Origin of the sequence: Bartonella queenslandensis (assembly GCF_018155095.1) — a bacterium.
In the GTDB taxonomy this organism is placed as follows: Bacteria; Pseudomonadota; Alphaproteobacteria; order Rhizobiales; family Rhizobiaceae; genus Bartonella; species Bartonella queenslandensis_B.
Genome location: NZ_NAAI01000002.1, coordinates 173,015 through 230,685, shown reverse-complemented (window position 1 = coordinate 230,685; position 57,671 = coordinate 173,015). Strand labels below are relative to the sequence as shown.

45 protein-coding genes and 2 pseudogenes (1 of these 47 cut by a window edge) are annotated in these 57,671 nt (G+C 36.0%); 25 read left to right on the top strand and 22 right to left on the bottom strand.

The window, feature by feature from the left end; all coding sequences use genetic code 11:
• From mtaB to B5V81_RS02150, 6 genes are all read left to right on the top strand, one after another.
• Positions 1–721, top strand: partial view of a tRNA (N(6)-L-threonylcarbamoyladenosine(37)-C(2))-methylthiotransferase MtaB gene (mtaB, locus tag B5V81_RS02175; RefSeq protein ID WP_212111749.1) — the 3' portion only. The gene continues 563 nt to the left of window position 1, outside the view; the window shows 721 of its 1,284 coding nt (coding positions 564–1,284); its start codon lies beyond the left edge, outside the window; the stop codon is at positions 719–721.
• Positions 722–735: 14 nt separating this feature from the next.
• Positions 736–1,992: a signal recognition particle-docking protein FtsY gene (ftsY, locus tag B5V81_RS02170; protein WP_212111747.1), complete on the top strand. Its 1,257-nt coding sequence runs from the start codon at positions 736–738 to the stop codon at positions 1,990–1,992.
• Positions 1,989–2,675 carry a septation protein A gene (locus tag B5V81_RS02165; protein WP_212111745.1) on the top strand — a complete coding sequence of 229 codons (687 nt, stop codon included), beginning with the start codon at positions 1,989–1,991 and terminating at the stop codon, positions 2,673–2,675. The genes ftsY and B5V81_RS02165 overlap by 4 nt, the downstream gene beginning before the upstream one ends.
• A gap of 68 nt (positions 2,676–2,743) precedes the next feature.
• A complete protein-coding gene (gene gloB / locus B5V81_RS02160; protein WP_212111743.1) occupies positions 2,744–3,505 on the top strand; it encodes a hydroxyacylglutathione hydrolase in 762 nt (253 codons plus the stop codon).
• Positions 3,506–3,507: 2 nt separating this feature from the next.
• Positions 3,508–3,996, top strand: a complete 489-nt coding sequence (locus B5V81_RS02155; protein ID WP_212111741.1) for a BAR domain-containing protein — start codon at positions 3,508–3,510, stop codon at positions 3,994–3,996.
• A gap of 551 nt (positions 3,997–4,547) precedes the next feature.
• Positions 4,548–5,018 (top strand): hypothetical protein, encoded by a 471-nt coding sequence (locus B5V81_RS02150; RefSeq protein ID WP_212111739.1) that lies wholly within the window; start codon positions 4,548–4,550, stop codon positions 5,016–5,018.
• 22 nt (positions 5,019–5,040) lie between these two features.
• Here the strand turns inward: B5V81_RS02150 and B5V81_RS02145 are convergent, their stop codons facing one another.
• The 6 genes from B5V81_RS02145 to rho all read right to left on the bottom strand — a co-directional run bounded on the left by B5V81_RS02145 (position 5,041) and on the right by rho (position 12,007).
• Positions 5,041–5,937 carry a ParB/RepB/Spo0J family partition protein gene (locus B5V81_RS02145; RefSeq protein ID WP_212111737.1) on the bottom strand — a complete coding sequence of 299 codons (897 nt, stop codon included), beginning with the start codon at positions 5,935–5,937 and terminating at the stop codon, positions 5,041–5,043.
• A gap of 39 nt (positions 5,938–5,976) precedes the next feature.
• Positions 5,977–6,774 carry a ParA family protein gene (locus B5V81_RS02140; protein ID WP_039759463.1) on the bottom strand — a complete coding sequence of 266 codons (798 nt, stop codon included), beginning with the start codon at positions 6,772–6,774 and terminating at the stop codon, positions 5,977–5,979.
• A gap of 6 nt (positions 6,775–6,780) precedes the next feature.
• The gene (gene rsmG, locus B5V81_RS02135) at positions 6,781–7,428 is read right to left on the bottom strand and encodes a 16S rRNA (guanine(527)-N(7))-methyltransferase RsmG (protein WP_212111735.1); all 648 of its coding nucleotides are present in this window, start codon (positions 7,426–7,428) and stop codon (positions 6,781–6,783) included.
• Positions 7,428–9,296, bottom strand: coding sequence for a tRNA uridine-5-carboxymethylaminomethyl(34) synthesis enzyme MnmG (gene mnmG / locus B5V81_RS02130; RefSeq protein WP_212111733.1), 1,869 nt, complete (start codon positions 9,294–9,296; stop codon positions 7,428–7,430). The genes rsmG and mnmG overlap by 1 nt, the downstream gene beginning before the upstream one ends.
• 106 nt (positions 9,297–9,402) lie before the next feature.
• The gene (gene mnmE, locus B5V81_RS02125; RefSeq protein ID WP_212111731.1) at positions 9,403–10,710 is read right to left on the bottom strand and encodes a tRNA uridine-5-carboxymethylaminomethyl(34) synthesis GTPase MnmE; all 1,308 of its coding nucleotides are present in this window, start codon (positions 10,708–10,710) and stop codon (positions 9,403–9,405) included.
• Between the two features lie 31 nt (positions 10,711–10,741).
• A complete protein-coding gene (gene rho / locus B5V81_RS02120) occupies positions 10,742–12,007 on the bottom strand; it encodes a transcription termination factor Rho (RefSeq protein WP_012232634.1) in 1,266 nt (421 codons plus the stop codon).
• Positions 12,008–12,565: 558 nt separating this feature from the next.
• Between rho and B5V81_RS02115 the strand changes: the two genes are divergently transcribed.
• The 6 genes from B5V81_RS02115 (at position 12,566) to polA (ending at position 19,399) form a co-directional block, all read left to right on the top strand.
• Complete coding sequence (locus tag B5V81_RS02115; RefSeq protein WP_212111729.1) at positions 12,566–13,390, top strand: pyruvate, water dikinase regulatory protein; 825 nt, start codon at positions 12,566–12,568, stop codon at positions 13,388–13,390.
• 12 nt (positions 13,391–13,402) lie between these two features.
• On the top strand, positions 13,403–13,999 hold the full coding sequence (locus B5V81_RS02110) for a Maf family nucleotide pyrophosphatase (protein ID WP_212111727.1): 597 nt from the start codon (positions 13,403–13,405) through the stop codon (positions 13,997–13,999).
• On the top strand, positions 13,992–14,864 hold the full coding sequence (locus B5V81_RS02105) for a shikimate dehydrogenase (RefSeq protein WP_212111719.1): 873 nt from the start codon (positions 13,992–13,994) through the stop codon (positions 14,862–14,864). The genes B5V81_RS02110 and B5V81_RS02105 overlap by 8 nt, the downstream gene beginning before the upstream one ends.
• Entirely contained in the window at positions 14,861–15,448 is a 588-nt protein-coding gene (coaE, locus tag B5V81_RS02100) for a dephospho-CoA kinase (RefSeq protein WP_212111717.1), read from the top strand. Before B5V81_RS02105 ends, coaE begins: the two co-directional genes overlap by 4 nt.
• Positions 15,449–15,452: 4 nt before the next feature.
• Positions 15,453–16,160 (top strand): DNA polymerase III subunit epsilon, encoded by a 708-nt coding sequence (gene dnaQ / locus B5V81_RS02095; RefSeq protein WP_212111715.1) that lies wholly within the window; start codon positions 15,453–15,455, stop codon positions 16,158–16,160.
• A gap of 329 nt (positions 16,161–16,489) precedes the next feature.
• The gene (gene polA / locus B5V81_RS02090; RefSeq protein WP_212111713.1) at positions 16,490–19,399 is read left to right on the top strand and encodes a DNA polymerase I; all 2,910 of its coding nucleotides are present in this window, start codon (positions 16,490–16,492) and stop codon (positions 19,397–19,399) included.
• 6 nt (positions 19,400–19,405) lie between these two features.
• Here polA and B5V81_RS02085 read toward each other — a convergent pair whose 3' ends face one another.
• The 8 genes and pseudogenes from B5V81_RS02085 to ihfB form a co-directional block, all read right to left on the bottom strand.
• Entirely contained in the window at positions 19,406–20,269 is an 864-nt protein-coding gene (locus B5V81_RS02085; RefSeq protein ID WP_212111711.1) for an endonuclease/exonuclease/phosphatase family protein, read from the bottom strand.
• 114 nt (positions 20,270–20,383) lie between these two features.
• A complete protein-coding gene (locus tag B5V81_RS02080; RefSeq protein ID WP_212111709.1) occupies positions 20,384–21,157 on the bottom strand; it encodes a Bax inhibitor-1/YccA family protein in 774 nt (257 codons plus the stop codon).
• A gap of 1,269 nt (positions 21,158–22,426) precedes the next feature.
• Positions 22,427–22,585 (bottom strand): annotated as a pseudogene (locus B5V81_RS08740) (integrase); the annotation flags it as partial.
• Between the two features lie 626 nt (positions 22,586–23,211).
• Positions 23,212–23,715: a signal peptidase II gene (lspA, locus tag B5V81_RS02075; protein ID WP_212111708.1), complete on the bottom strand. Its 504-nt coding sequence runs from the start codon at positions 23,713–23,715 to the stop codon at positions 23,212–23,214.
• Positions 23,712–24,560 carry a TrmH family RNA methyltransferase gene (locus B5V81_RS02070; RefSeq protein WP_212111706.1) on the bottom strand — a complete coding sequence of 283 codons (849 nt, stop codon included), beginning with the start codon at positions 24,558–24,560 and terminating at the stop codon, positions 23,712–23,714. Before B5V81_RS02070 ends, lspA begins: the two co-directional genes overlap by 4 nt.
• A 2-nt stretch (positions 24,561–24,562) precedes the next feature.
• The gene (locus B5V81_RS02065) at positions 24,563–25,495 is read right to left on the bottom strand and encodes a class I SAM-dependent methyltransferase (protein WP_212111704.1); all 933 of its coding nucleotides are present in this window, start codon (positions 25,493–25,495) and stop codon (positions 24,563–24,565) included.
• Positions 25,496–25,672: 177 nt separating this feature from the next.
• Positions 25,673–25,969, bottom strand: coding sequence for a LapA family protein (locus B5V81_RS02060; protein ID WP_212111702.1), 297 nt, complete (start codon positions 25,967–25,969; stop codon positions 25,673–25,675).
• 7 nt (positions 25,970–25,976) lie between these two features.
• Positions 25,977–26,255: an integration host factor subunit beta gene (ihfB, locus tag B5V81_RS02055; RefSeq protein ID WP_012230270.1), complete on the bottom strand. Its 279-nt coding sequence runs from the start codon at positions 26,253–26,255 to the stop codon at positions 25,977–25,979.
• Between the two features lie 185 nt (positions 26,256–26,440).
• Between ihfB and lptC the strand changes: the two genes are divergently transcribed.
• From lptC to rlmN, 6 genes are all read left to right on the top strand, one after another.
• A complete protein-coding gene (gene lptC / locus B5V81_RS02050) occupies positions 26,441–27,085 on the top strand; it encodes an LPS export ABC transporter periplasmic protein LptC (RefSeq protein ID WP_212111694.1) in 645 nt (214 codons plus the stop codon).
• 102 nt (positions 27,086–27,187) lie between these two features.
• Positions 27,188–27,760: an LptA/OstA family protein gene (locus B5V81_RS02045; RefSeq protein WP_244979338.1), complete on the top strand. Its 573-nt coding sequence runs from the start codon at positions 27,188–27,190 to the stop codon at positions 27,758–27,760.
• Between the two features lie 6 nt (positions 27,761–27,766).
• On the top strand, positions 27,767–28,561 hold the full coding sequence (lptB, locus tag B5V81_RS02040; protein WP_212111692.1) for an LPS export ABC transporter ATP-binding protein: 795 nt from the start codon (positions 27,767–27,769) through the stop codon (positions 28,559–28,561).
• 1,147 nt (positions 28,562–29,708) lie between these two features.
• Positions 29,709–30,173, top strand: a complete 465-nt coding sequence (ptsN, locus tag B5V81_RS02035; RefSeq protein WP_212111691.1) for a PTS IIA-like nitrogen regulatory protein PtsN — start codon at positions 29,709–29,711, stop codon at positions 30,171–30,173.
• Positions 30,174–30,827: 654 nt separating this feature from the next.
• On the top strand, positions 30,828–31,331 hold the full coding sequence (locus B5V81_RS02030) for an invasion associated locus B family protein (protein ID WP_212111912.1): 504 nt from the start codon (positions 30,828–30,830) through the stop codon (positions 31,329–31,331).
• 42 nt (positions 31,332–31,373) lie between these two features.
• Positions 31,374–32,600, top strand: a complete 1,227-nt coding sequence (gene rlmN / locus B5V81_RS02025) for a dual-specificity RNA methyltransferase RlmN (RefSeq protein WP_212111689.1) — start codon at positions 31,374–31,376, stop codon at positions 32,598–32,600.
• A gap of 651 nt (positions 32,601–33,251) precedes the next feature.
• Here rlmN and B5V81_RS02020 read toward each other — a convergent pair.
• Entirely contained in the window at positions 33,252–33,893 is a 642-nt protein-coding gene (locus tag B5V81_RS02020; protein ID WP_212111685.1) for a LysE family translocator, read from the bottom strand.
• Between the two features lie 166 nt (positions 33,894–34,059).
• On the opposite strand from B5V81_RS02020, the pseudogene B5V81_RS02015 reads away from it, so the two are divergent.
• The 6 genes and pseudogenes from B5V81_RS02015 to trxA form a co-directional block, all read left to right on the top strand.
• A pseudogene (locus B5V81_RS02015) lies at positions 34,060–35,162 on the top strand (argininosuccinate synthase); the annotation flags it as partial.
• A gap of 257 nt (positions 35,163–35,419) precedes the next feature.
• Positions 35,420–37,081, top strand: coding sequence for a lysine--tRNA ligase (locus tag B5V81_RS02010; protein WP_212111683.1), 1,662 nt, complete (start codon positions 35,420–35,422; stop codon positions 37,079–37,081).
• Complete coding sequence (locus B5V81_RS02005; RefSeq protein ID WP_212111680.1) at positions 37,081–38,655, top strand: peptide chain release factor 3; 1,575 nt, start codon at positions 37,081–37,083, stop codon at positions 38,653–38,655. Before B5V81_RS02010 ends, B5V81_RS02005 begins: the two co-directional genes overlap by 1 nt.
• Before the next feature lie 387 nt (positions 38,656–39,042).
• Positions 39,043–42,159 carry a double-strand break repair protein AddB gene (gene addB / locus B5V81_RS02000; protein ID WP_212111678.1) on the top strand — a complete coding sequence of 1,039 codons (3,117 nt, stop codon included), beginning with the start codon at positions 39,043–39,045 and terminating at the stop codon, positions 42,157–42,159.
• 2 nt (positions 42,160–42,161) lie between these two features.
• Positions 42,162–45,635, top strand: coding sequence for a double-strand break repair helicase AddA (gene addA / locus B5V81_RS01995; protein ID WP_212111676.1), 3,474 nt, complete (start codon positions 42,162–42,164; stop codon positions 45,633–45,635).
• A 175-nt stretch (positions 45,636–45,810) separates the two neighbouring features.
• Positions 45,811–46,131 carry a thioredoxin gene (gene trxA, locus B5V81_RS01990; protein WP_212111674.1) on the top strand — a complete coding sequence of 107 codons (321 nt, stop codon included), beginning with the start codon at positions 45,811–45,813 and terminating at the stop codon, positions 46,129–46,131.
• Positions 46,132–46,832: 701 nt separating this feature from the next.
• On the opposite strand, the gene tsaE is transcribed toward trxA, so the two are convergent.
• The 6 genes from tsaE to accD form a co-directional block, all read right to left on the bottom strand.
• Positions 46,833–47,300, bottom strand: coding sequence for a tRNA (adenosine(37)-N6)-threonylcarbamoyltransferase complex ATPase subunit type 1 TsaE (gene tsaE, locus B5V81_RS01985; protein WP_212111672.1), 468 nt, complete (start codon positions 47,298–47,300; stop codon positions 46,833–46,835).
• A 40-nt stretch (positions 47,301–47,340) separates the two neighbouring features.
• The gene (locus tag B5V81_RS01980; protein WP_212111670.1) at positions 47,341–49,806 is read right to left on the bottom strand and encodes a sensor histidine kinase; all 2,466 of its coding nucleotides are present in this window, start codon (positions 49,804–49,806) and stop codon (positions 47,341–47,343) included.
• Positions 49,807–49,841: 35 nt separating this feature from the next.
• Entirely contained in the window at positions 49,842–51,239 is a 1,398-nt protein-coding gene (ahcY, locus tag B5V81_RS01975; protein WP_212111668.1) for an adenosylhomocysteinase, read from the bottom strand.
• A gap of 719 nt (positions 51,240–51,958) precedes the next feature.
• Positions 51,959–52,957, bottom strand: coding sequence for a complex I NDUFA9 subunit family protein (locus tag B5V81_RS01970; RefSeq protein WP_212111666.1), 999 nt, complete (start codon positions 52,955–52,957; stop codon positions 51,959–51,961).
• 43 nt (positions 52,958–53,000) lie between these two features.
• Positions 53,001–54,320 carry a bifunctional folylpolyglutamate synthase/dihydrofolate synthase gene (locus tag B5V81_RS01965; protein ID WP_212111664.1) on the bottom strand — a complete coding sequence of 440 codons (1,320 nt, stop codon included), beginning with the start codon at positions 54,318–54,320 and terminating at the stop codon, positions 53,001–53,003.
• Positions 54,321–54,324: 4 nt separating this feature from the next.
• Positions 54,325–55,245: an acetyl-CoA carboxylase, carboxyltransferase subunit beta gene (accD, locus tag B5V81_RS01960; RefSeq protein WP_212111662.1), complete on the bottom strand. Its 921-nt coding sequence runs from the start codon at positions 55,243–55,245 to the stop codon at positions 54,325–54,327.
• Positions 55,246–56,050: 805 nt separating this feature from the next.
• Here accD and B5V81_RS09140 point away from each other — a divergent pair.
• Complete coding sequence (locus B5V81_RS09140; RefSeq protein ID WP_212111911.1) at positions 56,051–56,116, top strand: adenosylhomocysteinase; 66 nt, start codon at positions 56,051–56,053, stop codon at positions 56,114–56,116.
• A gap of 168 nt (positions 56,117–56,284) precedes the next feature.
• Here the strand turns inward: B5V81_RS09140 and B5V81_RS01950 are convergent, their stop codons facing one another.
• Complete coding sequence (locus tag B5V81_RS01950; RefSeq protein ID WP_212111660.1) at positions 56,285–57,004, bottom strand: sulfate transporter family protein; 720 nt, start codon at positions 57,002–57,004, stop codon at positions 56,285–56,287.
• Positions 57,005–57,671: the final 667 nt, after the last annotated feature.

The following is a 57,671-nucleotide window of genomic DNA, read 5'->3' as shown; positions in this document are numbered from 1 at the left end:
AGTGGTTCTTACAGGTGTTGACCTTACAAGTTATGGTCACGATCTTCCTGGAAAAGCTAATCTAGGAAAATTAACTTCAGCCATTTTGCATCATGTCCCTGATTTGCCTCGGTTACGTCTTTCATCTATTGACTCTATTGAAGCAGACGAAGAACTCATAAATCTTTTAGCTTATGAAAAAAGGATTATGCCCCATTTACATTTATCCTTGCAGGCAGGTGATAATATGATTTTAAAACGGATGAAACGGCGACATTTGCGTGAACATGCTATTCAATTTTGCCAAGAATTGCGTGCCAAACGTCCTACAATGGTTTATGGTGCTGACTTAATTGCTGGTTTTCCTACAGAAACAGAAGAGATGTTTCAAAACAGTCTCGCTTTAATAAAAGATTGTCATTTAACTCACCTTCATGTTTTCCCTTTTAGTCCAAGAGAAGGAACACCTGCCGCACGTATGCCACAAATCAATCGTAAAATAATCAAGCTGCGTGCTGAGAAACTGCGTAAAGCAGGCGAGGAAGCCTACCAAAAACATCTTGCTCATTTACAAAACAGTCAGCAAACAATTCTCGTTGAAAAAGATGAAATCGGACGAACGGAAGATTATACTCTTGTACAAATTAAAGGTGTAAAAGCAGGAACAATTGTTCAAGCCCTTATTGTTGACCATGATGGCGATAAATTAATTGCTGTCCTTCCAAAATTAAATGCTGCTTGAGCAGGAAAATTTTTATGACAAAATCTTTTATAAAAAAAATATTCTCTTTTAACAAATCTAAAGAACAGGAAATGGAGCAAATTTCTATTTCTGATAAAAATGATATAATAGAAGAAAATGAAAAGACAAAAAACAACCAAATCTTTGCAGATGCAAGACAAGAAGAAAAAGCAGAAAATCAAAGCTTAAGATCTGTAGAATGTGATGAAAAATCCCAGTCTTTAGAGTCGCATTCTGATAAAGGCTCTCTTTCTGGTAAAATTCCCCCTGATAGTAAAATTGTTGTCACAAACACCATCCGTGAAAAAAAGGATGAAGAAATTTTATCTGAACCGTCTGTTGAACAAAAAAAGACAGCATGGTTTGGACGTCTGAAAAAAGGTCTATCTCTTTCTTCACAACGCCTAAGTGGATCGATTGGCGACCTCTTTGTTAAAAGAAAACTCGATAAAGATACGTTACAAGAACTTGAAGATATCCTTATCCAAGCTGATCTCGGTGTAGAAACAGCAACACGCATCACACATACTTTAGCTTCAAATCGTTATGGAAGAGATCTTTCCCCAAATGACATTCATACTATTGTCACTGAAGAAATCAGAAAAGTTCTGGAACCTGTTGCAATACCATTAGAACTTGATCTCAGTCATAAGCCTCATGTTATTTTGCTGGTAGGTGTAAATGGTACAGGAAAAACGACAACGATTGGAAAACTTGCAGCCAAATTAACAGAAGGGGGTTTAAAAGTTATGCTTGCAGCTGGTGATACTTTCCGAGCCGCAGCGATTGAACAATTACATATTTGGGGTGAGCGTACAAATTCTCCTGTTATTTCGACAAAATTGGGAGCAGATGCCGCGAGTTTAGCCTTTGATGCTTTTGAGAAAGCGAAAAAAGAAAAGAGTGATGTATTAATTATTGATACAGCAGGGCGTTTACAAAATAAATCTGAATTAATGGATGAGCTAGCAAAAATTATTCGTGTTTTAAGAAAACACACCCCCCAAGCACCCCATACAATTCTTCAAACGCTTGATGCAACGACTGGGCAAAATGCACTAAGCCAAGTGGATATTTTCCGTGATATTGCTGGTGTTAATGGTTTAGTCATGACAAAGCTGGATGGAACTGCGCGAGGAGGAATTCTTGTCGCTATCGCAGCAAAATATAAATTACCCGTTTATTTTATCGGTGTAGGAGAGAGTATTGAAGACCTTCAACCTTTTTCTGCTTCTGATTTCGCCGAAACTATTGCAGGAAAACATGCATGAAACAGCCTTTATCTAACCCTAATTCACACAATAATTCTGAGAAAAATATGAACAACAATAAAAAACCCCCCCTCTCACCAACACTTAAGTTTCTCCTAGAAATGGGACCATTGGTCGCCTTCTTTTTCGCCAATTATAAGGGAGAATGGTTGATAAAAAATATTGAATTTTTTCAAAATTTTAATAAGCCTATTTTCCCTGCAACAGCTATTTTTATGGTAGCGATTATTATTTCCCTAAGCTTCTCATGGATCCTTGCAAGACAAGTTCCTATTATGCCTCTTATTTCAGGAATATTTGTTCTTGTTTTTGGCTTTCTAACACTCTGGCTTCATAATGAAACTTTCATAAAGATGAAACCAACAATCATTAACAGCTTATTTGCTTTTATACTGTTTGGTGGAATGTTTTTTAAAAAACCACTTTTACGTTATGCTCTTGATTCTACCTTAAAACTTGATGATTTAGGCTGGCAAAAACTCACCTATCGTTGGGCATTTTTTTTCGTTTTTCTTGCCCTTTTAAATGAAATCATTTGGCGCAATTTTAGCGATAATTTTTGGACGAGTTTCAAAGTATTTGGCGTCATGCCTATAACAGTTCTTTTCATGCTGACTCAAATGCCTATAATTATAAAACATTCAAAAGGACTTTTTACGGAAGAGGACAAATCTGATTCTTAAACAAAATGTACCCATAAACATAGATTATTTTTCGGTTTTATTATTGCATACTGTTCAGGAGAAAAAACATGTTGATTGAACAGTTTATCTGCCGAAAAGATAATTTTGGTGTGCTCATTCACGACGAAAAAAGCGGAATGACAGCCGCAATAGATGCTCCTGAAGGCAAAGCTATTCACAATGCTTTAAAACGCCATAATTGGACACTTAACACTATTTTTGTGACTCACCATCATTACGATCATGTAGAAGCCCTCGCAGAATTAAAACAAGTTTACAACGCTATAGTTATTGGACCAGAAGCAGAAAAAGACAAGATTCACCATCTTGATCAAACACTTCAAGCTGATGAGAAATTTCTCTTTGGTTCTCACACGCTCTTAGCTCTCTCAACACCAGGCCATACGCTAGGAGCTCTGTCCTACTATTTTTCTGAAAAAAAATTACTCTTTGCTGGAGATACGCTTTTTTCACTTGGTTGTGGACGTCTTTTTGAAGGAACTGCCGCACAAATGCTAAATTCTTTAAAAAAACTTCGTAAACTTCCTGATGAAACGCTCCTTTATTGTGGACATGAGTACACAAAAAACAATGCTCTTTTCGCGCTAACAATTGATCCACATAATAAAAAACTCCACCAAAGAGTAGAAGACGTTTTTTTGTTGCGCGCAAAAAATGCCATGACTCTCCCTGTCACTTTAGGACAAGAAAAAGAAACAAACCCCTTTCTTCGATGGGATAATGATGCAATCAGAAAAAAACTTTCAATGAACGATGCCACAGATGAAGAAGTTTTTGCTGAAATTCGAAAAAGAAAGGATAATTTTTAGTCATGTTTAAACTTGCATTGTGCCTCCTCTTCTTTTTCCCTTTTGTATCATATGCCCAAGAAAAAAAACAAGAAACGGATAAGCCTCCTCTTATATCACCAATTACTAAAGATTATCTCTTAACAGAAGATTTTCTTCTAAAGTTAGAAAAAATTGAAAAAGAATGTAAAAGTTTACTTTCAGAAACAGAAAACTATTCTTATACTTACGACCCTAATATCTTCTCTAGTATTGAAAACTACACTAGCTATATTTCTAGTAAATCAAAATTCGTGAATATTTTAAAAGAAAATAACCTCACACCAAAAGAGTTTGCTTCTGGATCCTTAACGCTTGAAGGAATATTAATGCTTCTTGTATTTGCATACGAAAAAGAATATTCATCTGAGAAAAATATTATATTTTTAAAAAATCTTGAATTTGTTAAAAAACATTTTTACAAAACAATGAATATTTCAGGAAACTGTAAGCAATTCATTTTGAAAAACTAGTCAATTACGAAACGTTGAAAAATATCATCCCATTGCTATTATAAACTTAATATATTGATTTAGAATGATAATTTTATATGTTGAATCAATAAAAAGCATTTGCTTACACGTTACAAACGGAGAGAGTTGTGTGGCGTGGAACTCTACAATAAAAGTACCTTTTATGAATAATCTTAAGCACCAAGAACTTTGTCGCACATTGAGAGTTGAAAGTGTGTGGGGTGATGTGGCTTACGCCTTCATAAGCGTAAGGATAGAGGAGCTTTGTAATTTTATATTATTCATGGAGCTTTATCGTTATATCATTTCACGGGCTCCGTCAAAAAACGGAGTCAGACGCATTGAACGATGTCTTTTAAAAACAGGTGCGTGAATGAGCAATCCAACGGCGTTCTATTCTTCGTTATAGGTATGACTCTATCAAAAAATCATCATATTTTTACCATTCCGAATAATTGCCTTATATTCCTATTATATTAAAAAATAATTTTTATAGAGAGCACCAGACAGAAAATCTTTTATTGAAATTCGAAAAAGAAAGGATAATTTTTATGTTTAAATTTGCATTGTTCTTTCTCTTTCTTTTCTTTTTTATATCATACGCTCAAGAAAAAAAACAAGAGACAGATAAGCCTTCTTTTACATCACCTCTTATTGCAAATTATCTCTTAACAGAAGATCTTCTTTTAAAATTAGAAAAAATTGAAAAAGAATGTAAAAAATTATCTCAAAATTCAGAAAAAATACGTACAAAAAGGTATAGCACCACTGATAATGATAGTATTGAAAATGACATTGCCGATATTTCTAGCAAATTAGGACTCGTAAATATTTTAAGAGAGAATAATCTTACACCAAAAGATTTTATTATTGCTCACCGTGGACTTCAAGAAACCTTGATTGTACTTACAAATGAAGAAAATTCTACTTATGAAAAAAACGCTATATCCTCAAGTAATATAGAATTTGCTAAAAATCATATGTATAGAATGATCAAAATTTTAAAAGGTCATTGTGAATAAAAATTCCTTTTAGAACAATTGGTTAAGTTTGTAAACGTCGGCAAATTTCATCTAATTGTTCTAATGAAGAATAATGTATTTTTAAATCTCCACCTTTTTTACCATGGCGAATAATAACTTTCATCCCGATTACATCTGCAAGTAATTTTTCTAAAGATTTAGTTTCTGCATTTTTCTCTATAGGGGTACGTTTTTTAGTTTTAGGATTAGCTTGTTCATATGCAAGTATTTCTGTTTGACGTACAGAAAGCCCTTCACGGATAATTTTTTCAGCTAAATCTTGTGGATTGTCAACGGTTATAAGACAACGGGCATGACCGGCTGAAAGTTGTCCATCCGTTAAGAATTGTTGTACTTTTTCTGGAAGTTTTAATAAACGAAGCGTATTTGCAACATGACTACGACTTTTTCCAATAACTTGTGCTAAATCTACTTGCGTATAATCATGTTCATTCAAAAGCATCTCATATCCTTTTGCTTCTTCGATAGGATTAAGATCTGCCCGTTGAACATTTTCAATAATAGCTAATTCTAAAGCGGTTTTATCATCCACATCACGAATAATAACGGGTAATTGACTTAAATTTGCACGTTGTGCTGCACGCCAGCGCCGTTCACCCGCGATCAATTCAAACCGATGAGGATGATCTCTTAAAGTCCTTACAATAACGGGTTGAACCACACCGTGCTGACGAATTGATTGAGCCAAATTATCAAGCTCTGTTTCAGTAAAATGACGCCGAGGATTGTGAGGATTACATGAAATAGATTCAATAGGGATAAATCGTTCAGAAAAGCTACCAGATTCATTTAATTTATCAAAGCTTGATGAACGTGCAAGATTATTGTTTAAATTGATATCTCCAATCAATGCTGCCAATCCACGTCCTAGTCTTTTTTTTGAGAGATCATCATTCATAATTTTTCTCTTTGAATTTTCATATTATTTTTTATATTTCTAAGCAGCAGCACGTGCTTGTTTTTCACGTTGAATCACTTCCGATGCTAGACGCAAATAAGCTTGGCTCCCAGCACATTTGAGATCATAAAGCAATACAGGTTTACCAAAAGAGGGCGCTTCTGATACTCTTACATTTCGTGGAATAACAGTACGATAAACTTTATCTCCCATAAAAGAGCGTACATCTTCAACAACCTGATTGGAAAGATTATTACGTCCATCATACATTGTTAGAACAATACCTTGAATTTCTAGGGATGGATTAAGAACGGATCTCACTTGTTTTACTGTTTCAAGCAATTGACTTAAACCTTCAAGCGCTAAAAATTCACATTGCATGGGTACCAAAACAGAATCTGCAGCTCCCATAGCATTAAGTGTAAGAAGGTTAAGTGATGGTGGACAATCAATTAAAACATAATTGAATTTTTTTTCCATTTCCGGATCATCATAGAGAGCTTTACGTAAACGTTGTATACGATCTTGTGATGAAGAAATTTCCATTTCCACACCTAAAAGATCGAGTGTAGAAGGAACAATATGAAGATTAGGTACTGCTGTTTTTAAAGCCGCTTGTGTAATTGAAACGCCTGAAACCAGAACATCATAAGACGATAAAGGACGACTATTACGATCAATTCCCAAGCCTGTACTTGCATTACCTTGTGGATCAACATCCATAATAAGGACATTTTCACCAATGGCTGCTAAAGCTGTTGCAAGATTAATTGCTGTGGTTGTTTTTCCTACTCCACCCTTTTGGTTTGCAATAGCGATAATTCGTGTTTCGCTCATTTTGCTTTACCCTCTATATGATCGAATATGAGAAATTTCCAAAATAACAGAATTTTCATCAATTTTACTTTTATGTTTTAACAGATCAAAGTGCCAATTGGCAGAGGCATTTTTTATTTCTGTAGCGTAATCCCGACCTTTTTGCAAAAGAGCGATTGTTTTTTCTGTTAATAAAGGAAAAATAAGCTGTAAAAGAGCATTAAGCGGCGCTAATCCCCGTGCTGTTATAATATCGGATATAGGAATTTTTTGATAGATGTCTTCAATTCTGACGTGATAGACTGTTGCTGGAAGGTTAAGTTGAGCAATAACTGTTCGCAAAAAAGCGACTTTCTTTCCATTACTTTCAACAAGATTAATATGTCCTGCTCTTTTTTCTTTCAGAAAAATAGCAATCACAATTGCAGGAAAACCTCCTCCTGATCCTAAATCACACCACTGTAAAGAATGACTATACAAAGGAAAAATTTGTGCTGAATCTAAAATATGCCGTGTCCATAGATCTGGTATTGTTGCAGCAGATATCAAATTAATATGTGCATTCCATTGAAGTATTAAAGACTCAAACTGAATTAAATTTTCCATCGTTTCACGTGAAACAGAGGGAACAATATTTAATAATTGTTGATATTTTTGTTCTGTAGAAAAATTCATTAAGCTGTTTTTGCCTTTTCACGTCGTTGACGTTGAATATATGTAATAATAAGCGATAAGGCAGCGGGAGTCATGCCGTCAATTTTTTGTGCATCAGCAATTGAACGAGGTGACGCTTCTTGAATTTTTGATTTAAGTTCATTTGAAAGACCTGAAATTGCCTGAATATTAAGAGAAGAAGGAATTTCTAAACGTTCATCTCTCTGAAGAGAGGCAATATCTTGTGCCTGTTTATCTAAATAAACCGCATATTGTGCTTCAATTTCTAAAGATTCTACAGTTTTAGAATCAATAGTTCGTAATTGCGGCCAAAAATGTGAAAGACGCTCTAAAGTCATATGAGGATAAGCAAGAAAATCATAAGCCGAACGCCGAATTCCATCATGGTTAACGTGTAATCCACGAGCAGAAGCTTCATTAGGTGTTAAAAAAAGATTCTGGCATATTGATCGAGCTTGATCAAGACGTTGTTGTTTTTTCTGATAACATTCCCAACGTATTTTACTGACAATACCCCATTCTTGTGCCAAGGGTGTTAAACGTGTATCAGCATTATCAGATCGTAAAGATAAACGAAATTCAGCACGTGAGGTAAACATTCTATAGGGTTCACAAACCCCACGTGAAACCAAATCATCAACCATAACACCAATATAAGCCGTAGAACGACTTATAAGTATTTCATCTAATTTACCTACTTTACGTGCAGCATTCAGTCCAGCCAAAAGCCCTTGTGCTGCTGCTTCCTCATATCCTGTTGTACCATTAATCTGTCCTGCTAAAAACAACCCTGGTAAAGAGCGTAATTCTAAACTTCTCGTTAATTGTTGTGGATTAACAAAATCATATTCAATAGCATAACCAGGTTGCAAAACTATTGCATTTTCCAATCCTTCAATGGTTTTTAATAGAGAAATTTGTACATCTTCAGGAAGAGAAGTAGAAAGACCATTTGGATAAACCGTATCGTCATTTAATCCTTCAGGTTCTAGAAAAATCTGATGTCCATCGCGTTCCCCAAATTTAACAATTTTATCTTCAACTGAAGGACAATAACGTGGTCCTAATCCCTCAATATTTCCAGAATATAAAGCAGAACGATAGATATTTTCGCGAATAATTTTATGTGTTTGCTCATTTGTGCGTGTTATTGCACATTCGATTTGAGGCTGTTCAATTTTCTCTGTTAAAAAAGAAAAAGGAACAGGATTTTCATCTGCTTGTTGTTTTGGAAGATGATCCCAATCAATTGTTTTTTTACTTAAGCGAGCAGGAGTTCCTGTTTTTAATCGTCCAAGTTTTATATGATAATTTTTCAAACGATCAGCAAGTATCACACTTGACTGATCTCCCATACGGCCAGCAGCCCATGTTTTATCACCAATATGAATAAAGCCATTTAAAAATGTCCCTGTTGTTAAAACAACAGCGCCAGAAAAAATTGCTCCTAGTTTTTTTAAAATAACACCTGATACGCAATGATCTTTAACAATCAAATCAAGTACTTCATCTTCAATGAGCGTAAGATTTTCTTGTTCTTTTAAGAGTTTTTGAATTGCTTCTTTATAAAGCTGTCTATCCGCTTGTGTCCTTGGCCCTCTTACTGCTGGTCCCTTACGTCGATTAAGGAGTCTAAACTGAATTCCAGCAGCATCTGCTGCCCTTCCCATGAGACCATCTAATGCATCTATTTCACGAACGAGATGACCTTTTCCAAGACCACCAATAGCAGGATTACACGACATTGTTCCAAGTGCTGCTATTTTATGTGTAACAAGCACTGTTTGTGCACCTACACGCGCTGAAGCTGAAGCTGCTTCACAGCCAGCATGACCTCCACCAACAATAACAACATCATATGATTGCATTTAATTTATTCCATAAAGAATATTCTAAAGTTTCACGTGAAACAGAATATAAATTACATAATCTTTTAAATCTGTCTATGAAATAATCAATGTTTCACGTGAATCATTATTTACCAACACAAAACTCTGAAAAAATGATATCAAGTAAATCTTCAACATCAATATCTCCCGTAATTCTTCCGAGAAAATCACTTGCACGACGGAGATGTTCTGCGCGTAAACTAAGATCAAGAGAATAATAATCAAGAGAAAATTCAATCTCTTTAACAGTTTCTTTTAATAATTGAAGTTGCCTTTTACGCGCTGGAACAAGATTTCCAACTTCAGAAGCACGACGATAACAAAATTCTTCAAGTTGTTTGATAAAATAATCAAAATTTAAACCTGTTAATGCAGAAAATTGTATAGAGTAGGCTTCGTCATTTTTTTCATAAAGATCAAGCTTATTACCAACACGCCATATTTCAGCTGATGTTTCTGGTAAATCAACTTGTTTAGGATTTCCCATATCATAAACCAAAATAACTAAATCAGCTTCTCTAACATGCTGCTTAGCAACTTCTATTCCCAATTGTTCTATTTTATTTTCTGTTTTTCTAAAACCAGCAGTATCCGTTAAAAAAATAGGTAAACCACCAAGAATAAGTCTCATTTCTAAAGCATCACGAGTCGTTCCTGCTTCTTCCGTGACAATAGAAACAGATCTTCCTGCAAGACGATTCATAATGCTTGATTTTCCAGAATTTGGAGAACCCGCAATAACAATTTTTAATCCATCCCGTAAAATACTTGCACGCTCTCCTTCACGAATATGTTCTTGAAGAGAAATGCAAAGATCTTCGACATCTTTCCAAATTTTATCAGATATTGCGTTGGGAATATCTGCTTCATCGGAAAAATCAAGTTCTGCTTCAATAAAAGCACGTGCTTTTATAAGCTTTTGACGCCAATCACGATAAAGTTTTGTTAAATGTCCACTTGTCCCCATAACAGCCAAACGCCGTTGGCTTTCTGTTTCTGCCTCTATTAAATCAGCAAGACCTTCTGCTTGAACAAGATCTAATTTTCCTTCCATAAATGCACGACGTGAAAATTCACCTGCCTCTGCAATACGGCATCCAGAAAATGTCGATAATTCATCGAGAAAACGATTAACAACAGCTTTTCCCCCATGCAAATGGAATTCTGCACAATCCTCTCCTGTAAAACTATGAGGAGCAGGAAAAAAAACAGTTAAAGCAGAATCTAAAAAACTTCCATCACGAGCAATGAGATTTCCATAATGCATAAAGCGTGCTTTAGGTAAACAACCACAAAGCGTTTTAACAATATCCACAACATGAGGACCAGAAAGTCGAATGACTGCAACCCCTGAAGGTAACAATCCACTCGAAACAGCAAAGATTGTATCCACAGGTTCTATCCTAATAAAAACCTTAATGACTCTATGTATTCATTGAATCAAAAAATTCACTATTGTTTTTTGTTTGCTTTAATTTATCAATCAAAAACTCAATTGCATCTGTTACATTCATAGGTGCTAAAATACGACGAAGAACAAAAATTTTATGTAAATCTTGTCGTGCGACCAGAAGCTCTTCCTTACGCGTTCCTGACTTTAAAATATCCATAGCAGGGAAAATGCGCTTATCAGCAACTTTTCGATCAAGAACAATCTCGGAATTACCTGTTCCTTTAAATTCTTCAAAAATAACCTCATCCATACGGCTACCTGTATCAATCAAAGCCGTTGCAATAATGGTTAAAGAACCACCTTCCTCAATATTACGTGCAGCACCAAAAAAACGCTTTGGACGTTGCAGAGCATTTGCATCAACCCCCCCTGTTAAAACCTTACCTGAAGAAGGAACAACGGTATTATATGCACGCCCAAGACGTGTAATAGAATCGAGAAGAATAACAACATCGCGCCCATATTCAACAAGGCGTTTAGCTTTTTCAATGACCATTTCTGCCACTTGTACGTGACGTATTGCAGGCTCATCAAAAGTAGAAGAAACGACCTCTCCTTTCACTGAACGCTGCATATCTGTAACTTCTTCTGGTCGTTCATCAATCAAAAGAACAATAAGATAACATTCAGGATGATTAGTGGTAATAGAATGAGCAATATTTTGAAGTAAAACCGTTTTTCCTGTACGAGGAGGTGCGACAATTAATCCTCTTTGTCCTTTTCCCAATGGAGATATCAAATCAATCACGCGTGATGACATATCCTTCTCTGTAGGATCTTGTATTTCCATTTGAAAACGTTCATTTGAATAAAGAGGGGTAAGATTATCAAAGTGAATTTTATAACGAATTTTTTCAGGTTTTTCGAAATTAATCGTATTAATTTTAAGAAGAGCAAAATAACGTTCCCCTTCTTTTGGGCTTCGTATAGGACCTTCAATGGTATCGCCTGTTTTTAAAGAAAATGACTGGATTTGTGCAGGTGAAAGATAAATATCATCAGGTCCAGGAAGGTAGTTAGCGTCAGCAGACCGTAAAAATCCAAATCCATCTTGTAAAACTTCAACAACGCCTTCTCCTATAATTTCTACGTCTTGTAGAGCAAGCTTTTTCAAAATCGCAAACATTAATTCTTGTTTGCGCATGAGGGAGGCATTTTCAACTTCTAATGTTTCAGCAAAAGAAACAAGTTCAACGGGATTTTTGCTTTTAAGTTCTTGTAGTTTCATTTTTTGCATGAAATATGCTCTTTTAATTAAGGAGAGAATTACCCTAAACAATTTATGGAGATTTTATAGAACGAAATATTCTCAAGAAAAAAACATTTTACACTCAATTTTTTCAATCTGCAAGCACCATATTATATGATAATTTGTTCATGTAATATTAATAAATGATATAAAAAATATAAAATTCAAATAGTATTTAATTTTTTATAATGAAAATGTGAATTTAACCTATAGCATTAATAAAATATCATTCAAAATCACTTTTTCCAGAACTTTTTATTAATAAATTTATATTAAAGATGAGGATTCTTTTTATTTAAAACTGTGTTTAATGTGAATTATTATTTATCCTTTGATTATCCTCAATCTTATCCACAAAAGAGAAGAAAAAAAAGAATAAAGATAACACTATCTTAAAGATGTTATCCTCTCTTTTTTTTATAAGAAGTCTTTGATTATCACAAGCGTTTAATTTGTGCATAATAATGGAAAATTTTTTCTAAATTTTAGTTTTATAAAAATTGCTGAGGGTATATACACATGTCTTAACAAGGAGTTAAAATTTTTGTGACAAAAGAAAAAAAATCCTTTCATTTACACATGCTTTCTGATGCAACGGGGGAAACATTAATCTCTGTTGGAAGAGCTGTTGCATCCCAGTATACAATGTATCAGGCAATAGAGCATATCTATCCTATGATTCGTAATAAAATACAGTTGCAAAAAGCTCTTGATGAAATAGAACAAGAGCCAGGTATTGTTCTTTACACAATTATTGATGAAGAACTTAAGCTTCTCCTTCAAAAAAGATGCAAAAAAATAAAAGTTCCCAGTATTGATATATTGCATCCTGTTTTAAATGCTTTTCAATCTTATCTTGGAATGCCAACACATTTACGTGTCAGTGCACAACATGATCTCAATGCAGATTACTTTCGCCGTATTGAGGCGCTCGATTTTACAATAGAGCATGATGATGGACAGTCTTCTAGTAGCTTATTCGAAGCAGATGTTATCCTTGTAGGAATTTCAAGAACCTCTAAAACGCCAACAAGTATCTATTTAGCAAACCGCGGAATCAAAACGGCCAATGTTCCTCTTATTCCTAATATTGATTTGCCAGAATCCCTTTTAGAAGCAAAAAATTCTCTAATTGTTGGTTTAATCGCTTCAGCTGAAAGAATTTCACATATTCGACAAAATAGAGATTTAGGAGAAGGTTTTGCTTTTGATAATTATACGAACCGTATCAATATCGCTGAAGAATTAATCTATGCAAAACGTATTTGTGAACGTTTTGGTTGGCCTATTATTGATGTCACAAGACGCTCTATTGAAGAAACTGCTGCTGCAATATTTGAACTTTTATCACGATTTCGTGAAGAAAAATAAGAGAAAATTCTCATGAACGCAAATACATTAATATTAGCATCTCTGAGTTCTTATCGTGCACAATTATTGAAAAAAGCAGGTTTAAATTTTTTCATTGAAGGAGCTTCTTTTGATGAAAGAGAAATAGAAAAAACAGCAAAAGAAAAAACACCTAAAGAACTCAGCTGTTTTCTTGCTAGTGCAAAAGCAAAAAATGTTTCAGATCGTTTTCCTGATACTTTCGTTATTGGTTGTGATCAAGTACTTGATTTGGAAGGTAAAGTTTTTCATAAAGCAACAAATATTAAGGAAGCACATCAACGTTTATCTGAGCTGTCAGGAAAAACTCATTCTCTTCATAGTGCGGTAGCTTTATTTAAAAATGGTCAAAAAATTTGGGTTGAAGCTTTTAGTGCACACATGTCCGTACGTTTACTTTCATCAAAATTTATTGAACGTTATTTAGCACGTGTAGAAAAAGATGTTTTAAACAGTGTGGGTGTGTATCAAATTGAAGGAGAAGGAATCCATCTCTTTGAAAAAATTGATGGAGATTTTTTTACCATTGTTGGTTTACCTTTGCTGCCTCTTCTCATAAAATTACGTCATTTGGGAATTGTTGATGGTTGATTTAACAATAAAAAAAACAAATTATCCCCGCGCTTTTGTTGTTGGTTCTCCTATTCATCATTCAAAATCACCAAAAATTCATAATTTTTGGCTTAAACAATATGGTTTACAAGGGGAATATCTTGCACAGGAAGTAACCTCTGAAAAATTCAGTCATTTTATTACTTCTTTTAAAAAAATAGGCTTTTGTGGAGGAAATGTTACTCTTCCTCATAAACAGGAAGCTTTTCGTTTAGCAGATTATAAAGATGAGAAAGCAACAATAATTGGTGCTGCTAATACACTTTGGTATGAAGGAGATAAACTTTGTGCCACAAATAGTGATGCCTATGGTTTTAGTGCTAATCTTGATGATTTTGCATCTGGTTGGGGAGGGGAAACAGCTCTTGTTTTTGGGGCAGGTGGTGCTGCACGCGCTATCCTATATGCTTTAAAAGAACGCGGATTTGAACAGATTTATTTAGTTAATCGTACAAAACAACGCGCTGATAATTTAGCCCAGCATTTTGGAAACCCCATTAAAGTCTATGATTGGTATAAAATTCATGAAATACTTTCTCAGGCTGATTTGATTGTTAATACAACTTCTATGGGCATTAAAAAAATAGAAGAAAAAAATACTTCTTTTTGTTGTGATTTTCATAAGGCAAAAAAAACGGCATTAGTAACAGATATTGTTTATACACCATTGATAACCCCTTTTTTACAACAGGCAAAAGCTTGTGGTCTAAGGACTGTTGATGGGCTTGGGATGCTTCTACATCAGGCTGTTATAGGTTTTGAACGGTGGTTTGGAGTAAGGCCACAGGTAACAAAAGCGTTACGGACAGCTGTTTTAGAGGATATGAGTGAAGAAAGAGAATGAAGATCATAGGATTGACGGGATCAATAGCTATGGGAAAATCAACAGTTGCTGATTTTTTCAGACAATCAGGTATTTCTGTTTTTAGTTCTGATGAGGCGGTACGACAACTTTATAAAAGTGAGCCAGCTTTGTCACGCATAGAGTGTATTTTTCCTGGTGTTGTTGAAAATGGTGAAGTTAATCGTTTGAAACTTTCTGAAATCTTGATTGATGATAAGGAAAAGTTACAAACATTAGAAAAAATAATTCACCCTCTAGTACAAGAAAAAGAAAAAGAATTTATTGATAGAGCGCGCAACCAAGGGGAAAAATTAGTTATTCTCGATATTCCACTTCTGTTTGAAACAAATGGTGAAAATCGTGTAGATAGCGTTATTGTTGTTTCTGCTCCGCCAGAAATACAAAGAGAACGTGTAATGATTCGCCAAGGTATGAATGAGAAGAAATTTGCCTTTATCAATGCCCAACAAATGCCAGATGAAAAAAAACGAGAACGTGCTGATTTTATCATTGATACAGGGAAAGATTTAGAAAATACACGTCAACAGGTTTTTGATGTGATAAAAGAGTTGCTAAAGAATTGAAGTCATGCGTGAAATTATTTTTGATACAGAAACAACAGGTTTAGATAAAGAGAAAGATCGCATAATCGAAATTGGTTGTGTAGAAATGGTTGATCGTTATCTTACAGGGCGCCAGTTTCACGTTTATTTAAACCCTGAAGGTGTTATTATTCCTGATGAAGTTGTAGCGATTCATGGATTAACCAATGAACGCCTAAAAAACGAGAAAAGTTTTAGTGATATTGTTGATGAATTTTTGGAATTTATCAATGGTGCGACTATGATTGCACACAATGCGAGTTTTGATATAGGTTTTATTAATGCAGAATTAAAACGCGTCAATAAGCCACTTATAAGTGTTGATAATATTCTTGATACATTGGCTATGGCACGGCGTAAATTTCCTATGGGCCCTAATTCTCTTGATATTTTATGCAAACGTTTTGGAATTGATAACAGTCATCGTGTTCTTCATGGTGCTTTGCTTGATGCAGAGATTTTGGCTGATGTTTATATTGAATTGATTGGTGGAAAGCAGGGCGTATTAGGTTTTGATAACAGAAGGAATGTTGATGAACATATCCAAAATGATAAAGATACGTCTTATGCAGTTAAATTTCGTCCACAGGCCTTACCTTCAAGATTGAGTGCACAAGAAAAAAAGTTACACGCTGATTTTATCAATAAAATGGGTGAAAAAGCTCTGTGGAATAACTTCAAAATTCATGAATAACATCCTTACCTTTTCTCTAAAAAAGTTACTTAAGATTAAAAATAAAAATATGGATGTCAAAAAAAACGGTCGTTGTGGGGAGGGGAACACCACAACGACCTTGTCGCTACATCGTACCTCAGCTATCATAGGAGGAGCAAAATGAAAGCTATTAATCCTGTAACAGCAAAGAAAAGCTCTAGGTACGTAATATAAAGTGTAACGACTTCATGTCTTATGAAAAGAAAAAATGGCTTTTTAGAGGCAGAATGAAAAAAATTAAAATAAAAGTGAAAAAAATATATAAGGGTAATGTGTTTTTTTAGCTGAAATGGAGAAATAAAATTGTCATGAAGGCAACAGATCATCTTTTGTTGGTTGACGGATCAGGCTATGTTTTTCGTGCTTACTATGCTTTACCGCCTTTAAAACGTAAAAAGGATGGACTTCCTGTAGGAGCAGTAGCTGGTTTTTGTAATATGTTATGGAAATTACTTTGTGATGCTCGTAACACCACAACAGGTATTGTTCCAACACATTTTGCTGTTATTTTTGATTATTCATCGGATACTTTTCGGAAACAAATTTATCCTCAATATAAAGCGAATCGCATTGAGCCTCCCGAAGATTTAATTCCTCAATTCGCGTTAATACGCCAAGCAACAAAGGCTTTTAATTTGCCTTGTATTGAAAAGGAAGGCTTTGAAGCAGATGATTTGATAGCGACCTATGCACAATTGGCAACAAAGGTAGGTGCAAAAACAACGATTATCTCTTCTGATAAGGATCTTATGCAACTCGTCAATAAGCATGTATCCTTGTATGATGGAATGAAAGACAAGCATATAGGTATCTCAGAAGTTATAGAAAAATGGGGGGTTCCCCCTGAAAAGATGATCGATTTACAAGCGTTAATTGGAGATTCAACGGATAATGTCCCAGGTATTCCAGGCATTGGACCTAAAATTGCTGCTCAGTTGTTAAATCAGTTTGGTTCTCTTGATCTTTTGTTGCAACGTGTGACCGAAATAAAACAAACAAAACGACGTGAAAATATACAAGCCTATAGTGAACAGGTTAAAATTTCTCGTGAGCTTGTTAGACTTAAAACAGATGTTCCTATAGACAGTGATTTAGATGATTTTATTTTGGAGCCACAAGATGGACCACGCTTAATTGCTTTTTTGAAAGCAATGGAATTTTCAACATTAACGCGTCGCGTTGCGGAGACAACAACATGCGATGCATCTGTTATTGATGCACTTGATATAGATGTTGAATGGGGAAAACCTCACTATGGGCATGATTCTGATATCAAAAATATTGAGAAAGAACCTCTTCATACTTTTTCTGAAAATTCTCCACAAGTTTTTGCACAAAAACGTAAAGATCAAGCGCTAACACAAAAAATTACAAGAGATACTTATACAACAATTCTTGATGAGGAAGTTTTAAAAGAGTGGTTATCACAAGCACAAGAGCAGGGTTTTTTTGCTTTTGATACTGAAACAACATCTCTTGATCCGATGCAAGCAAAGCTTGTTGGTTTTTCACTCGCATTACAGCCAGAAAAAGCAGCATATATACCTCTTGAACATTTTGATGAAGGAGAAGAGGATCTTTTGAGGGGCGGGCGCATTGCCTCGCAGATTGAAACCCGAAAAGCTTTAGCACTTTTAAAACCGCTCTTAGAAGATTCTTCCGTGTTAAAAATTGGTCAGAATATAAAATATGATTGGTTGGTGATGAAGCAATACGACATTGTGATACGTTCTTTTGATGACACCATGCTTTTATCATATGTTTTGGATGCTGGAACTTTAACCCATAATATGGATGATTTATCTGAACGTTGGCTTGGACATAAACCAATTGCTTATAAGGATTTAACACATAATGGAAAAAAAATTACTTCTTTTGCACAAGTAGATTTAAAACAAGCAACCCTTTATGCGGCGGAAGATGCCGATATAACGCTACGTCTTTGGCAAGTATTAAAACCACAACTTGTTGCTCGGGGTATGGCAAAAATTTATGAGCGCCTTGATCGACCTCTTGTAGAAGTTCTTGCAAGAATGGAAGAGCGTGGGATTCTTATTGATCGGCAGATTTTATTGCGTCTTTCAGGAGAATTGGCACAAGCTGCTTTGATTTTAGAAGAGGAAATTTACAAACAAGCTGATGAAAAGTTTAATCTTGCTTCGCCAAAGCAATTGGGGGATATCCTTTTTGGTAAAATGGGATTACCTGGCGGTGCTAAGACTAAGGGCGGACAATGGTCAACTTCTGCACAGACCTTAGAAGAGTTGTCTGCTGAAGGTCATCTTTTACCGCGTAAAATTATTGAGTGGCGTCAACTTGCAAAGCTAAAATCTACCTATACCGATGCTTTGCCTTCTTATATTTTACCAAAAACAGGGCGTGTTCATACGAATTATTCTTTGGCAATAACATCAACAGGGCGATTATCATCATCAGAGCCAAATTTGCAAAATATTCCAGTACGAACTGCTGAAGGACGTAAAATTCGAACAGCTTTTATTGCTCCCAAAGGTCATGTGTTGCTTTCTGCTGATTATAGTCAGATTGAATTACGCATTCTTGCACATATTGCGGATATAAAAGCATTAAAAGAAGCTTTTGCTAAAGGACACGATATTCACGCTATAACAGCGTCACAAATGTTTGGCGTTGCGATAGAGGGAATGCATTCAGATATACGACGGCGTGCAAAAGCGATTAATTTTGGTATCATTTATGGTATTTCAGCTTTTGGCTTAGCAAATCAATTAGGAATTTCACGCCAAGAAGCAGGTCGTTATATTCAACTTTATTTTGAAAGATTTCCAGGAATTAAGGATTATATGGAAAAGACCAAAAGCTTTGCACGTGAGAATGGTTATGTAGAAACAGTTTTTGGACGTCGTATTCATTATCCAGAAATAAAAGCAAAGAATGTAAAAATTCGTTCTCTTAATGAACGAGCAGCTATCAATGCTCCAATTCAAGGTTCTGCGGCTGATATTATTCGTCGTGCTATGATAAAGATGGAAGATGCTTTAAAAGAAGAAAATCTATCAGCAAAAATGTTACTACAAGTGCATGATGAACTGATTTTTGAAGTACCAGAAGAAGAGAGTAAAAAAACCATGGCTGTTGTAAAAAATGTCATGGAAAATGCTACAATGCCGGCTTTATCTTTGTCTGTACCACTTGAAGTGAAAGTCATGACAGCTCAAAATTGGGATGAGGCACATTAACTTTTTTTATTTATTTTTAAGGATGTTCATTGCATTGGCAAGATTAAGATAGGCTTTGATAGGTAAATGATCTGAGGCAATGCGCGCAAGTGGTGAATAGTGATTTTCAAGATTTATTACCAATTGGTGAGGAAAAGAAAAAACGCGATCAAGGGCTAAAAAAGGAAAGCGAGAAGGAAAGCTTGGTACGACTTCAAGTGTGCTATCAAAATAGGGATAAAAATGGTTTAAAGATGATCTTTTTCCCATCCTCCATTCGTTAAAATCTCCAATGAGGAGTGTAGGCATAAGAGAGCGTTTTTGCAAAATTGCAAGGAGCATTTTTGTTTGTTGTTTACGAGAATAACGGAGTAAGCCAAGATGAGCTGCAATAATACGAATAGGGCCTGCTTCCATTTCCAGCTCTACAATGATAGCACCACGTGGTTCAATACTGGGAAGAGTGATTTGTAAGATGTCACGTACATATCCCTTTCGCAAAAAAAGAGCATTCCCATGCCAACCATGACCATGAGGTGACATAGTATTGAGAGGCACAGGAATTAAACCGGTTTCAGCTTTTAACAGTTGAAGATTAATCAAACCAATGCGTTCCCCAAAACGTTTATCTGCTTCTTGAAGAGCAAGGATATCAACTTGTAATTCAGCAATAACACGGACAATTCGTGTAGGATTAAAGATTTTATCAACACCTACACATTTATGCACATTATAGGAACCAACGGTCAGATCATAATGATTATTTGGATTGAGGATATTTGATTGATGATGAGAGCGGTTATGGATTGCCTTTAAAAGGGAGTTATGGAGTTTTTGTTGGATAAAACCGGTAAACCAAGGGAATTTTTGCTTGTAAGGTATTTTTGTCATTTTGCTAAAAGAATATAATCTCTAAAAGGCAAAGGGTAAAACTTGCGCTAAAAACAAAAGAACCTTGTTTCCAAAAGAAACAAGGTTCTTTCATTAAGCGATGATCTTTTAAAATCAATCACGGTTTGAACCAAGAAATTGTAGCAAGAAGACAAACATATTTATGAAATCAAGATAAAGACTCAACGCACCCATAATAACTTTACGTCCTTTAGTGTCACCTTTATCTCCTTCGTAATACATCAACTTAATGTTTTGAGTATCGTAAGCTGTTAAACCAGCAAAGATAAAAACACCAATAATGGAGATAGCAAATTGCAAAGCACTTGATCCAAGAAAAATGTTCACGATCATAGAAAGAAACAAACCAATCAATCCGATGAATAAGAATGAACCAATTGCCGTAAGATCACGCTTTGTTGTGTATCCATAAAGTGAAAGAGCTCCAAAAGTTGCAGCGGAAATAACAAATGTTTGTACAATACTTTCTGTCGTATAACGCAAAACGATCGAAGACAATGAAAGTCCGATCAGAGCAGCATAACCAAAAAAGAGGCTACGAGCAGCATTTGTGCTCAATGTATTAATTTTAAAACTAAGGAATAAAACTGCAACGAGCGGTGCAAACATAACAATATAAGCGAACGGCGATGTATAAAATGTTACTCCAAATGATGTTAAATAAACACTGCTATTGATCTGAGCTACTGCTTGGCTCATATCTGTTGTTGTTGCTAATGATACAATTGCATAAGCGGCAGCAGCTGTAATAAGCAAACCAATGGCCATCGTATTGTAAACACCCAACATATAGTCGCGCAGTCCCTGATCAATTGATGCATCAGCGTGAGAAGCAGGCGCTGAACGTAAATTTTTAAAATTAGCCATAATATAAAATCCTTTAGCATATGTTCCGTCAGATATCGGTTTTTTTAAAAGTGTCTCTCTCATTGCAGAAACAAACTTCGTATAAGCCTTAATCTGGCGAATACAAAAAACCTTCAGAATCACTGGCGGAATTCCAGCATATTCCCCTTTATTATGGAGATTTATTTAAAAATTACAAGAGATTTATCTAAGCAAGGAACCTTACAAATTGGTAAGGAAATGGTTCATTTTTAATGAAAAATATTTCCGTTTTTTGCCATATTTTTGCAAGATAAAAAGACGATAGTAAGAGTTTTTTTATTATTCACAGAAACTCCATCATTCGCACTTATAAAAATCTATCTTTACGGTGATAAGGAGGATGGCGCGTAAAATCACGCCATTTTTCAACTTATAATATTTTTCCTGCTCTGCCCAGAGAGAAGACCTAATTCAATAGCGTATTTTTATATAATATATTGATATATAAAGATATATTAAGTGTTATAAGGATAATTAAATTGTTTTATTTTAAACACCCCCAAAAATATCGTAAGATTCCTGATGACAAACCTGTTTATAGTAAATCAATCAAGATCATTTTCTTACACGACGCAAGCAGGATTGGGGTACGGATAAAAAGCTTTAAAAAAGGAATAAAAATATCTCTCATAGTCTTCTTAAGCACAAAGAACTATAATACCATTGAGAGTTGGAAAATAAATAGGATGATGCCAAATTTCTTACTTCGTAAATAAAAATGGTACTACATAATGCAGTTTTACTTTATGAAACGACACAAGATATATGCCTGTAGGTCTATCATTTTATTCTTGGAAGATTTTTTCCATAAAAAAATAAAAGGATTTGAAACAATAAAAAATAACAATTGAAAGCAGTCTAAGTTCAATATAATAATTATAATTTATGTTTAAAATCAATCTATTAATTTTATATTTTGTTTATATAAAGAAAAATAAAAATTGAAATCATAAAAGCACTGAGAGCAAGCATTTTATTAGACAACCGTAACCATTTAATAAACACTTTCAATATTCCAAAGTCTATTTATCGAATGCGATTATGAAGCGTATAACGCAAAGCCTTTTCTGAGGAGTGTATCATTATTGTATGGGCACCATTTTGACTTAACAAAGGTGTAAGTTGCTGCCATTATATTCTTTTTTGTCTCTAATGTTTCGGTAAACGTTGTATGTGAGAGCTTTCATAAAAGGCATTTTATTTATTCATTTGTCATATCCATCACAAGGAATAGAACGGCTATTGGATTGCCAATACACTTATTTGTTTCAGAGATATTCTCAATGCTTCCAAACTCATTTTGCGACAGCGTTCGTAAGTGGTATAGCATAAAAGCCACTGAGCACCTCCATCTTTACGCTTATGAAGGAGCAAGCCGGCATCATCGTTGTATTTATCAGCTTCCAATGTTCAAACAGTTTTTGGCATTTTAGACGCTTCATAAGAAGTATTTTTAGTCCTTTCTTGTACAATTTTTACCTATACGTCTATTCCACTTGTGTCGTGTAAGAAACGTAGTTTTAATGGATCGAACATGAACAGATTTGGAATAAAAGAATCTTACGATATTCGAGATTCTTACTTCACATGTAAAACGAAAAATAATGTTTATAATCAATAGATTATAATTAAAATTATACCATTAAAATAGCTGAAAAAATGTTCTTTATTAAACAATATATAAAAATAAAATAAAGAAAATTTCTAGCGAAGCTAAAAAAAGGTGCTGTAAGAAATGATATCTGTAAAAATTAAAAAACATATGAAAAGAAATCATTCTAAGCAAACAAATAAAAATTTAGATGCTGCAAAATACTTTCATCTCATGATGTGAGAAAGAACACATGGATAAAAACTATTGATTTCTATTTTAAGCCAGTTCTTTTGTATTGACTAGGAATAGTTGAATATAAAATAAAAGCTCATAAAGAAAAATACGTGAAACAATTAGCTTCAAGAATGAATCAAGAAAAATCAATTTGTCATTAGACTTATGATAGTTAAAAATTGCTGTTTTTAAGGCAATAAGAACATCAATGAGAAGGTGTATGGCCGGAATGACGTTTTGCTTTAATCCAAGTCATAAATTCTCCAAGAAGGATGGCAATAACACCGAGTGTGATAAAACTATCTGCGAGATTGAAAATAGCAAAATAAAAAATATCCTCAATATGAAAAAGTATATAATCAGTAACATGATGAAAACGAATACGATCAATAAGATTACCGATTGCACCCCCAATAATAAGAATAAGACCAAAGCACATAAAGGATTTATTATATTCAGTATTTTTCCATAACCATAAAAGGAAGATAATCACAATGGTTGTAATGGCAATGATTCCCCAGTGAGAAAAGGAAGAAAAAAACGAAAATGCAATACCAGAATTACGCACATGATAAAGGGAAAGGAAAGGAATAAGGGGGATTTCTGTTCCTAAAGGCACATTGTGCATAATCCAGTATTTCACAGCTTGGTCAAGTCCTACTGTAAGGATCAAACCAAGGAGAAGAAAAGGGAGTGATTTACGGATCATATTTTTTCCTCGCATGATTCCAGTGTTAAATAAGGGCGACGGATTTCATAAAGCATAACGGCTGTTGCTATTGCTAGGTTAAGCGAGTCAGCACGTCCACTTTGTGGAATGCGCGCAAGTTTATCACATCGATTTGTCAGAATATCTGATAACCCTTGTTTTTCATTTCCCATTAAAAGGATAATAGGACCATTTTTCAAATTAAGTTTACGATAATCTAAAGATCCTTTGAGATGCGTGCCAATGATCATGCCTTTAAAGCAAGAAGAGCAGTTTAAAAAGGCACTTTCATCAAAACGATAAAGAGGTATAGAGAAAATAGATCCCATGGTTGCACGAACTGTTTCAGGTGAGAAAGGGTCTGTTGTTTCACCAATTAAAATAACACCTTTAGCCCCAACAGCATCAGCAGTGCGAATAATGGTCCCAAGATTTCCAGGATCACGCACACGATCAAGAGCGATGTAAACATCTTTAGCCTGTCCAGTTATCATTTCAAGAGTTTGCCATTTTTGTTTGAAAATACCAATAACTGTTTGTGGATTATCGCGTCGAGTCAGTGATTCCATAACCTTTTGTGAGGCTTTGATAACAAAGCCACCATTGGCTACAGCGCGTGCAGCAGTATTTTCGATAGTGGCATTACCAATTTCGCTTTTGGAAAAAACAAGCGTCTGTATTGTCCATCCGAGATTGAGAGCATCGATAACTAATTTCAATCCCTCTGCCATGAAAAGACCTTCTTTATTACGGTTTTTCTTTTGGCTAAGTGCTTTAAGATCTTTTATGATGGGGTTGCTAAGAGAGGTAATTTCTTTCACTCTACCAGTTTTTTGTCCACACATATTCAAGCAATCCAACGGCTAAAAAGAGAAGTAGAAAGGGCGCGCCCTGCAACTTCTTCACGTAAAATGAGTTCTCCTGATTCGACTGTACCACCAAGATTTACAAATGCATCGCACATTAACGCATGAAGTGCAAAGAAGGAAGCACGAATAGAATAAGCTGTAAGGACAACAGAGAGCGGTTTATCAGAGAGAAGTTTACGACAATTTGTAATCATTGCTGGTAAATGATCAAACAGTTGCCACACTTCACCATGGGGTCCTCGCCCATAAGCAGGGGGATCAAGAAGAATCATATCATAGCTTTTTTTGCGACGCAGTTCTCGCTCGACAAATTTTACAGCATCATCGCAAATCCAGCGAATAGAATGATCTGGTAATCCTGCTTTTTCCTGATTGGCTTTTGCCCACGCAATGGCTTTTTTAGAAGCATCAACATGGGTAACGTTTGCACCTGCTCGTGCTCCAATCAAAGAAGCAACACCTGTATAGCCAAAAAGGTTCAATATTTTTATAGGACGTGCAGCTTTAAAAATTTGTTCTTCCATAAAGCGCCAATGGGCATCTTGTTCAGGAAACACGCCTACATGACGAAAGGAAGTAAAGCGACCTAGAAAAGACAGCCCATTCCAAGAAAGTGGCCATGTTTCATCAAGTGGTTTTTTCGGAAAATGCCAACGACCAACCCCTTCTTCATCACGGTTTCCTGTGAAAATAGCATCAACATCAGCCCATTGTTTTTGTAATAAAGCAGGGCTCCATAATGCTTGACCTTCTGGTCGAATAATTCGATAATTGCCATAACGCTCTAATTTTTGTCCATGACCAGAATCAATGAGAGCATAATTTTCACTCATACCTGTTTCTAAAATAAGAGGCAGCTTTTCCTGCGGATATCTATTATTGTGAGAGGATTGAAAGCATTGTGCAGGCATGTTTTGTATCATGGTATATGAGGTATAAAAAATTACATTATAAAGCTCTTAAATGTTTCGTAAAAGTGCAAAAGAGCTCAAGTCAATTAAAACACATATAGAAAAGAGAAAAAAAACACCCTTAAACTCTGTATTGAATATAAAAGACAGAGAGAAAAGGATCTCATTAAAATACCATTATACCAGATTTGTGATAGACGTTTTCAATTTCTCGATCTCGGCTTCACTTTTTTTGAGAGCTTTTTTGCATTTGTGATAGGAAAACCAACGGATCAGATTACCTAATAAAATACCAAAACCAAAGAAAATAAAGAGCCATATAAAAAGGGGAGCATGATAAGTAAAACTTTCAGAATTTTCTCGAAAAGGATCAAGGGTTAACGGAACTATTTGACGATTAGCTACGGTAAAAACAATCAAAAACGCTGTGAGAATCACACAGATACTTGTTAAAAAAATACGTTTAATAATCATAAGTTTCTCACTGATTAAGACGGTCACGTAAATCTTTTCCCGTTTTAAAAAAAGGAATCCACTTTTCGTCAACAGCAACGGCTTCACCTGTTCGTGGATTACGCCCATTACGCGCTGAACGGCTTTTTACAGAAAAAGCTCCAAATCCACGAAGTTCAACACGATCGCCATTTGCAAGTGCTGTTGAAATTTCTTCAAAAATAGCGTTTACAATATTTTCCACATCCCGTTGAAAAAGATGCGGATTATGACGAGCAATAATTTGCACAAGCTCTGATTTAACCACGATAGCCTCACTTTCACACAAAAAGATTTTTTATAATTGTGCACTTCACGCATATTACAATATATAAACGGATAAAAGCAAAATAAAACCAAGAAAAAACAAATTTCAAGAAACAAAATTTGAAAATACCTTTTATAAAGGTTATACAGATTAAAAATGCGGAATATTTAAGAGATTAGGAGAGTATGTCCGTACACAATCATCATGAAGTCTTTTCAATGCAATCATCTGTTGGAGATGTTTTTAAAAAAGCATCCCAGCATTCACGTCGTATTAGTCTATTAAAAATTTTTTTACCCTTCATAGCGTTCGTTTCAGCGTTGTTTTTTTGCTGGTTTACGTTTTTCTCAGTTCCCTTTACTTCTAATCCTATTCTTTTGAATAATGAAGAAAGTGAAGTGATGAATTTGACGATACTCAATCCAAAATTAGAGGGGTATACGCGTGCTCATGAACCTTATTGGCTTAAAGCAGAAAAGGCGTTTCAAGATCATACGCACTCTGGAATAGTTGGGTTGCAAAACATTACAGCGAAAGCATCTGTAGGCCAACAAAGACAGGTTTTTCTCGCAGCACAAGGAGGCTTTTACGATAACATTAATGGTTTTTTACAGCTAGATAAGCCATTCACCATTACGACGAATGATGGGATGATGGCACAATTCATGTCGGCTAATATTAATTTATCTGAGGGACAATTAAAAACAGATCAACGTGTTAATATTCAACGAGCCGGTTTTCATCTTGCTGCCAATGCCTTAAAAGTTCGAGAAAAAGGAAAAAACATGTATTTCTATGGTGGTGTGCATTTAGTGCTTGAAAAGCAATGATGCAATATCAATACGAATCTTTAAGCGGTCTTTAAAAGAGATATATGTGTATAGATAAACAGAAGAACTGAAATAATGAGATCATACAAAAGATGGATAGGTATGACGCTGGCTTTTAGCATGGGAATGTTAGGAGAAGGAACCCTTTTAGGATATGCTGAAGAGACTCATTTGGGGATAAGTCTATCAAACGACAAAGAACCGGTAGAACTTCACGCAGATTCTTTAGAAATACGTGATAAAGAAGGGATAGCGCTTTTTAAGGGTGATGTTTCAGTCGTGCAAGGTGAACGCCTTTTACGAACAGCAAAGTTAATTGTTTACTATGATAAAGCACATAAAGAAACGGATAAAAATAAAGAAGATACAAAAGCATCATCTGTTTCTTTATTGGGGTCGTCGAGCATAAAAAAAATGGAAGCTGTGGGAAAAGTTTATATAAAAATTGCTACGCAAATTGCTACGGGTGATAAGGGTGTTTTTGATGGAAAATCAAAAATGATTAGTTTGACAGGGAATCATGTTGTGTTAAAGGATGGTGACAATGTGGCAATGGGGTGTAAACTAACGGCAAATATGGAAAGCGGAAAGGCTTTTTTAGAAGGTTGTGAAACGTCTGAAAAAAAGGGCCGTGTTTCTATTATTTTTAAACAAAATCAAAAGAATGGCCATTAAGATTTCATGTTTGGAATCAAAAGAAAAAAACAGACTGATGAATATAATCTTGCAAGTGAAGCTTCAAAAAAGCGCTTAAAAGGGACTTTGATTGCTAGTCATTTGATTAAAGTGTATCGAGGAAGACCAACGGTTAATGGTGTTTCTTTTGGCATTCGTACGGGGGAAGCTGTTGGCATTTTAGGTCCCAATGGTGCAGGTAAAACAACTTGTTTTTATATGGTTACGGGGCTCATAAAGTCTGATGGAGGATCCATTAAAATCGATGGATTTGATATTACGCATCTTCCGATGTATCGACGTGCGCGTTTAGGTATTGGGTATCTTCCCCAAGAGGCATCTATTTTTCGTGGTCTTTCAGTAGAAAATAATATTAAAGCAGTTTTAGAAGTCGTTGAAAAAGATCGCCTTAAACAACGTGAAGAGTTAGATAGCCTTTTACATGAATTTAAAATTGATCATTTACGTAAAATGTCTGCACTTTCATTATCTGGGGGTGAACGGCGACGCCTTGAAATTGCGCGCGCTTTAGCTTCTCGTCCTCATTTTATGTTACTTGATGAACCATTTGCAGGAATTGATCCTATCGCTATTTTTGATATTCAGCAGCTTATTCGTCATTTAACGAAGCGTGGCATTGGTGTTTTAATAACAGATCATAATGTACGCGAGACATTAGGACTTGTCGACCGCGCTTATATCATTAACACCGGCAAAGTGTTAGTTCATGGTTGTCCTCATGATATTATCAACAACGCCGATGTCCGCAGGATTTATTTGGGAAATCAGTTTTCTCTATGATTTTTAATCCTTCATGCGTTTTCATTTAAGTTTAACAGAAACAATGTGGTCTTCACAAACGCCATTTTAAATCATCAAACATACCCCAAAGGAGGTAGACGAGGTTTCGTTGTGATTATTAATAAAGCAATTTCTCTCTACGGAAATAAAGGCAATAGTTCCTTTATTGTAGAAATTATGATAATGATTTTAAAGGCTGTAAATCAATAAGAGAGCACGGCTTTAGGATAAATTTTTTAATTGAGCCGTGCAATAAGATTTTTTCTGATGTTTTTATTTATTAAATGGTTATTGAAAATCTTATTTATGCCAAAACTTCTTTTATGAGTAGAGTATAGAAAGTTTTTATTAAGAGGTGTAAAAGGCTTCATCACTATGAGGTGATGAGTATATTTTTTGTTGATTGAGCTTCCGTGTGATTGTGTCATAGAAAGGATATCACTAGATTAACTTAATAATGAGTGATAAACGAGGCTGTAAATAAATGCGTGTGTTATTGAAAGGTGAGGGATATTCATCATATTTTCTCTATCGCATCAAAGAATATATTGATAATGCTGTAGTGGATGTTTTTATTGGAGCATCGGTTAGATATTGTGTTTATTTAATAGGGATTGTCGTGTTTTATTGGTTTGTATGACGTATTTAAAAATAGGAGCGCGGCGATAGATATCAGGCTAAATCTATAAATCTTTTAAAATGATTATAAGTCTCTAAAAGCCATTGATTCTTGTTATAAGGCTTTATTTAAGCTATACAGTGATTTTCAAACTAAAGATCTATTCTGCTCAATATGCTTCTCACCATTAAAAACTCATTTTTAAAGAAAGAAAAAATCTAAAGGGGAATTATACATTAACTCTTGTGACAAGTTTAATAAATTTATGAATAATGCCCTTTTCTAGCATCTTAAGGAAATTAATTTTATGAGAAACTTCATTTCTTTTTTCTTTTCTCATGCTTTTAATGAGGAGCTAAACACTATTTATTACCCTGTTAAAAGTGATATGAGACGTATTCCATCACCCGTTATAAATTGAAAAATAAAAACGTATGCGATGTTGCGAAAAGTAAAAGAACTTTAAATATCGATACCGTGTATAGATTTATTGGTGAGCATTTGAGCGTGTAAGAGGAAAATTAAAGGATGAATTTGAGTGAGTTAATAGCACCGGAAGCAATTATTCCGGCTCTTAAGGCTAATTCGAAAAAACAAGTTCTGCAAATTTTAGCCGAAAAAGCGTCTCAGCTTACAGGTCTTAGTGAGCATGTAATTTTTGATATCGTTTTGCAACGTGAGAAGCTTGGTTCAACGGGGTTGGGTGGTGGTATTGCTATTCCTCATGGAAAATTAGCAGATATTAATCGGATTATTGGTATATTTGCACGTCTTGAAAGTCCTGTTGATTTTGAAGCTCTCGATGACGAACCTATAGATCTGGTTTTTCTCCTTTTAGCACCTGAAAATGCCGGAGCAGATCACCTAAAAGCTTTATCACAGATTGCGCGTGTTTTGCGTCATGCTGACGTTGTGCAAAAATTGCGCAATACCCATAATGCCAATGCGCTTTATGCTTTATTGATTCAAACTTCAGAATCAAATGCAGCTTAAAAGGAATTGTAAGTATATAAATTGCAGAGTATACACACCATAGAGCTTAGAAATAATATAATTTGTATTTTAAAGGGCTGATAGTGAAAGATTACGTTATGCGATTCGCTATTGAGACAGAATTGAGAGTCTCTTTATTTCATAATTAATATATTGATAATACTTAATTATTTTTACGATATATTTTTAAGATTATGAAAAGGCTATATCAGGACAATATTGAATACGAAGTATAAATGTACTATAATGGGTAAAAGGTGGAGTATCTTACGGACATCCATGTATTGGATGTATAACAGTTGAGAAGTGATATTCACGGGGCTATGAAGTTTTTTTGGGAGTACAGGATGTATTTTCAAAGTTTTGAAGCAGATTGCTTAGAGAAGCTTAGAGAAATCGTTTTTATGAAAAAACGCAGTGAGCTGTGTGAAATCAAAAATGTTGTTTTTTAATGCGATTATTGAATAAAAAGTTCATATTTTGGTAACGACTAAAAGGTCACAATGGAACGTAAAAATCTGTTCTGATTGGTGTGAAGATGTTTCGCTTATTGAAGGAATTAGGATAATTACATATGAGTATCGAGGGATTTTTGTTTGAACTTTTCCAATGAAGAGAGTCTTGTTAAAGATTAAAGAAGTGAGCTGAATGAAGATGTTTGAAAAGACTGTTATTGCTGCATCTGTAATGGTTCTTGTTACAGCTGGGTCGGTGTGTGCACAAACGCCAAGCCGTTTAAATCAATTTGAAGCCTGGGGAGCTTATTCTTATAAATCGTCCCAAAATACGATTTGCTATGTGTTATCTGTTCCTTTGAAGGCTCTTCCAACGACAGTTAATCATGGTGATAATTTTTTCTTAGTTACCAAGCGTTCTCAATCACCTGTTTCATTTGAACCGCAGTTTATGGCTGGTTATACGCTTCAAGAAGGGTCGAGAGTGACAGTGACCATTGGAGACAAGGATTTTGATTTTTTCACGAAAGATTCCTCAGCTTGGTTGGCATCATCAGAGCTAGAAAAGCAACTTGTTTCTGCTATGCGTGCTGGAAACAATATGACAGTGAAAGCAATATCAAAACGGGGAACGCATACCACCTATACATATTCCTTAAAAGGGGTTACTGCTGCCTTAAATGAAGCTCAAAAGTGCCATTAAGGTTTTGATAATTTCTAAAATAGTGATGTAAATTGGAAAGCAATGGCTATTTCCTATGACCTTAGACCTGTTGGTTCATGTTTAGAACGAAAAACAGATCATGTTGCTGTGAAAGAGAGTTCTAAGCTCTCTTTAATTGGATTATCGCAAGATGAAATAGTGCAAGCTTTGAAGACAGTTGGTGTACCAGAGCGTCAAACACGTATGCGTGCACGTCAGCTTTGGCATTGGCTTTATGTACGTGGTGTTTCAAATTTTGATGAAATGCTGAATATTTCTAAAGCAATGCAAGAAACACTTAAACGTCATTTTTCCATTGCGCGTCCAGAAATTGTTGGAGAACAAATATCAAAGGATGGTACACGTAAATGGCTCTTACGTTTTCCAGCACGTGGGGCTGGAAGGCCTGTTGAAATTGAAACGGTTTATATCCCTGAAGAAGGACGTGGTACTTTATGTCTTTCATCGCAAGTAGGTTGTACGTTAACCTGCTCTTTTTGTCATACGGGAACACAGATGCTTGTTCGCAATCTGACCGCAGAAGAGATTTTAGCACAATTATTGGTTGCACGTGATTGTTTGGGTGATTTTCCTGATAAGAATACCCCTGATGGAGCGATTGTCCCTGTTGAAGGACGCAAAATTACCAATATTGTTATGATGGGAATGGGAGAACCTCTTTATAATTTTGAAGCTGTAAAAAAAGCTTTATTGATTGCTTCTGATGGTGATGGGCTTTCTTTATCAAAACGTCGGATTACACTTTCAACCAGTGGGGTCGTTCCTGGAATTATCCGAACTGGAGAAGAAATTGGTGTTATGTTGGCGATTTCACTCCACGCTGTACACGATACAGTAAGGGATATGCTTGTTCCTATTAATAAAAAATATCCGCTTACTTTGTTAATGGATGCTTGCCGTAATTATCCTGGTCTGTCTAATGCAAAACGAATCACATTTGAATATGTTATGCTGAAAGATATCAATGATAGTTTAGATGATGCTAAGCGATTAATTCAGTTATTGAAAGGCATTCCTGCTAAGATCAATTTAATTCCTTTTAATCCGTGGCCAGGGAGTAATTATCAATGTTCTGATTGGGAGCAAATTGAGCGTTTTGCTGATGTTGTTAATCAAGCAGGCTATGCTTCTCCTATTCGCACACCGCGTGGACGCGATATTTTAGCGGCATGTGGACAGCTCAAATCGGCTTCAGAGCGTTTACGGAAATCTGAACGTTTGAAACTTGAAAATGCCGTTGGTCATTAGTTAACGCAGTTTTCAGTGATATAGAGCCTATGTTTTTTTCTGTAAATCAACATATAATATCATATGTGAGAAAGAGATTAAGGCGGATCAGTGCGAGATGAACAGTCTCAGCTTTTATAGGTTCAATAGGGAAAAAATATTGCATAAAATCTGTCTGCACAATCCCTGAAATGAGGATGCAACCTAAGTTAGAGGAAAGTCTCAAGGGTCACATATTTCCACCTCACACTTTTTATTTCGGCTTTATGATTTTTAAAAGCATCGACGGTAATATCTTTTAAAGAGAGGAGATGTACGTTGCTTCATGTTTTGTTACGTTCTTTAACAAGATTACGTCTCATACATAAAACGGCGTGTCTAAAATATAAATTCCATTATGTTGTTCCTTGACATGTTTTTAAAAAAGCGTTTCTTAATACACTCTTCATTTCACAAAAATACCAGCAAAGAATATAATAAAAAAGCCTCTGTGAAATATGTGATACTTTAATAAAGATGTAAGTTGGTACCTGCATTCTATTTTTTAGCTTTTCTTGAGATATACAAGGGAAAGCTATTGTTTAATTCAACATAAATAGATTTAAAATGAAAGCATTTCATAATATCTAGAGTTATCATTTAAATTAAAAACGATAAATTACACCTTATAAATCAATTTTTTGTAACGGTAAGAAGATGCAGAGCAAAGCTGGTAAAAGTACCTGCAATAAGCCAGTCGAGAAAGCGAAGATAAAGGGGGTTTTGTTTAAGGGTTTTAGCAAGTTTATGTGCTGTAAAAACGACTGAAATTGTAATGGGAAAAGAAATAGGAATATAAGAGAGTCCCAAAAAGAGTAGTTTTTGTGTTGCCATAGGATCATTCGCATTGATAAATTGTGGTAAGAATGTCGCGTTAAAGAGTATAACTTTAGGATTGAGAAGATTAATTCCAATACCAGCAAGATAGTTACGTTTAGAGCTTTGAGATTGAGAAAATGTTGGTTCAAAGGAGAATGTCGCGTTTCTCCGTAACGCTTGAAAGGCAAACCATAAAAGATAAAAGGCGCCAACAATTTTCAGAAGAACAAAAGCGTGTGGCGCGGCAAAAATAAGCGCTGATAAGCCAAGTGCTACAGCTGTAACCTGAATGGCAAATCCCGTTGCACTTCCCAAGGCACACATAATTCCAGCTTTTTTGCTTTGTGTAATGGTTCGTCCTACAGAAAGCATCATATCAGGTCCTGGAATAAGTGCTAAAATCAACGATGCTAAAGCAAATTGTACAACAATAGACCACTCCGGTAGAAACGACACGTCAATCTCCTCTTATTTTTAAGTAATGTTCATTATTTATACTTTGAGGCGTCTTTATTTATGCTTTTTGAGTCTTTTTAATGTTGTTTAAAGAGAATTTATTTTTATACTTTTTGTGTCGTTTAAATTTTTTAGAAAAAAAGATCAATTCATATTGAGCGTTAGAATGAAAAAGTGGCAAAATATTAGAAAAGTTGTTTTGGCTTAATTCGGGTGGATTGGATACATCAATTATTCTCAAATGATTGCGAAGTACGCTAGAGATTGAAGTTGTAACTTTTACAGCAGATTGGGGGCAGGGGGAAGAATTAGAGCTTGCTCGTCGTAAAGCTGAAATGCTCGGTGTTAAAGAAATCTACATTGAAGATTTGCGTGAAGAATTTGTGCACGATTTTGTTTTTACGATGTTTCGAACCAATACCCTTTATGAAGGGACTTATCTTTTAGGAACGTCAATTGCACGTCCCCTTATTTCAAAACGCTTTATTGAAATTGCTAAGGAAACAGGGGCCAATGCCATTGCTCATGGAGCAACAGGAAAAGGCAACGATCAGGTACGCTTTGAGCTTTCCGCTTATGCGCTTAATCCTGATATAAAGATTATTGCTCCATGGCGTGATTGGGATTTTAAGAGTCGGACAAATCTTTTTGAGTTTGCTCGTACACATAAAATTTCTATAGAAAAGGATAAGCAAGGCGAAGCACCTTTTTCCGTGGATGCGAATTTATTACATTCTTCATCAGAAGGAAAGATTTTAGAAAATCCATCACTTCCTGCTCCTGAGTATGTCCATATGCGTACTCTTTCTCCGGAAGATGCTCCAGATCAAGCAACCAGAATCACTCTTGGCTTTAAAAAAGGCGATGCTGTTTCAATCAATGGAAAAAATTTATCTCCTGTACCTTTACTTTCAGAACTAAATCATTATGGGCGTTATAATGGTATTGGTCGGTTAGGTTTGGTAGAAAATCGTTTTGTAGGTATGAAATCGCGGGATATTTATGAAACACTAGGTGGAACCATTCTTTTAACAGATCACAGAGCTATAGAAATCTTTAACGCTGGATCGTGGTGCAGCTCATTTGAAAGATGAATTGATACCACGTTATGCATAACTCATTTATTATAGCTTTTGGTTTTCTCCCGAACGTAAGATGTTGCAGGCAGCGATTGATTTATCTCAAGAATACGTTGAAGGTGAAGTCACATTAAAGCTCTATAAGGGGAACGTGATTGTTGAAGGGCGCCAAAGCAACAAATCACTTTTTTGCGAATAACCATAATAAGCAAGATCCACAAAAAATAATAATAGTGAAGGCTCTGATAATAAAAAAAGACAATTTTGCTTTATAATCTTCAATGTTTTTGATTTCACTCAGAATGAAATATATTTACAGCGAGGGGAGTTTTTGTATTGTGACTTAAGAGTATCGAGAAATTTACATCTTTTTGCTTGCTATTATTGACGAATAAATTCAAGAACCATAAACCCTATTTTGAAAAATTATAATTTTTAGGATAAATAATGATGCGTAATCAGTGTGATGCCCTTAGCCTTACGCCTGAATTAAAGGATGCGGCTGCTCAATCGAGAACTTGGCCATTTGAAGAAGCACGTAAGATTATCAAACGGTATGAAAAGACGGGTTATCCAGACAGTGTAATATTTGAGACAGGGTATGGACCTTCTGGTTTACCGCATATTGGAACGTTTGGGGAAGTTGCACGTACAACTATGGTGCGTCATGCCTTTCATATTCTTACAGATAATAAAGTAAAAACGAAGCTGCTTTGTTTTTCTGATGATATGGATGGTTTGCGCAAGGTTCCTGAGAATGTGCCAGATCGCGAGAAGATGGAACATTATCTTGGTCAACCGTTGAGCCGTGTACCTGATCCTTTTGGAGATGATTATCCTTCTTTTGGAGCGGCGAATAACGCACGTTTACGGGCTTTTCTTGATCGTTTTGGTTTTGATTATGAATTTGCAAGTGCTACGGATTATTACAGTTCCGGTCGTTTTGATGAAACACTTTTAAAAATCCTTGCTTGTTATGACAAGGTAATGGCAATTATTTTACCAACGTTGGGTGAAGAGCGACAGGCGACCTATTCTCTCTTTTTACCGATTTCTCCTTTTTCTGGAAAAGTATTACAAGTACCGATGATTGCGCGTAATGTTGAAAAAGGGACAGTTACTTATATCGAGCCAGAAACAGGAGAAACTATAGAAACAGAAGTTACAGGAGGCAAGGTTAAGTGTCAGTGGAAGGTTGATTGGGCAATGCGCTGGACAGCGCTTGGCATTGATTATGAAATGGCAGGAAAAGATCTTATCGATTCCACAAATCTTTCTTCTAAAATTTGTAAAATACTAAGTGGAAAGCCTCCAGAGGGATTTAACTATGAACTCTTTTTAGATGATAAAGGGCAGAAAATTTCCAAATCCAAAGGAAATGGCTTAACCATTGATGAATGGCTTACATATGCCCCAACAGAGAGCTTAGGGCTTTATATGTTTTCAAAGCCCAAGACAGCAAAACGGCTTTATTTTGATGTTATTCCTAAAGCTGTGGATGAATATTATGCGCATCTTTCTGCCTATGGTCGTCAAAATTGGCAAGAACGGCTTAATAATCCTGTATGGCATATTCATAATGGTTGTCCACCACAGGTTGATTTACCTGTGCCTTTTGCGTTGCTTTTAAATTTGGTAAGTGCTTCAAATGCAGAGAATGCAGAGGTTCTTTGGGGTTTTATTTCTCGTTACGCTAAGGGGGCAAATGCGCAAACTTATCCAGAACTTGATCAATTGGTGAAATTTGCCATTAAATACTTTGATGTTTTTGTGAAACCAAACAAGAAATTTCGTATACCAGATGACAGCGAGCGCGCAACATTAGCACAAATTGATGAAAAATTAGCCAATTTTTCTGAAGCTGTTGATGGCAACACACTACAAAATACACTTCTTGATGTTGCTCGTCTAACGGAACGCTACCAAGATCATAGCAAAAAAAGCCCTGAAGGTGGTCCTGGTGTCTCCAATGTCTTTTTTCAAATGTTGTATGAGGTCCTTTTAGGACAAGAGCGAGGTCCACGATGGGGATCATTTATAGCGCTTTATGGGATTAATGAAATGCGTGCACTGATTGCTGAAGCATTGGCTCGACCTATGGAGGAATAATGGAACGAAGAGTCCAGGAAGTAAAGCGACGTCGTACATTTGCAATTATTGCTCACCCAGATGCTGGGAAAACAACATTGACGGAAAAGCTTTTATTGTTTGGTGGTGCTATTCAACTTGCAGGAGAAGTAAAAGCCAAAAAAGATCGTATTCAAACCCGTTCTGACTGGATGAATATTGAGCGTGATCGTGGTATTTCCGTTGTAACTTCGGTAATGACGTTTGAATATGAAAATCATATTTTTAATCTCCTAGATACCCCTGGTCATGAAGATTTTGCCGATGATACCTATCGTACGCTTACAGCTGTTGATAGTGCTATCATGGTATTAGATGGAGCCCGCGGGATTGAGCCTAGAACACTAAAATTATTTGAAGTGTGTCGGATGCGGGATATTCCTATTGTTACTTTTATCAATAAAATGGATCGTGAGGCGCGTGATCCTATAGAGCTTTTAGATGAAATTGAGGAAAAACTTGCGCTTGATACCGCACCCATAACTTGGCCCATTGGGACGGGTAAAGATTTTGTTGGTACCTTTGATCTTCATCATAACCGTTTTCGTCAAAAAGATGATGAAATAACACAGCGGATTGTTTCAAATCCCAGTGAGGTTGTCCATTTACTTCCAGAGTATCAACGTTCAACTTTTCTTGAAGGGGTAGAACTTGCTCAAAGTGTTTGCAAGAATTTTGATCTTCAAGCTTTCCGTGAAGGTCATATGACTCCGGTTTATTTTGGTTCAGCTTTACGAAATTTTGGTGTTCGTGATTTGATCAATGCGCTTATTGATTTTGGTCAAAGTCCACGTGATCAAAGTGCAGATCAACGCGATATCATAGCAACTGAACCTAAAATGACGGGATTTGTTTTTAAAATTCAAGCGAATATGGATCCTAATCATCGTGATCGTATTGCGTTTTTTCGAGTATGTTCAGGAACACTTGAACGGGGTATGAAAACAAAGTTGGTCCGAACAGGCAAACCGATGACACTTTCGGCTCCACAATTTTTCTTTGCGCGTTCACGCCAAATTGCTGATCAAGCTTATGCTGGTGATATCGTAGGGATCCCTAATCATGGAACATTGCGTATTGGCGATACTTTGACAGAAGGGGAAGATATCCTCTTTAAAGGAGTACCCAATTTTGCACCAGAAATTTTGCGTCGTGTTTGCTTAGGTGATCCAATGAAAGCAAAAAAGCTCAAAGAAGCTTTGCAACAAATGGCTGAAGAAGGGGTTGTACAATTGTTTATTCCAGATGATGGGTCGCCTTCTCTCATTGGTGTTATTGGTGCTTTGCAAATTGATGTTTTAAAAGAACGATTGAAAATAGAATATTCTTTGCCAGTAAATTTTGAGTCTGCGCGTTTTAATTTATGCCGTTGGATTTCAGCGCAGAGCAAAGATGCGTTGCAAAAGTTTCTCAGCAATCACCGTTCTGCTATTGCGTATGATTTAGAAGGTGATCCAGTTTTTTTAGCGGAAAACCATTTTTCATTGAATTATGAAGCAGAAAGAGCTCCTAAGATAAAATTTTCTGCTTTTAAAGATTATCAAGTACGCTCTTAATGTAAAGAAGAATTTTTTATGTAACAATTTGGTTGATAATGGCTTTTCACATTGAGTGGTGGATTTGAATATTGTTATTTTTTTCTGAAAACAAAAGGAGTATGTAAAGAGCACTTTAAGATTGCATTATATAAAGGGAGAAGTGAATTTAATTTATAATGTTCAATAAGTTATCATATATTTTTATTTGTAACGCCTTTTAGAGTTTTGATATATTTTTTCACAATGGTTTAAGAAAAGATCATATATTTAAGTATTTTGAATGTCAGCTAAAAATCTCCTGTATAAATAGAGCTTTTCAGTTTTTCCTTGTATGAAAATTGTATACAGTCAAAATTATACAAATAAACAATAAGATGGGATTTGTTATTCCCGATATGAGATTATATGACTTATAAACCACGTGTCTTTTCTATATCTTCTGGAACAGCTTTTTTACCTCACTTTGTTGATGCGCTGCTCTCTGGTAACCTTATTGATAATTTTGCTTCCAATGGAGATATTCAAACAGCTCTTGCCGATAGCCTTATTTATGTTCCAACACGTCGTGCGGCTCGGGCTTTGCGTTTAGCCTTTGTTGAAAGAAGCGATACACAATCAACTTTATTGCCAACCATTCGTGCTCTAGGAGATGTCGATGAAGACAGTTTCCTTTTTGTTGAAAATTATATCAACGCTCTCAATCCGCCTATTGGAGAAAGTGAACGCCTACTGCTTTTAGCGCGTCTTATTCGTCCATGGCGTGAAAGTTTGCCTATGCATCTGCGTTCCATGTTTGGTACAGAAGATGTTCTTATTCCAGCTCATACTGCCGATGCAATTTGGCTTGCTCAAGATTTAGCTCATTTGATGGATGAAATTGAAACAGAAGGAGCAGACTGGTCAAAACTTAAAGATATTGCCCCTGATATGGTCGCTGAATGGTGGCAAATAACGCTCGATTTTCTGACTATTGTTACGCAAAATTGGCCACAAATCTTGAAAGAAAGGCAACGAAGTAATCCCGCTGAATGGCGTAATAAAGCACTTACAATGCATGCAGAGACTTTACAACGCACACAGCCTAATAAACCGATCATTGCGGCTGGTGTGTCCGGTTCTATTCCCGCAGTCTCTCATCTTTTAAAGATTATAGCCTCTTTGCCAAAAGGGGCTGTTGTTCTTCCTGGACTTGATTTTCATATGGATGAAGAACAATGGAATGCACTCAGTACAAGCAATAAAGAAAAAACAGCTTGTGATTTTCTTGATCATGTAGAAAATATTTTTAGCCATCCTCAATATCATTTAAAAAAACTTCTTTCTCTCATGGGGTGTCAACGTCATCATGTTTGCGAAATTGGCCAACAGAGTAGTACAAAGAAAAGGCGAATGGCTCTTTTATCGGAAGCACTGCGACCAGCTTCTACAACAGATAAATGGATACAAATTGTCCGTGATGATTATGAGGCTCTTTGTGCAGATTGGTCATTTATTGAAGCTATCAACGAACGTGAAGAAGCTCTCGCTATTGCTGTTGCTTTACGCAGAGCTATTGAAGAACCTCAAAAAACCGCAGCTCTTATTACAAATGACCGTAATTTAGCACGCCGTGTTGCTGCGGAATTACAGCGATTTGGAATTGAAGCAAATGATTCAGGGGGAATACCACTTGCACAAACATTGCCTGTAACACTTTTACGGCTTATCTTAGAAAATTTATTGCAACCTAATGATCCCATTGCTTTTCTTTCTCTCCTTAAACATCCATTGACCACACTCCAACAAAACCGTCATCGCTTACGCGAAATGGCAGAAAATTTTGAACTTTTTGTTCTTCGAGGGAATACGGGGCGTATCAATCTCTGTGAATGTGATCAATTTCTTGAAAAATGGATTGAGGCATATTCCCATGATCATTCTGAAATTGATGTCCTTTATCAGCAGAAATTTGAAGAAGCACGTTTCCTTTGTCATCTTTTGAGGAAAGCTGTTGAACCTTTAGCCTCTCTCATGAAACAAGAGAAAGAATGCACCATCAACGAAGTTGCGATAGCAACGGTTGAGGTTTTTGAAAATTTTGGTCGCAATGAGGATAATTCTCTAGCGCTTCTTTATCAACACGAAGCAGGACAAGCCCTCTCAAATTTTTTACGGGAATTGGTCAGTGATCAATCAGGATTAACATTTCATCTTTGCGAATGGCCTGCTATGTTTTCGGCATTGATCGCAACACGTTCCGTCACACCTTCGCCTGGAGGACATCCTCGTTTGTTCATCTGGGGTACTTTGGAATCACGTTTGCAAACGGTTGATACAGTGGTTATAGGAGGTCTTAATGAAGGGTCATGGCCGATATCAACCCGAAATGATGCTTTTTTATCACGACCGATGAAAATGATGTTAACTCTGGAACCACCAGAGCAGCATATTGGTCTTTCTGCGCATGATTTTCAATGGGCTATGGGAATGGATAAAGTGGTGATGAGTCGCGCATTGCGTGTTAATCATACCCCTTCTATTCCTTCACGCTGGCTACAACGCATAGAAACAGTTGTAGGAAAACAGGCTTGGAAACAAATCCGTGCACGAGGTGAAGTGCTGCGCCATTGGACAAAGATGCTTGATCATACCAGCATAATTTCTGATGTGGAACGTCCTTGCCCTGTGCCGCCCCTTGATATGCGTCCACGTCATTTTTCAGTCACTGAAATAGAAACATTGCGCTATGATCCTTATGCTATTTATGCAAAAAAAATCTTACGGCTCAAACCACTTAAAGCACTTATTCATGACCCTAGTGCTATTGAGCGCGGAATACTTTATCACGCTATTCTTGCAAATTTTTGTACACAAATAAAAAAACCAAATGCTGCAAATGCATTAGATGTCCTACTTGCTATTGGACGTAAAGAGTTTGATAAATTCAATTTTCCACCTGATATTGAAGCTATTTGGTGGAACATTTTTGATAATCTTGCTCCACGCCTTATTCAATGGGAACAAAGTTTAGGTCCGCGAGAGCGATATGCTGAAGTTGTCTCACAAAAAATCCCTATAGGGACGACAGGGGTAACTCTTTCAGGACGTGCTGATCGTCTTGATGTCTTGCCCGATAAAACAGTTGAAATTTTAGATTTTAAAACCGGAACGCCTCCTTCATCAAAACAAGTTCGTGAATTATTATTTCCACAATTGGCTTTAGAGACAGCTTTGCTTATGGAAGGAGCATTTCCAGATTTTCAAGACCTTACCCCCTCAAATCTATTTTACATTCCCCTGAACGGAAAGGGTGAAATTAAATCCCAATCAATTCTTTTAAGTAAAGGAGAACCCCACTTAAGTGCAGTTAATCTTGGTAAAATTGCATGGAAAAATCTTATTGCACTTATAACTTATTATCAAAATCCACAACAAGGCTATCTCTCACATGCCGTCCCTATTATATCAAAACGATATGAAGGTGACTACGACCATTTGGCACGATTGTGGGAATGGTCAAGTGGTTTTCATAAAGAAGAGTAATCATGACTTTTTTTTCTATTCCTGAAGCTGCTCTTGATGCACAAGCAACAGCAACACATCCTCGAAAAAACGTGTGGGTTTCTGCAAATGCTGGATCTGGAAAAACGCACGTTTTAAGTGAACGTGTTATTCGTTTGCTTTTAAACGGTACGCCTCCAGCACGTATTTTATGTCTTACTTATACAAGAGCTGCTGCTGCTGTTATGCAATCACGCATTTTTCGCACACTTTCCAGTTGGAATGAACTCGATGATACGCAGCTGCAAGAAACCTTAACACGGTTTGAAAATAAACCCGTCAATGCGCAAAAATTAACTTATGCACGACAACTCTTCGCGCGTGTTCTTGAAACACCTGGTGGCTTAAAAATCCAAACAATTCATGCTTTTTGCGAATCTCTTTTGCATCAATTTATGTTAGAAGCCAATATTGCGGGTCATTTCGAACTTCCCGATGATGTCAGTCGCAAAAAATTACAACAAGAAGCCCGTCGCCAACTTTTAGCGCGTTGTGATGTACAACCTGCTTTGCAACAGTTACTTCAAGTTATTAACGAACATACTTTTAATCAACTGCTCCATGAAGCCGTTGAAAAGCAACATAAACTGTCTGATTTTTTATATTCTCTCTTATCTGAAAATGGAGAAGAAAAATTGCGTGCGCTTTTTAACTTAGCGCCCGATGAAACAAATCAATACCTGCTGGAACAAGTTCAACAGACTGCGCGCCTCCCCCTTTATGCTCTTAAGCATTGTGAAATCAATGGTAACCAAAGCTTAAAAGATATGGTTGAAAAATTTTCCCAATTAGAAAAGGTACGTGATGAGACAAATATTCTCAATATTATTTCTGATATTTATTTTACAACAAAAGGTGAGCCGCGTCATTTTTCACGTTTGTCTCGTAAAAAATCAGATGAAATTTGGCCTTTTATTCAACAAATGCTTGAAGATAAACAAAACAAGCTTTCTGTTCTTTTAGAAAAACATCAATGCGCAAAAATTGCTACCCTCAATATGGCTGCTTTTCAGCTCTGTGCCGTTTATCTCAAAATCTATACGAATCTAAAAAAAGCCAATGGCTTCTTGGATTTTGACGACCTTATTGAACGTACGCTTCATTTGTTACAACGTAAAGGTGCAAGTCAATGGGTGCATTATAAACTTGATCGTGGGCTTGATCATATTCTCCTTGATGAAGCACAAGATACCAATCCTGAGCAATGGCAAATTATTCAACTGTTGGCACAAGAATTTTTCTCAGGTTATAGCCAACGAACAAATATACGGACTCTTTTTGCTGTTGGAGATGAAAAGCAATCTATTTATTCTTTTCAAGGCGCAGTTCCAGAAAATTTTGCTGAAAATGGACAAATCATTCAAAAAAAAGCGCAGCAAACAAATCAGCAATTTGAAAAAATACAACTGCATTATTCTTTTCGCTCTACAGCAGATGTTCTTAAAAGCGTTGATCTTGTTTTTGAAACACCAGCAAACTATAAAGGACTTTCTGCAGAAAATACAAAAACAGTGCATGAAGCTATTCGTGTTCATAGCCCAGGTGAAGTTGTTATATGGGATGCCATTTCCGAAGAAACAAGCGAATTTCCTCAAGATTGGCAGACAACTGTTGATCATTTAGATACACCTGCAGTTCGTTTAGCAGAAAAAATTGCTGAAACGATTGCTGACTGGTTACAAAAAGGCGAGATGCTTCCAGCAAAGGGACGCTTAATACGGGCAAGTGATATTATGATTTTGGTCCGTAAACGAGATCAATTTGTCTCAGCTCTTTCTCGTGCTCTTAAACACCGCAATATTCCCGTAGCAGGAGCTGATCGTTTACAACTCACCAAACATATTAGTATTCGTGATTTAATGGCGCTTGCGCGTTTTGTTTTGCAGCCACAAGATGATCTTTCTCTTGCTTGCGTATTAAAAAGCCCTCTTTTTTCTCTTAGTGAAGAGGAACTCTATCAGCTTTCCGCACACAGAACCGGCTCTCTTTGGCAAAGCTTATGTACGCATGCATCATCGCAGGTATCTTTTAAAGATACTTTTGAAAAGCTGAACCATTATCGCACTTTAGTGGATAAAATACCAGTTTTCGAGTTTTACAGTCATATTCTGAATAATGATAAGGGAAGGCAAAAAATTTTAGCCCGTTTAGGATCTGAAGCAAATGATGTGCTCGATGCTTTTATGGATTATACGCTCGCTATTCAAAAAACAGGATTACCAGGATTACAAGCTTTTTTAGAAACATTAAGTGCAAGTGAACCAGAAATTAAACGTGAATTTGAACAAAACAATGAAGAAATTCGCATCATGACTGTTCACGCCGCAAAAGGACTAGAGGCTGCTATAGTGTTTTTGGTTGATCCTGGTAGTGCGATTTGGCATCCTCAGCATGCGCCTCATTTGCTTAAAGTTTCTTTAAACAGTGCACAAGGGAATGGACAACAAGCTTTTATTTGGCGCCCCAATGAAAAGTTTGATACAAAACTCTCTAAACAAGCAATTTTACATTTAAAAGAGCGTGCCGAAGAAGAGTATAGACGCCTTCTTTATGTAGGAATGACACGCGCTGAAGATCGTTTATTTATTTGTGGATATAAAGGTAAAAAAACACCTTCTCATACATGGCTACAACTAGTAAAGAAAGCTCTTGAACCCCATGCGGTTGCAATAAAAGGTCCTGCAGAAGATATTGCAGCTTGGCGTTATTGCGTTACATCTTCTTCTGTCTCTATAAACCAAGAAGTTTTCTGCACTGAAAGTCAAGCCTTACCATCTTTGCCTGATTTTTTCTCTCATAAAGTACCGGCAGAACCAATTCTTCCAAAACCGTTAAGACCCTCTGTCGCAAGCCTTTCCATTGAAGCTGATACAGAGCTTTCTTCAAGCCCAAAACAGCTTTTCACTTCACCTGTTTTAGGAGAAATAAATACAAACAGAGCTTTTTTCATTGAATATGGTCATCTCATTCACCGATTATTACAATATCTACCCAACTGCCCCCCACAAAAACGTGAAGATTATGCTCGAAACTATCTCAATATCAAAGCTTCTCATTGGTATAAGAGCCAAAGAGAAGATGCTCTTCGTCATGTTTGGAAAATTTTAAATCATGATTACCTCAAACCCCTTTTCTCTGCGCATTCACGTGCTGAAGTTCCCTTAATGGGTATTGTAAAAATTCGTGGAAAAGAACAAGCAATTTCTGGTCAAATTGACCGTCTCTACATCACGCAAAAGAGCATTATCTTTGCTGATTTTAAAACGGGATTCCCCCCAGAAAATGAAGCCGCTATTGCTCCTCATCATTGGTTGCAAATGGCGCTTTATCGAAAATTGTTGCAAGCTATTCATCCTGATAAAGATGTCCAAGCTCTGCTTATCTACAGTAAAGAAGCCAAAATTTTTAAACTTCCTCCAGAAAAACTCGAGGCATTTCTTGATGAGATTGCCTTATAAAGTTATTTTTTTCCTTCAAAGTATTTTTACGTTTTTTTACTTTCATAAAATGCTCAAATAAATACGCTCCACAATTTTTGGTGCAAAAAAACGCCTTAATAATTTATCTTTGCAATAACTTGATATGAATTGTTATCATACCAATCTATAAAAAATAAGTATAAAGGATAAATCAATGACGTGTATAAAAGTTGATAAGGATAATTTCGAAAATGAAGTTCTAACCTCTTCCACCCCTGTTGTGGTTGATTTTTGGGCAGAATGGTGTGGCCCTTGCAAAATGATTGCTCCAATTTTGGATGAAATTTCAACGGAAATGCAAAACCAAGTGAAAATTGTCAAAGTAAATATTGACGAAAATCCGGAATTGGCTACCCAATATGGAGTACGTTCTATCCCTACATTATTAATGTTTAAAAATGGAAGTGTCTCATCGAATATGATTGGTGCTACCTCTAAAGGACGTCTTTCTGAGTGGATAAAAGATGGGCTGTAATGCCATACACAGTAACGATAAAGGAGAGAAATTTTAGTCTCTCCTTTTGATTTTTTAAAAACATTCTTTTCTATTGTAATAGCAATTCAATTAAATCAAAAAGTTTAAATGCATTTAAGAATCCACACTGTCCGGTATGAACAATGTAGGCAATTCCTTGTTTATGTGCACGCCAACAAATATTTAAGTAAATAATATTTTTTATCTTGGATAAGGCTATCGAGATAGGGGCCAACACATAAAAAAAGCAAATACACTCTAGCAATAAGGAGGAGGTTTTTTATTCGGAGTGCTTGGCAATAACAGAAGGAAATTTTAAGAAAAAATTTTACAAATTACTTTTCTAAAGTTTACAATTTTTAAGGAGAAAGCAAATTCACTATGGATAAGTTAATGCTCTTCTGAGAAAATTATCACCTTGATACAAAACTCTCTTACATGTTTCTCTAGAATCAAAAGAGTTTTTTAAGATTTTCAAAAAAATATGAGAGACAAAAAAACATTCTCTAAAAGAAACGGATTCATTCTTCCCAATTAACGAATGCTGCCATTTTTATAAAAAAAGTCAGTGTTTTGTTTCATCTTCATGGTTGGTACATCCAGTGGGGCATCTTTATTTTATTCATCATCTCAAATGTTATAAGTACGTTGAGGCATCACAAACTAAAAAATGATGATGTTTATGATCATGTCTATATTTTTTATGTTTGAATTGCAAAAGATTGTTGCAAACGTTCAATAGAATGTTGTGCGGATCTCAATGTCACATGGCGCCCATGTGCTTTATATTGTAAGGTGAGTGCAAAAGTGGCAATCTCTAAAAGGTCTGCACTTCTTTCTGGCCATTCAACCAGTAAAATGTTTTTTTCTCTTGCTTCATGAAGCCCTAATTCATCAATTTCTTCTGCCATAGAAAGGCGATAAAGATCAGCATGAATAATTTCACACTGTGGGAGTTGATAGCTTTGCACAAGAGTAAAAGTAGGGCTTGGAACATCCATGGTATTATCGTTTGCAAGCGTTTGGATGATTGTACGTGCAATGGTTGATTTTCCAGTTCCAAGATCTCCTTGCAGCGTTACAAGATCTCCCGGCTTTAAAGAAAGGGCTAAATTTTGTGCAAAAAGCTTTGTTGCTTCTTCGTTTTCAAGAAAAAAACTAAAATCCATTAAAAGTTCCATGAGATGGATGAAAAAGTAAAGGTTGAAATTAAAAAATCTTATCTCCTTTGGGAAGAGGGAAAAAACATTTAACGGTTGTTCCTTTTCCAGAACCGGTCAGAATTTCAACATGTCCACCGTGTAGTTCAACGAAACTTTTTACAAGGGAAAGGCCAAGACCTGCTCCCGCTCGCCCACCATGGTGTGAATGGGAAGAAAAACGTTTAAAAATACGATCAAGGATGTCTTCAGGGATGTCAGAGCCTTCATTGTGAATGCTAAAGACAATACTATCATCTTGTTCATCGACACAAAATTCAATAGTACTCGCCTCCGTTGCAAAATTAATAGCATTACTTAGAACATTCACAAAAATTTGATGTAAGCGTTTTTCATCAGCAGAAATAGAATTTAAAGAAGGAGAAATTTGTTGTAAAAGCGTAATATGACGTCCATTAAGGCGATCTTCTACACGTGCTACTGCTTGTATCATAGCATCGGCAATGTTAACTGATTTTATGTCTAACTCCATAATGCCTGCATCAAGAGTGGCAAGATCAAGAATATCATTAACAATATTTAAAAGAGTGCCTGATTCTGAATGAATATGCCCAAGATATTCTTGTTGACGTTCATTGATAGAACCGAAAATTTGATCGCGTAAAATATCGGAAAATCCAATAATATTGGTAAGAGGTGTGCGCAATTCATAGGAAACATGTTGGACAAATTCATTACGCAAACGATCAGCACTTTCTAAGGCTTCATTTCTTTCTTGAAGAGCACGTGCAACATGGACAGTATCCGTAACATTCACAAAAGTAAGCATCGTCTGTCCATCGGGAAGAGGGACCAAAGTATAATCAATAATCATATCATTTTTAAGATCTATACGACCTGAATATGTTTCACGTTTTTCAGCAAAACCAGTAATAAATTTGGTAAATTGATTCCATTCTTGTCCCAAAGTTAAGGTTGAACAATGACTTTGTAACTGGGTAATATGGGTTCCTTCTACCAGTAAATTATAAGGAAGTGCCCACAATTTCGACAAGGCAGGATTCGATAAACGAAGGCGCCCATCAGTACCAAAAACGACCACGCCTTCGGAAAGTTTATCAAGTGTTTCACCTTGTATTTTAATAAGTGTATTATAACGGCGTTCAAGATCAATTTTTTCTGTAAGGTTTTCGTAAAGCCAAGTGACACCTCCTTGTGGATGGGGGCTCGAGACAACACGCACCGTACGTCCATCTGGAAGATTCCAAATTTGTTGGTTCGATTCTGTTTGCCGATAGGCTTTAAAAAGTTCTTCTTTCCACGCGCGCCAATCAGGATGTTCAGCAATGAGTCCTTTTTCACGTAAACGTTCAAGAAACAATGTATGGCTTGGTTTACTTTCTAAAAAGGAACTCTCCAATGGCCATAAAATTTTAAAAGCATGATTGCAGAATTTTAATTTTTGGTTTTTATCAAAAATAGCTACAGCAGTTGAGATTTGGTCAAGGGTTTCATAATGGCTTTGAAGAACATATCTTAATTCATGAGCAAGATTTTCATAGGCACTGTCATCACGAGCAAAAGCAGCCATTCCTTCAGCTGTTGTAATACGTGTGAGATGAAAACGGCGTCGCTCTCCATCAATGACAGTGTGAACATGATCTTGAAAAAGTGTTTCTGCTTCATCTGTTTTGCGTTGTGTATTTTCATTAAAAAGATCCCCCACTTCATCACTGCCTTCACGAAAGTCTGTCATTTCTCTAAAGGCACGGTTGATAAAACAAACTTTTCCTTCACAATCTTTTATCCATACAGGTTCTTGAATAAGATCAAGAAGATTACGCTGCATTCTCAGTTCAGTAAGAAGGTGGGTGATATCTTTCTGTAAACGAGCATTCTCGCTCTGCTGTTTTGAAATATCCTGAAAGCGAGCAATGGCGACTGTTCCTGCGATGACTCCTGTAACCTGTAACAGCACATTACTTGTTGTTGTGATAGAAAGTTCGAAAGGATGACATTTACAATGCAGTTGAGTCAATGCATAATCAAGTTCCCTCAGAGAATTTTCTTCAACCCATAGTTCAAAGCGCTGAAAATTTTGCTGATCAATACCTATTTTTTGCAATGTGGAAAGAGTACCAACAACACGGGGTAAGGTTGTTGGATTTTCCCAGATAAGAAGCAACTGCTCGGTTTCTTCCAGAAGCCATTCATAATATTTAAGTTTTTCAGAAAGATCTGCTTGAATTGTCTTCAGAGGCTTCTGTACAGCTTTTTTTGCATTCATGATAACAATGATGCACGAAAGAAGTGAAGCACACGAAATTCCTCCACACAGTGCCAAAAGCAGCCATGGACCATTTGGCAAAGTGAAGGAGAATGGCAAATAACTTTCCAACGATTGAGCAACAGTGCGTGTTGGAGAAAAAAAGAAAAAAAGGCAAAATATAGACGTATAGACTCGAATCATTTTTTGAGCTTTTTCTTTGGGGGTATGGTCACCAAAGCTGAGCACGACATCTTTCCCTTTTTTAAACCCAAGGAAGCATTTCAGTAACGGTAATGGTTTGGTTTATAAGGTCCTTGCGGTGTAACTCCAATATAAGTGGCTTGCTCTTCTGATAAAACAGTTAATTTTATTCCTAACCGATCAAGGTGTAGACGCGCAACTTTTTCATCAAGGTGTTTAGGTAAAACAGTGACTTCATTGGTATAGTGTCCTGTACGGGTAAAGAGTTCAATTTGCGCTAAAACTTGATTAGTAAACGAAGCTGACATGACAAAAGAAGGATGCCCCGTTGCATTACCGAGATTTAACAAACGTCCTTCAGAGAGCAAAATGATGCGTTTCCCATCGGGAAAGGTGATCATATCAACTTGAGGCTTAATATTTGTCCATGGCAAATTTCTAAGAGCTGCGACTTGGATTTCGTTATCAAAATGGCCAATATTTCCAAGAATACACATATCCTTTACTTGTCGCATATGGTCTAAACGGACAACATCTTTATTGCCTGTTGTTGTAATGATAATATCAGCACTGGAGGCAGCATCATCTAAATTAACAACTTCATAGCCATCCATAGCGGCTTGAAGAGCACAAATAGGATCAATTTCTGTCACTTTAACACGAGCCCCAGCACCTGAAAGAGATGCTGCTGAACCTTTTCCTACATCACCATAACCACAGACAATGGCTGTTTTACCAGCAATCATCACGTCTGTTCCACGTCGAATGCCATCGACCAATGATTCTTTACATCCGTATTTATTATCAAACTTTGATTTAGTGACGCTATCATTGACATTAATCGCAGGAAAAGGCAGAAGCCCTTCTTTTTGTAATTGATAAAGACGGTTTACACCTGTTGTCGTTTCTTCGCTTACACCTTTAATTGCTGCGCACTGTCGTGTAAAAAATCCTGGCGTTGCATCCATACGCTTTTGGATTTGTTTGAAAAAAAATTCTTCTTCTTCTGTTTTGGGATTCGAGAGGATATCTTTATTTTGTTCTGCACGACTTCCCATTAAGATATAGTTTGTGGCATCAGCGCCATCATCTAAAATCATATTAGAAGGATTACCATCGGGCCATTGAAAAATGGCATCTATATAAGTCCAATATTCTTCCAAGGTTTCACCCTTAACGGCAAATACAGGAATACCAGTTGCGGCAATAGCTGCTGCTGCATGATCTTGCGTAGAAAAAATATTGCTAGAGCTCCACCGTATATTGGCGCCAATCGCCTTTAATGTTTCAATTAAAACGGCTGTTTGAATTGTCATATGCAATGAGCCTGAAATACGCGCTCCGCGTAAAGGTTGACTGGAAGAAAACTCTCTGCGACAAGCCATCAAACCAGGCATTTCAGTTTCAGCAATATCAAGTTCTTTACGACCATAAGGGGCAAGTGCAATATCTTTGACAACAAAATCTTGAGCTGCCATTCTTCATTCCTTTAAAATCGATTTTTTCAAGACGGTAGGAGAAATTAAAAAAAAATGCAAGACAAGAAGAAGACTTCTTTATATGAAAAAGCTCTTTTAAAATCTCCATAAATTTGCGCAACAAATATGCATTGATAGATTTGGGTAATGATATTACTAATTGGATAAGAGATTTCATGATAAGTTTGTTCTATAAACAAAATTCTATCCATTTCACTTGGTTTGCAACTTTTAAAAATCTCCAGAGTAATACCTTTTAAATAATAAACATGATGCATTGCTTCACAGTTTTTATGTTGATCTTTTTTCGAGATAATCAAAAAGAGTATACTCTTATTCTACTCACTTATGGGGGTATTTAAAAAGGGTATTGTTACCTTATTTAATTTCATGATTAAGCTTTTTAGCAAAATAATATAATGCAAAAGCCATAGGTTGTTGTCTTTATATTTATGAATAGGCAATCCAGAATTGGTTTTTCTGGATTTCAAGATTACGTCTGCTCTTACATGAAGACAGTTTATAAGAAGTGTTTTTCTCCTGTTTTCAATGCTTTTATCAAAATACTATAGATGTGCGAGAAAACATTTTTTATGATACTGAATGGAGCATTTAAAATGCAAAAACATCAATCTATTGAACACTCTGATTTTAAAAGAGCGAACAACAAGCTATGAATTATAAATCAAATAATGAACTCAGTTTTGGAAGAATTTATTTTAGACAAGTAAATTTTGGGAAAATTGACCATGTGGACGAAATCTCCAAAGATAACTTGGCAAAAATGCAGCCATTGCTCTAGGAGTAATTCCCACACCCTCTAAAGTATGTTCATTTTCAATAGCTTCTTGAGAAACAATGTTATCCATTTGTAAAAAACGTATCTGGTTGGCTGTTACAAGTGTTGGTACAAAAGGTAGTTTACCGATTGCTCCCAAAATTTCTCCAATTAATAGACCGGCAGAAAGAGGCATGGATAGGATTGTTTTTTTACGGTGAATGACTTTGAGTATATTTTCAAGAACATTTTGGAAGGTGATAATCTGAGGACCACCAAGATCATAATTTTTTCCCCAATCAACCTGTCCATTTAAAGCGCGCGCAATAAACTCAGCAACATCACCAACATATACGGGTTGCAATTTACTTTGTCCTCCTCCAAAAAGAGGCATAATGGGTAAAAAACGTGACAGATCTGCTAAGGTATTAAAGAAACAATCCTCTGGCCCAAAGATAATAGATGGACGCATAATAATTGCTTGAGGACACTTGTTATGAATGATTTGCTCACCTATAAATTTAACACGTGCATAAAGACATGAAGCATTTTCATTAGCTACAAGTGTTGACATATAGATGAGTGGAATACCAGCTTCTGCTGTTAATTCAGCAACATTGTAAGTGCCATCAATTTGTGTGCTTTTAAAATTCGATTGATTTGCTTGTTTTAAGCTACCAGGCAAAAACACTGCCGCATCAGCGCCAAGCAATGCACGTGCAACGGATGCACGATGCTTGATGTCCGTTTTAAGCATTTGGGTTTGTCCTACTTCTCCTATTTGGAGCATGTAATAAGCTTTTTGCGGACAACGCACAGCGATGCGAACGCGATACCCCCGCTTAGTCAAAGTTTCAACGACATGACGACCTACAAAACCAGACCCGCCAAAAACAGTAATAAGTTTAGGATGTTGATAAAGTGCACAATCAAGTTGCATGATTAAAAAGTCTATCTTTCAAAGCTTTAAAAAGATTCAATTTCTAGCACGGTGGCGTTTTATTGTCACGCAAAATATCGCCTGCAAGATAAAGGGAACCTCCAATAAGAACGATTGCTTCTTTATATTCGACCTTAATTTTATGCAAAGCATCTTGTAGGTGCTCTTGTGGGATAGAAAGGATTCCTGCTTTTTGAGCTGATTCAGCTAAGTTTTTTGGAGAGATACTGGCGTCATTGTTAATAAGCGGTATTGTATATACTTTATCGACAAGATTTGCTAAAGGACGAAAATAACCAACAGCATCTTTGGTATTCATCATGCCAGCAATCATAATAATGGGACGATCTGTTTTTTTTCTCCATTGTGTAAGTTCTGCCGCAATAACCTTTCCAGCAGCAGGATTGTGACCACCATCAAGCCATAAATCAATATTAGGAGATAGTTGAGCAACCAAGAGCCCTTGGGTCAGATGTTGCATCCGTGCGGGCCAATAAATATTTTTTAAAGCATCATTTATGACTTGTTCTGAAAGTTGAAATCCTGCTTGATAGACTGCTTCAAGAGAAGCACCAGCATTGGCAATTTGGTGATCTCCAATAAGATTAGGAAGTGAAAGATCCATGAGACCTTGATTGTTTTGAAAAACCATACGTCCATGTTCTTTATAGCTTTGATAATCTTGATCAAATAGAGAATAAGGTGCTTTATTTTTATCGGCAAGGGATATTAAAGTATCAAGAGCTTCTTCATGGTCTTGCTTACCGATAACCATAGAAACGTTTGGTTTTATAATCCCCCCTTTTTGAAAAGCGATCTGAGCCATTGTGTTTCCAAGAAAGTTCTCATGATCATAATCAATGGGCATAATAAGCGATACCGCTGGTTTGTTAATGACATTGGTCGCATCAAAACGTCCTCCCAACCCAACTTCTAAAATGACAACATCGGCTGGATGTGTACTAAACAGCATAAAGGCAGCAGCTGTAAAAATTTCAAAAATAGTAATCGGCTCTTGACGATTTACTTTTATAATTTCACGGATTGTTTCAGCCAATAGGCTCTCTGTAACAAGTTCCCCCCCTCCTTTTTGACCTAACCGGCAGCGTTCATTCCAGTTGACGAGGTGGGGTGAACTATAGACATGAACGCGGTATCCAGCACGTTCCAAAAGAGCACGACAAATTGCTGAGGCAGATCCTTTGCCATTTGTTCCAGCGATGTGAATAACAGGCGCAAGTTTTAAATGTGGATTACCAAGACGCTCTAAAAGGTGAACAATACGTTCTAAAGAAAGATCAAATTTTTTGGGATAGTTTTTCAGTAGATCATCTACGACCTTTTGTACTTGGCTTTGTTGCATGAATTTAGGCTGCTTTTGTTTTAGAAAGCGATGTTTGAGAATCTGTTGGGGACGGGGTGGAAGGGTTAACAACAGCAGGGCGTTTCATCATTAAGCGTAAAAGACGTGCAATGGTTGTTTTCATTTCTAAACGCGATACAACCATATCAATCATACCATGTTCGAGCAGATATTCACTACTTTGAAAACCTTCTGGCAGGGTTTCGCGTATCGTTTGTTGAATCACACGTGGACCAGCAAAACCAATCATAGCACCGGGTTCGGCAATGTGAATATCACCGAGCATAGCGTAAGAAGCAGTAACACCACCGGTGGTTGGATTGGTCAGCACAACAATATAGGGAAGTTTTGCTTCTTTCAGCATTTCAATTGCTACTGTTGTACGGGGCATTTGCATTAATGAGAGTGTTCCTTCTTGCATGCGTGCACCACCAGAAGCAGCAAAAAGAACCAAAGGACATTTTTCAGCAATGGCAGTATCAAAAGCTTTGATAATAGCTTCCCCTGAAGCCATACCGAGAGACCCACCCATAAAGGCGAAATCTTGAACGGTTGCAATAATTGGTAAGCCTTCAATAGTACCACGTGCACTTAAAATATTGTCATCAACCCCAAGTTTAGAACGATAATCTCTTAACCGGTCAATATAGCGTTTTTCATCGCGAAACTTTAAAGGATCTGTCACAACTTTTGGATTTTCAAGAGCTGTGTAGACACCATCATCAAAAAAATGCATGAGACGATTTTTGGCACTGATACGCATATGATAGCCAGAATGAGGAGCCACAAATTGATTGACCTCCAGATCTTTATGGAAGATCATTTCACCACTGGTAGGATCTTTAATCCATAGATTTTCTGGAATTTCACGGCGTCCCAATATAGAGTTAATTTTAGGACGAACATAATTTGTAATCCAGTTCATCTTTATAACCTTCCTTTAATATTACACATCTTTTGCATGATTTGAAAGAATATAGAACTTAAACGGTTACATTTGCTTTTCCGGCTGAACAAACAAGTCTATTTAGTGTTTTTATCCGCACACGTATAACTCCATTGTTTTTTTATTTTTAATATTTCTAATGTTATAAAAATTATATGCACGAAGAGTATCCCCTATAACAAACTTCTCAGAAGTTTTAAGAATTTACATGTTTTTATTCTTTGAATCTGGTATCAAAATTCATCTCTTGCGCTGGTTAATAAACGGCTTAGTTTCTTTTAATAAAAATGAATCTCCAATTAATCATTAATACCAACAGTTCTAAAGCAAAGAAACCTTATAATATAAAACTTACAAGGCCACACGCATCCATTAAAGATAATGGATATGATAATGTTATGTTAGCGAAACGCTAACAGCAGAGCAAGATTTTTTTCAAACAGTCTTCTTAAAGCACGGGTTTCGCATAAAATAAATCACCGAAAAAAATATCATTTTTATTGTGTATTCACACGTTGTTAAATGTAACAGTCTCACATATTCCAAAAATTCTCTCATGATAATGCGAAGAGTATATTCCCTCCATGAAAGGCATAAAATTCATATACTCCCTCATTTTTACTGAAATAGAAGGTAAAAACCGATATCATCACACTCTTTGCTCGTTCCAATGTAACAATAATTCTTGCATTGAGAGGGGGTATAAGAGGTATTTTTATCTTTTTAAAAGTTTTTTTATCCACACGACCGCTTCCGTTTATGATATTTCAACAAACGATTTTAAGTGATTCAACCTGCGATTAATGTCAATGATAGCGTCACTAAATCAAAGTTTGATAATAAATTATGAATGGGTTAAAATAAGAAAGCTTTATGATATTTAGGTTTTTTACTCATGTCATAAAACGATAAATTATCATTTTAAATTAATATATTAATTTAAAAAAGGAAAGCATAAAATTTTATATTGTGCTTTCTTTGGCTGGCAAGGTTTGTTAAGTTTAAAATTCAAGGAACATTATTTTTGTGTGATGCGTGCCATGTTTTTTTGGGAAAGCATTTTGTGTAAATGTGTCATGAAGGCGGCTGCAAAAAGCGGTGTAGCTAAATTGAGAATGGGAATTGAAACAAAAACCGCAATCAACAATCCAGCACCAAAAACCGTTGTATAATGAGTATGTAAAAAAGCCCGCGCATCTTGCTCTGTTCGAAAACGATAAGCAGCAAACAAGAAATATTCATGACCAAGCAAGTAACCATTAATAACATAAAAAGCAATCAAATTAACACCTGGTATGAAGAATAAAATAAAAGCAATTCCATTGCCAATAAGGCTTAAAATAACAAATTTAAAGGAGAGGATAAGAGAGCGCCCAAAAGGCATTGCTTGTCCAATAGGCTCATTTGGATAATCTTCCTTTTCAATGATTTCAGCAGCAGAGTCAATGAAAAAGCCACCTATCATAGCTGTGATGGGGGCAATAAAAAAAGCCAACAAAAGAGCTAAACCAAGATTGAAGATGATAAGCATGCTAAATCCCAACCACCCCGCCCAACTTGGGAGTCCAGGAAGAAACTGAGAAATCCAAGGCCAAAAGTAAGACACAAAAAGTTGGTGCACACATAACCATAAAATGACGAGCACAAAAAAAGTCACTCCCAATGCTTTCAGTATCATAATGCTATATTGTGAGGTCAAAAGACGTTGTAAAGCACGGTAGACAGCAGTAAAGATCATAGATTCATAAATTAAGGAAAGAAGCAAAAAAAACAAGAAATATATTTAAAGAATGTATAGTGTAATTTTTTCTTTCTTGAATTATAAGATCTATTTTCAATAACATTAAAGGAATACATCAATATTATTTTGTAAAAAAAATAAAATTTACATCAATAGAAATTTTAGGTTTAAAAAACGAGAAGACTGTAAGAATCAGCTTTTGTAGAAGAACTTTTAAATATTTTTGTACAGAATTTAGCTTATTACGTTTATATATAAAATTAAGGTGGTAGAAGATATTGAGGGCGGAGTTTTTTTACTTTCATTTATCCTGTATAGCAGCCTAACTTCATTTATCTATATCCCTAATTTGTTTTGCACGATCCCTAATATTTTCTGTATTTTTCTATTGCTTGGCATGACGGGTCTTGGTTTTCGCATAATATTGAAGTTAATGGAATAAGGGTAAAATTTACGTATTCGTTACGGAAATATTCTGATTTTAGGCAACAAAATGACTCATGTGATATCGCAATAAGAAAAGAAAGAAGTTTCAAACGATTAACTCTACGTATTTCATAACAAGCAGTTTTTTAAGAAGAAGTAAAGAAGAGGTCACTGATGATTAAAAATGATGCTATTTTGAATTTTAAGAGCTATAAGTGCAATAAAGTAAGAATTCATT

Bases quoted from the DNA above. Each gene is read 5' to 3' on its own strand.
- B5V81_RS02165 (WP_212111745.1), top strand. From the start codon at position 1,989: ATGAAACAGCCTTTATCTAACCCTAATTCACACAATAATTCTGAGAAA.
- polA (WP_212111713.1), top strand. From the start codon at position 16,490: ATGAAGGCAACAGATCATCTTTTGTTGGTTGACGGATCAGGCTATGTT.
- B5V81_RS01965 (WP_212111664.1), bottom strand. From the start codon at position 54,320: ATGCAACAAAGCCAAGTACAAAAGGTCGTAGATGATCTACTGAAAAAC.
- rsmG (WP_212111735.1), bottom strand. From the start codon at position 7,428: ATGAATTTTTCTACAGAACAAAAATATCAACAATTATTAAATATTGTT.
- ptsN (WP_212111691.1), top strand. From the start codon at position 29,709: ATGAATTTGAGTGAGTTAATAGCACCGGAAGCAATTATTCCGGCTCTT.
- B5V81_RS02080 (WP_212111709.1), bottom strand. From the start codon at position 21,157: ATGGCTAATTTTAAAAATTTACGTTCAGCGCCTGCTTCTCACGCTGAT.
- B5V81_RS02005 (WP_212111680.1), top strand. From the start codon at position 37,081: ATGGAACGAAGAGTCCAGGAAGTAAAGCGACGTCGTACATTTGCAATT.
- lptB (WP_212111692.1), top strand. From the start codon at position 27,767: ATGTTTGGAATCAAAAGAAAAAAACAGACTGATGAATATAATCTTGCA.
- B5V81_RS02065 (WP_212111704.1), bottom strand. From the start codon at position 25,495: ATGCCTGCACAATGCTTTCAATCCTCTCACAATAATAGATATCCGCAG.
- ahcY (WP_212111668.1), bottom strand. From the start codon at position 51,239: ATGGCAGCTCAAGATTTTGTTGTCAAAGATATTGCACTTGCCCCTTAT.
- tsaE (WP_212111672.1), bottom strand. From the start codon at position 47,300: ATGGATTTTAGTTTTTTTCTTGAAAACGAAGAAGCAACAAAGCTTTTT.
- B5V81_RS01950 (WP_212111660.1), bottom strand. From the start codon at position 57,004: ATGATCTTTACTGCTGTCTACCGTGCTTTACAACGTCTTTTGACCTCA.
- B5V81_RS02045 (WP_244979338.1), top strand. From the start codon at position 27,188: ATGACGCTGGCTTTTAGCATGGGAATGTTAGGAGAAGGAACCCTTTTA.
- trxA (WP_212111674.1), top strand. From the start codon at position 45,811: ATGACGTGTATAAAAGTTGATAAGGATAATTTCGAAAATGAAGTTCTA.
- lptC (WP_212111694.1), top strand. From the start codon at position 26,441: ATGTCCGTACACAATCATCATGAAGTCTTTTCAATGCAATCATCTGTT.
- gloB (WP_212111743.1), top strand. From the start codon at position 2,744: ATGTTGATTGAACAGTTTATCTGCCGAAAAGATAATTTTGGTGTGCTC.
- addA (WP_212111676.1), top strand. From the start codon at position 42,162: ATGACTTTTTTTTCTATTCCTGAAGCTGCTCTTGATGCACAAGCAACA.
- B5V81_RS02145 (WP_212111737.1), bottom strand. From the start codon at position 5,937: ATGAATGATGATCTCTCAAAAAAAAGACTAGGACGTGGATTGGCAGCA.
- B5V81_RS02010 (WP_212111683.1), top strand. From the start codon at position 35,420: ATGATGCGTAATCAGTGTGATGCCCTTAGCCTTACGCCTGAATTAAAG.
- accD (WP_212111662.1), bottom strand. From the start codon at position 55,245: ATGAACTGGATTACAAATTATGTTCGTCCTAAAATTAACTCTATATTG.
- lspA (WP_212111708.1), bottom strand. From the start codon at position 23,715: ATGATCCGTAAATCACTCCCTTTTCTTCTCCTTGGTTTGATCCTTACA.
- coaE (WP_212111717.1), top strand. From the start codon at position 14,861: ATGAAGATCATAGGATTGACGGGATCAATAGCTATGGGAAAATCAACA.
- rlmN (WP_212111689.1), top strand. From the start codon at position 31,374: ATGGCTATTTCCTATGACCTTAGACCTGTTGGTTCATGTTTAGAACGA.
- dnaQ (WP_212111715.1), top strand. From the start codon at position 15,453: ATGCGTGAAATTATTTTTGATACAGAAACAACAGGTTTAGATAAAGAG.
- B5V81_RS02150 (WP_212111739.1), top strand. From the start codon at position 4,548: ATGTTTAAATTTGCATTGTTCTTTCTCTTTCTTTTCTTTTTTATATCA.
- B5V81_RS02070 (WP_212111706.1), bottom strand. From the start codon at position 24,560: ATGTGTGGACAAAAAACTGGTAGAGTGAAAGAAATTACCTCTCTTAGC.
- B5V81_RS02060 (WP_212111702.1), bottom strand. From the start codon at position 25,969: ATGATTATTAAACGTATTTTTTTAACAAGTATCTGTGTGATTCTCACA.
- rho (WP_012232634.1), bottom strand. From the start codon at position 12,007: ATGCAAAAAATGAAACTACAAGAACTTAAAAGCAAAAATCCCGTTGAA.
- ftsY (WP_212111747.1), top strand. From the start codon at position 736: ATGACAAAATCTTTTATAAAAAAAATATTCTCTTTTAACAAATCTAAA.
- B5V81_RS02140 (WP_039759463.1), bottom strand. From the start codon at position 6,774: ATGAGCGAAACACGAATTATCGCTATTGCAAACCAAAAGGGTGGAGTA.
- B5V81_RS02085 (WP_212111711.1), bottom strand. From the start codon at position 20,269: ATGACAAAAATACCTTACAAGCAAAAATTCCCTTGGTTTACCGGTTTT.
- B5V81_RS02105 (WP_212111719.1), top strand. From the start codon at position 13,992: ATGGTTGATTTAACAATAAAAAAAACAAATTATCCCCGCGCTTTTGTT.
- B5V81_RS02155 (WP_212111741.1), top strand. From the start codon at position 3,508: ATGTTTAAACTTGCATTGTGCCTCCTCTTCTTTTTCCCTTTTGTATCA.
- B5V81_RS02110 (WP_212111727.1), top strand. From the start codon at position 13,403: ATGAACGCAAATACATTAATATTAGCATCTCTGAGTTCTTATCGTGCA.
- B5V81_RS02030 (WP_212111912.1), top strand. From the start codon at position 30,828: ATGTTTGAAAAGACTGTTATTGCTGCATCTGTAATGGTTCTTGTTACA.
- mnmG (WP_212111733.1), bottom strand. From the start codon at position 9,296: ATGCAATCATATGATGTTGTTATTGTTGGTGGAGGTCATGCTGGCTGT.
- addB (WP_212111678.1), top strand. From the start codon at position 39,043: ATGACTTATAAACCACGTGTCTTTTCTATATCTTCTGGAACAGCTTTT.
- B5V81_RS01970 (WP_212111666.1), bottom strand. From the start codon at position 52,957: ATGCAACTTGATTGTGCACTTTATCAACATCCTAAACTTATTACTGTT.